Consider the following 57671-nt stretch of genomic DNA (forward strand, 5'->3'; position numbering starts at 1 on the left):
TTCAGAACGTCGTGAGACAGTTCGGTCCCTATCCGTCGTGGGCGCAGGAAATTTGAGAGGAGCTGTCCTTAGTACGAGAGGACCGGGATGGACACACCGCTGGTGTACCAGTTGTTCTGCCAAGAGCATGGCTGGGTAGCTATGTGTGGAAGGGATAAGTGCTGAAAGCATCTAAGCATGAAGCCCCCCTCAAGATGAGATTTCCCATAGCGTTAAGCTAGTAAGACCCCTGAGAGACGATCAGGTTGATAGGTCAGAGGTGGAAGCGTGGTGACACGTGGAGCTGACTGATACTAATCGGTCGAGGACTTAACTAACAAGTTTGATAATGACATTATCTAGTTTTGAGGGTACGAAGTACAACTCAATCAATCAGGTGATTATTGCGAAGAGGTCACACCCGTTCCCATACCGAACACGGCAGTTAAGCTCTTCAGCGTCGATGGTAGTTGGGGGTTTCCCCCTGTGAGAGTAGAACGTCGCCTGGTAAAAAAAAACATCAGCTTATAGGCTGATGTTTTTTTTGCATTATGTAGTTAAAAACCGGTGAATTAAGTACGGAATTTTTTGTTCAGTTGTCGTTAAAAATTGATTGATTAGTGGATAATCATCAGTAGAATATGATTGTAGGAGTTCACACCACCAGTCCGTTTCATAACGACAAATCATACTTAAATTATATAGTAGTAAATAATGGTAAAGTATTTCAGGTAATAAAAATAGTGACTCTTTCTGAGATTTTAATAAGTAGTTTTGACTAAATAGATTAAAGTAAAATGGTGGTTTGTTTAAAAGTTTATCAGGAAAATTTGACTTAATTTTAATTTGCTTTTGATTCTGTTCAACAATTACAATATCTAATGTAGCTTGTTTAGAATGAAGAAATGAAATAAAACGTTCCGAAGTAAAATGATAGGATGATAAAATTTGCTCCGGTATTGTAATAAGATCATTTTCAATTGTAATTGGAATAAATGTGCTTCCATTTTTTGTGATTTTGAGGATTTTACTCAATTCAGGAATTGACTGAAGTAATTGAAGCATCGTAAATTTTTCGCCCTCTAAATTATTTATATTAAATAATACCTTTGAGGCATGTGTGAACAATCCATTTTTTTGAATTTTTACTTCGTCATCTGTAAAAGAATAACCTATTTTCTTTATTTTCCTTGAAGTTACACCATGGGCTAATATCGCTGTGGAACTAGGGTAATAAGGATCCACAGTCAGAATACAAGCTTTTAGTAATTGGACAAGTCCGTAAAATAATAAAGTCGGTTTTACGTTTATTTGTGAATGTTTAGCTGCATCGAAATAGCTTTTTCCATGTTCAAGATAATATAAAAATGGATAAGCATTATGAAATGCTTTTGTCTTTTGATCGGTAGATTTAGACCGTTCATATTTTGCCTGGAGATAGTTTTTTGAATACTGCGCAGAGCTAAAGTAACATAACTCATCCCATACATTATTATACGAATATAACATAAGATAGGGGCTCCTTATTAACTGAATATTTAAACATAATATGACTTCCTTGACAGTGTTTTCTCCTATTGTTAATCTACTAATAATATTTATACGTGTATAGGGGGGCTTTTTTATGTGGGAATCGAAATTCGTAAAAGAAGGACTTACTTTTGATGATGTTTTATTAGTTCCAGCGAAATCTGAAGTACTTCCAAATCAAGTTGACGTAAGTGTAAAATTAACGGAAAAAATTCAGTTAAATATTCCATTAATTAGTGCTGGTATGGACACAGTTACAGAAGCAGATATGGCTATTGCAATGGCTAGACAAGGTGGACTAGGCATAATACACAAGAATATGTCTATTGAAGAGCAAGCTGAACAAGTAGATAAAGTTAAGCGTTCTGAAAGTGGTGTAATTGATGATCCATTTTTCTTAACACCATCTCATAAGGTTGCAGATGCTGAATATTTAATGGGAAAATATCGTATTTCAGGTGTTCCTATTGTAGATGACACAGAAAATAGAAAATTAGTAGGTATTCTAACAAATCGTGATTTACGATTTATTCAAGACTTTTCAATTGTTATCTCAGATGTAATGACAAAAGAAAATCTTGTAACTGCTCCAGTTGGAACTACACTTGCAGAAGCAGAAAAAATTCTTCAAAAACATAAAATTGAAAAGCTACCCCTAGTTGATGAAGATGGTACTTTAAAAGGCCTAATTACAATTAAGGATATCGAAAAAGTAATCGAGTTTCCTAACTCTGCAAAAGACCACCAAGGTCGTTTACTTGTAGGTGCAGCTGTAGGTGTAACAAAGGATGCACTTCAACGAGTAGAACTTTTAGTAAAAGCTAATGTTGATGTAATCGTAATTGATACTGCTCATGGTCACTCTAAAGGTGTTATTGAAAAAGTACAAGAAATTAGAAAAAATTTCCCGGAATTAGCGATTATCGCTGGTAATGTAGCAACAGGTGAGGCAACGAAAGAACTTATTGAAGCTGGTGCTGATATTGTAAAAGTAGGTATTGGACCTGGTTCAATTTGTACTACACGTGTTGTAGCTGGTGTAGGTGTGCCACAATTAACGGCTGTATATGATTGTGCATCTGTAGCTAGAGAATATGGTGTTCCAATTATAGCTGACGGTGGTATTAAATATTCTGGTGATATCGTAAAAGCTCTTGCAGCTGGTGGACATGTAGTTATGTTAGGAAGCATGTTTGCTGGCGTACAAGAAAGCCCTGGTGAAACAGAAATCTACCAAGGTAGACAATTTAAAGTATATCGAGGAATGGGTTCTGTAGGAGCAATGGAAAGAGGTAGTAAAGATCGCTACTTCCAAGAGGGTAATAAGAAATTAGTTCCAGAAGGTATCGAAGGTCGTGTTCCATATAAAGGACCATTGGCTGATACAGTTCACCAACTAATCGGCGGAATTAGAGCTGGTATGGGATACTGTGGTACTGCAACATTAACGGAATTAAGAGATAACGCACAATTCATTCGTATGACTGGCGCTGGTTTACGCGAAAGTCATCCACATGATGTCCAAATTACAAAAGAATCACCAAATTATTCTCTATAATAATTAAAGCAATGAATCTTAGGCAATTACAAGAAATTGTAGTTGCCTATTTTTTGGGAAATAATTATGTTAAAATGAACAAGTTGACATTAAGTGTTGGAGGTAAGAAAGTGATTGGAAAGAACATACTAACCAAACTATTAGTAATAGCATTAGCAATAACGATTATCATCCCTGTAAACTTACGACCAGTAGCTGCAGAAGACGTTTTAGGTGTTCAAGCCAAAGCAGCAATTTTAGTCGATGCGAACTCAGGGAAAATATTATATGAGAAAAACTCTAAAGCTCCGCTACCTATAGCAAGTATGTCAAAAATGATGACAGAATATCTTGTTAATGAAGCGGTAAAAAAAGGCGAAATTTCTTGGGACGAAGAAGTTACGGTATCAGAATACGCTCATAAAATCTCGCAAAATACTGGTTTATCAAATGTACCACTTGAGTTAGGTGGAAAATATACTGTAAAAGAATTATATGAAGCAGCAGCAATTTATTCTGCAAATGGTGCGACAATTGCACTTGCAGAAAAAATTGGTGGATCTGAGAAAAATTTCGTTCAATTAATGAATAATAAAGCAAAACAACTAAATCTAGGCGAAGTTAAGTTTGTAAATGCAACTGGATTAGTAAATAAAGATTTACAAGGTATGCAACCAGAGGGCACATCGCTTACTGATGAAAATATCATGAGTGCGAATGGTGTTGCAAAATTAGCTTATAATCTTATTAAAACATACCCAGAAGTGCTTCAAACTTCTTCAATTCCAAAGAAAATATTCCAAGAAGGTAAGAAATATCCAGTAAAAATGGATAACTGGAACTGGATGTTACCAGGATTAGTATTTGCATACCAAGGTATGGATGGATTAAAAACAGGATCAACAGATTCAGCTGGCTTCTGTTTTACTGGTACTGCTGAAAGAGATGGTCAACGTTATATTACGGTTGTAATGGGCGCTAACTCATATAATTCAAGATTTAGTGAGACAGCTAAATTAATGGATTATGGTTTCAGTAATTTTGAAAAAGTAACTTTAGTTTCAAAAGGCCAAACTGTAAAAGGGAATAAAACAGTTAAAGTAATTAAGGGTAAAGATAAAGAAGTAAAAGTGATCGCGAAAGATGATGTTACATTAGCTGTAAAACGTGGAGAAGGTAAAAACTACAAAGCAGCTATTCAATTGTCTGGGAAATCAATTGATAAGAACGGAAATGTAATCGCTCCGATTAAAAAGGGTACTAAAGTTGGACAAATCGTAGTAAAATCTTCAAAAAATGATGATTTAGGGTTTATCAATTCGAATAATCAAGGAACTGACTTAGTAGTTGATAAGAGTGTTGATAAAGCTAATTGGTTAGTTCTAACATTTAGAGGAATTGGTTCGTTCTTTGGAAATTTATGGGATAGCATCGTTGGTGGAATCTCTGGATTATTTAAATAATCTTAAATAAAAATATCTGTAATTGTTAAGTTGACATTTTTTCAGTAAAATGTAAGTAAGGTAACTAAATATTGGGGAAGAGAAATATTCAAGTGTTACCAAGTAAGCTTTAATAATGGAGGGGCAAAACAATGAATTTAACAGGAACAGAACGTGTAAAACGCGGCATGGCAGAAATGCAAAAGGGCGGCGTAATTATGGACGTAGTAAATGCTGAGCAAGCTAAAATTGCTGAAGCTGCAGGTGCAGTAGCAGTAATGGCATTAGAAAAAGTACCATCTGATATTCGTGCAGCTGGTGGAGTAGCTCGTATGGCTGATACAAGTATTACTGAAGAAATTCTTAACGCAGTTAGTATTCCTGTAATGGCTAAAGCACGTATTGGACATATCGTTGAAGCTCGTGTTTTAGAAGCAATGGGAGTAGATTATATTGATGAGAGTGAGGTATTATCTCCAGCAGATGATATTTTCCACATTAATAAATCTGATTACACAGTTCCATTCGTTTGTGGTTGCCGTAACTTAGGTGAAGCACTTCGTCGTATTGGTGAAGGTGCATCAATGTTACGTACAAAAGGTGAGCCTGGTACAGGAAACATCGTAGAGGCTGTACGTCACTTACGCCAAATTAACGGAGAAATTCGTAAAGTAGTTGGTTTATCACGCGATGAGTTAATGGTTGAAGCTAAAAATCTTGGCGCTCCATTCGAATTATTACTTCAAATTAAAGAACTTGGTCGTTTACCTGTTGTTAACTTTGCAGCTGGTGGTGTAGCAACTCCTGCAGATGCAGCTTTAATGATGGAATTAGGCGCAGATGGTGTATTCGTAGGATCTGGTATCTTTAAATCAGAAAACCCTGAGAAATTTGCTCGTGCAATTGTACAAGCTACTACTCACTATCAAGATTATGAGTTAATCGCTAACCTTTCTAAGAACTTAGGTCCTGCTATGAAAGGTATCGACATGAGACAACTTGCTGCAGCTGATCGTATGCAAGATCGTAGCATTTAAGTTGGTGAAATTATGAAAATAGGTGTATTAGCGTTACAAGGGGCAGTTCAAGAACATATAAATGCTATTAAAGCATGTGGTGCTGAAGCTGTTATCGTAAAGCGTGTAGAACATTTAGATGGTCTTGATGGGATTGTATTACCTGGTGGAGAAAGTACTGCTATGCGTAAATTACTTGACCATGTAGGGTTATTACAGCCTTTAAAAGAGAAAATCGAAAATGGCTTACCAGCATTCGGTACTTGTGCAGGTATGATTTTACTTTCCAAAGAGATTGCAAATGATGATACTGTGCATTTAGGTGTAATGGATATGGTAGCTGAGCGTAATGCTTTCGGAAGACAGGTAGATAGTTTTGAAGTTAATATACCAATTAAAGGTGTATGTGAAGACTACCCTGCTGTTTTTATCAGAGCGCCATTCATTCAGTCAGTTTCTGGTGATGCAGAGGTGATTGCTGAGCATGATGGTAATATTGTAGCAGTTAGACAAAACCACATGTTAGCAGCGTCTTTTCACCCAGAATTAACGAATGATTATCGTATGATGGATTACTTTGTTGAAATAGTTAAGGAAAAAAATGCAAATTTAAGTATGTAACTATTGAAAAAAGTAAAAGCTTATAGTAAATTAAAATATAATTTAAATTGTCTAAAGCGATGAAAGAAAATAGTAACAAGTTCTAAATTTTTAGAGAGTCGGTGGTTGGTGCAAACCGATAATGAAGACTTGTGAATCCATTCTTGAGTGAGTTATGGAATGCTAAATTAGCTAGTAAATAACTCCGGTTTTATAGTCCGTTAACTATACTAAGGTGGAAGAATTAGTTATTAATTCTTCAATTAGGGTGGCAACGCGGGTAGCTCTCGTCCCTTTATAGGGATGAGGGCTTTTTTGTATTCTTTTTTAAATCTTTTAGACATTAGAAAAATAGGAGGAATTGAAATGTTAGACATTAAATTATTACGTAGTAATTTTGAAGATGTAAAAGCTAAGCTTCAGCTACGCGGTGGAGATATTAGCTATATCGAAAAATTTGAAGACTTAGATCTAAACAGAAGAGAATTACTTGTTCAAGTTGAAGGGTTAAAAAGCCGCCGTAATGAAGTTAGCCAAGAAATAAGTGTATTAAAGCGCGAGAAAAAAGACGCTGATGCTTTAATTCTTGAGATGAGAGAAGTTGGCGATAAAATTAAAGAGCTTGATGAGGAAATAAGAGTATTAGAAGAGCAATTAGATGCAATTCTGTATACTATTCCAAACTTAGTTAATGATTCTGTACCAGTTGGACTTACAGAAGAAGATAATGTTGAAATTCGTAGAATCGGTGAAGTTCGTCAATTCGACTTTGAACCAAAAGCGCATTGGGATTTAGGTGTTGATTTAGACATCTTAGATTTCGAAAGAGGAGCTAAAGTTACTGGTAGCCGCTTTACGTTTTATAAAGGATTAGGAGCTAGACTAGAGCGTGCTCTTATTAGCTTTATGTTAGATCTTCACACTGAGGAACATGGATACACAGAAATGCTTCCACCAAACCTTGTTAATCGTGCTAGCATGACTGGTACAGGACAATTACCAAAGTTTGAAGAAGACGCATTTCGTGTAGAAAAAGAAGATTTCTTCTTAGTACCAACTGCTGAAGTACCAGTTACAAACTATCATCGTGATGAAATTCTTGATGCTGCTCAATTACCTATTGCTTATACTGCATATAGTGCTTGTTTCCGTTCTGAAGCTGGTTCTGCAGGGCGTGATACAAGAGGTTTAATTCGTCAGCACCAGTTTAATAAAGTTGAACTAGTACGTTTTGTAAAGCCTGAGGATTCTTATATTGAGTTAGAAAAATTAACAACTCACGCTGAAAAAGTTCTTCAATTATTAGGGTTACCTTACCGTGTAATTACTTTATGTGCTGGTGATATTGGATTTACTTCAGCAAAAACATATGATATCGAAGTTTGGTTACCGAGCTATGATGCTTACAAAGAAATTTCTTCTTGTAGTAATTTTGAAGCGTTCCAAGCTAGACGCGCAAATATTCGTTTCCGACGTGAACCTAAAGGTAAACCAGAATTTCTTCATACATTAAATGGTTCTGGTCTTGCAATTGGACGTACGGTTTCTGCAATTTTAGAAAACTACCAACAAGCAGATGGTTCAGTTGTTATTCCGGAAGTTCTTCGTCCATATATGGGTGGAAAAGAAGTCATTAAATAATTTATAAAATCTATTGGAATATTAATATTTAATGAGTGATAAATTGTTTCAAATTAAGAAATGGGGCAGAAAAAATACTTTTGTATTCTCTGTCCCATTTTTTGATCTTATGGATAAATACGGTATAAAAAAGCCATACTATATAGGTGAAGAAAGAGGAAATAGTTATTTCAAAAAAAATATAAATTTTTTTTGAAAAATGCTTGACCATATTTTTACTGCATGTTATTATAAATCTTGTCAATACGGAGTAATACCCAAGTCTGGCTGAAGGGATCGGTCTTGAAAACCGACAGGGGTGTAACAGCCCGCGGGGGTTCGAATCCCTCTTACTCCTCCATTTTTATTTAAAATAATATTTACGGATTTTAATTAATTTAAATCCAAATTATCGCGGGGTGGAGCAGTCTGGTAGCTCGTCGGGCTCATAACCCGAAGGTCGCAGGTTCAAATCCTGTCCCCGCAACCAAATGGTCCCGTGGTGTAGCGGTTAACATGCCTGCCTGTCACGCAGGAGATCGCCGGTTCGATCCCGGTCGGGACCGCCATTTAAGATGGCTCGGTAGCTCAGTCGGTAGAGCAGAGGACTGAAAATCCTCGTGTCGGCGGTTCGATTCCGTCCCGAGCCACCATCTTAAATAAATAGTATTAGGCCGACTTAGCTCAATTGGTAGAGCAACTGACTTGTAATCAGTAGGTTGGGGGTTCAAGTCCTCTAGTCGGCACCATCATGGCGGTCGTGGCGAAGTGGTTAACGCATCGGATTGTGGTTCCGACACTCGTGGGTTCGATTCCCATCGGTCGCCCCATATTATGCGGGTGTAGTTTAATGGTAAAATAGAAGCCTTCCAAGCTTCGGTCGTGGGTTCGATTCCCATCACCCGCTTTTAATATAATTTAATGGGCCTATAGCTCAGCTGGTTAGAGCGCACGCCTGATAAGCGTGAGGTCGATGGTTCGAGTCCATTTAGGCCCACCATTATATTATTTAAAATGATTATTCCGCAGTAGCTCAGTGGTAGAGCACTCGGCTGTTAACCGAGTGGTCGTAGGTTCGAACCCTACCTGCGGAGCCATAATTATAGAGAAGTACCCAAGTGGCTCAAGGGGCGCCCCTGCTAAGGGTGTAGATCGGGTAACCGGTGCGAGGGTTCGAATCCCTTCTTCTCTGCCATATTTTTTTTTGGCCCGTTGGTCAAGTGGTTAAGACACCGCCCTTTCACGGCGGTAACACGGGTTCGAATCCCGTACGGGTCATATCTAAAGCTCAGTTATTTGTGATAACACAGGTAACTGAGTTTTTTTATTTGTCTAGGGAATAATCTTTCCTATATCCTCTAGTTTCATGCAAATCCTAAAAGCCTTCTTATAACTTTACTCTTACTTGTTCGAACGCTTGCCTTTCGATTCTCCTGTCCTTAAAATAGCAATAAAGCACATGAATACAATTTGGAATGAAATATAAAATTAGATAGCAAGAATATGAAAGCAGAGGTATTACCTTAGTGCTAAAATGTGAATAGCTAAAGTTGAGGTGATAGAGTGTACAGTTTAAACGATCGTGTTATGTGGAACGCAGTTAAAGTTTGTGATCATAACTTTGATGGAGTCTTTATCTATGCTGTAAAGTCTACAAGGATTTGTTGTAAACCCTCTTGTAAATCAAAAACACCGTTAAAAGAAAATATATCTTTTTATCCTACGGTCTCTTTGGCGATAAACGATGGTTACCGCCCTTGTAAAAGATGCCGTCCTGAGCTATTACTTTCCAATGAGGATGAAATAATTTCGATAGCAAATCAATTCATTGAAAAGGAATATAGAAGTAATTTAACATTAGACAGATTAGCTCATGAGGTAGGTGTAAGTAAATTTCATTTGCAAAGATTATATAAAAAAGCCACTGGGCTATCACCATTAGAATACGCTACTAATTTAAAATTAAAAGAGGCAGCAAAGCTACTTCTCACAACTAATCAATCAATAACAGAAATTGCTTACCATCTTGGATTTAAGAGCTCAGCGCATTTTTCAAGCTTGTTTCGTCAACATTTAAATTCAACTCCATCAGCATACAGAAAAGGAGAAAGCGTATGAAGTTGAAAGAAGGGATTGCTTTATTTGGACTAGCAGCCTTATGGGGAGCTTCTTTCTTGTTTATTCGAATCGCATCACCAGTATTTGGACCTTTTCTAACAATTCAGGGAAGGGTCACAATTGCGACTGCTGCATTACTCCTGTATCTTATCTTCACTAAACAGTCATTACAATTTAATAAGAGATGGAAGCAGTATTTAATAATAGGAGCATTAAACGCAGCTATTCCATTTACATTAATAGCAACAGCAGCATTATATTTAACTGCATCTATGTCATCTATTCTCAATTCTTTAACACCTCTTTTTACAGCACTAGTTTTATGGGGATGGACAAAAGAAAGACTAATTTTGAGAAAGTGGTTAGGAATCTTTGTAGGAGTGTTAGGAGTCATTCTATTAGTAGGATGGAGTTCAATACCAATTACTTTTGAAACTAAAATAGCAATTGGCCTCGCGGTTTTATCAACTATTTCATATGGCTTTGCAGGTGTGTATGCTAAAAAAGTATTTGTTGGTGTCTCCCCACTTTCACTTGCCACTGGACAGCAAATTGGTGCAACAGTCATTCTTTTACCATTTACATTATTTAATTTGCCACCGTCTACAAATAAAATATCCAGTATTTCAATCTTTGCAGTTGTAGGGCTAGCAATATTTTGTACGGCAATTGCATATCTTTTATATTTTTATTTAATAGAAAGCGTTGGTCCAACTAAAACATTAAGTGTTACATTTTTAATTCCTGTTTTTGGGATATTATGGGGAGTGCTAATCTTACATGAACAGATAACTTTAGGAATGTTATTTGGTTTTGTAGTGATATTAGGAAGTGTATTCCTTATATCAGATCTTCATATTCGAGGAATAACATCGAGCAAGCGAATGCAACTTTAACTGGTAACTTATAAGATTAACTGAGAGGACCTTCTTTTATGAGAGGTCCTTTTTAATATGTAGACAATGCAAATAAAGTGAACAAATTTTAAACTTATTTCCACATTCATCATCGATTTTCTATTAATGCTAAAATACTTTTTTAAATTTTTTAGAAAATTGGTCGCTGTCTTAATCCGACAATCTTCTACAATTCTTAATAAAGTTCAAGTTTATATGCGTTAAAAGTGAAAAATATGAATGAAATTTTATACTAAATCAGAAAATTGCAAATTATCATAAGGAATCTCAAGGTGATATTGTATATTTATTCGTAATTATTCATTCGACAAATTCGACATTTTTACGACAAACGTAATAATGACAACGGTTTCATGAATAGTGATTCATTTGGTAAAAAATGTTTTTGAATTTTTTTTGCATAAATACAAGGTAAAAATATATATTTGTAGAATATTAAGACATAGAAGAATTTCATAGATTGTAATGAGGTGAGGATGTTGCTTTTGACACGACCAACTGAGTTTGATGTGCATTTATTTCATGAAGGAAGTTTATATCACAGCTATGAATGCTTTGGTGCACATATTGTAAAAAAAGGAAATAAAGTTGGAACGACTTTTACATTGTGGGCTCCACATGCGAAGGGTGTCTCGGTTGTTGGGGACTTTAATAAGTGGAATGGTTCTAAACATAAAATGGAGAAGTTGAATGATGAAGGAATATGGACGCTTACGATTCCTGAAATCGGTCATGGGACGATTTATAAATATGAGATTTTAACAAAAAGTGATGAAGTTTTATTAAAAAGTGATCCTTATGCATTTTATAGTGAGATTCGACCGAATACTGCTTCAGTTGTTTACGATCTCTCGGGTTATAAATGGAAAGATTCCAAATACCGTAAGCAGAAATTTAAAAAATCAGTTTATGAAGAGCCGGTTTTAATCTATGAAGTACATTTAGGATCTTGGAAAAAGAAAGAAAATGGAGACTTTTATACATACGCTGAACTTGCTTCGGAGTTAATTCCGTATGTTAAAGAGCATGGTTTTACCCATATTGAAATACTACCTTTAGTAGAGCATCCGTATGATCGTTCTTGGGGATATCAGGGTGTAGGATACTTTTCGGCTACTAGTCGATACGGCAACCCACATGAATTAATGAACTTTATCGATGAGTGTCATCAAAATAGCATAGGTGTCATTATGGATTGGGTACCAGGTCATTTTTGTAAGGATTCACATGGTTTATACATGTTTGATGGAGAACCAACATATGAATATGAAGGTTATGATGAAAGAGAAAATGAAGTATGGGGAACTGCAAATTTTGATTTATCAAAACCAGAGGTAAAATCATTTCTTATTTCAAATGCATTATTTTGGTTAGATTACTTTCATATTGATGGATTCAGAGTAGATGCTGTTGCAAATATTCTTTATTGGAAAAATAAAAATGAAGAAAATCCTTACGCAACTTCATTTTTAAGAAAATTAAATGAGGTTGTATTCGAGCATGATTCACAAGTATTAATGATAGCAGAAGATTCTACAGACTGGCCATTAGTTACTGCGCCTACTTACGAAGGTGGATTAGGCTTCAATTTTAAGTGGAATATGGGTTGGATGAACGATGTTTTGACATATATGGAGACATACCCAACTGAAAGGAAGCATCATCATAATCGGATGACTTTCTCGTTTTTATATGCCTTCTCGGAAAATTTTGTTTTGCCTTTTTCGCATGATGAGGTAGTTCATGGCAAAAAGTCTTTACTCAACAAAATGCCAGGTTCGTATGAAGAAAAGTTCGCTCAATTAAGAGCCTTATATGGGTATTATTTATCTCACCCTGGAAAGAAGCTTTTGTTTATGGGCAGTGAATTTGGGCAATTTGATGAATGGAAGGATTTAGAGCAAGTTGATTGGATGATTAAAGATTATGAATATCATGCAAAGATGAACGAGTACGTAAAAGAATTATTATCGATTTACAAAAAAAATAAATCACTTTATGAAGTTGATAACCATTGGGATGGATTCTCTTGGATTGATGCAAATAATGCTGAACAAAGTGTATTTTCTTTTATCCGTAAAGGTAAAAACAAGGATGATTATGTAATCGTAATCTGTAATTTCAGAGAGATTTCATATGATACATATCGAATTGGAGTACCTGCTAAGCACCGATATAAGGAATTGCTTTCTAGCGAATATGTACAATTTGGTGGAGATCGTAAAATAAATCGTTCTGTTATTGAGGCAGAAGAAAAACCATTCCACGGTTTACCATATAGCATTCAAATCGCACTACCTGCTTTTAGTTTCACAATTATTCGTCCAGTAAAAATGCGAAAGGGGATTAGCAGCAATGGTTCAGAAAAAATGCGTAGCAATGTTACTAGCAGGGGGAAAAGGGAGTAGATTAAGTTCTCTTACTAAGGAGCTAGCAAAGCCAGCAGTAGCTTTTGGAGGTAAATATCGCATCATCGATTTTACATTAAGTAATTGTACAAATTCAGGTATTGATACTGTCGGAGTTCTAACTCAATATCAGCCACTTGTATTAAATTCATATATTGGAATTGGAAGTGCGTGGGATTTAGACAGATTAAATGGAGGAGTTACAGTTTTACCGCCATATTCTGAAGCATCAGGTGTTAAATGGTATACAGGAACAGCAAGTGCGATTTATCAAAATTTAAATTATATAAAGCAATATCATCCTGAATATGTGTTAATTCTTTCAGGAGATCATATATACAAAATGGACTATAGCAAGATGCTAGAGTATCACATTGAAAAAGAAGCAGATGTATCGATTTCGGTCATTGAGGTTCCAATCGAAGAAGCTAATCGTTTTGGCATTATGAATACAAATGATGAAATGGACATTATAGAATTTGAAGAAAAGCCTCAATATCCGAAGAGTAATCTAGCGTCAATGGGGATTTATATTTTCAAATGGAATGTATTAAAAGAATTTTTAGAGATGGATGATCGAAACCCAGAATCAAGTAATGATTTTGGAAAAGATGTTATTCCACTTTTATTAGAAGAAAAGAAAAAAATAGTAGCATATCCATTCCAAGGTTATTGGAAAGATGTAGGAACTGTTAAAAGTCTATGGGAAGCAAATATGGATTTGTTAAACGAAGAAAGTGAATTAAATATCTATGACCGCGATTGGCGAATTTACTCAGTTAATCCAAATCAACCACCACAATACATTGCTCCAACGGCAATCGTTGAAGATTCACTTATTAATGAAGGGTGTGTCGTTGAAGGCTATGTTTCACATTCTGTGTTATTCCAAGGGGTTACAATTGGAGAAGGTAGTATGATTAAGGATTCTGTTGTAATGCCAGGTTGCGTAATTGGAAAAGATGTTCGAATAGAAAATGCAGTAGTGGCTCCTGGGATGGTTATTGCCGATGGAAGTTTATTGCGTCCTGAGAAGGAGTATGAAGAAGTAATTTTAATTACGAACGAAGAATAAGAGGTGGCTCATTCCTCAAATAGAAAAATAGATTGAGAGGGAAATTTAATGAAACATACAATGCTAGGAATAATTGAGGCGTCTACACATTTTGAATCTTTAAAACCGTTAACACAGCATCGACCACTTGCTACGCTTCCTTACGCTGGTCGTTACCGTTTAATCGATTTTATGTTAAGTAATATGGTAAACTCAGGCATTACAAGTGTTGCTGTATTTCCTGATCAACCTTACCGTTCAATTATTGATCATTTAGGCTCCGGTAAACATTGGGACTTAAATCGTAAAAAGGATGGATTATTTATTTTTACTCCAGAGCCAAATGATGGAGCTTTTGGGACATTTGATTTCATTGAAAAGCATATCCAATTTTTACAACGTTCTACTCAAAAGTATGTAGTTGTAGCTAATACTTATACGATTTGTTCTGTTGATTTTAGACCAATTTTAAAGAGACATATCGAAACGAATGCTCAAATTACTGAATTAAAACAATTTGGTAAGTCTCTAAACATATATATCCTAGAAAAGGATTTATTGTTAAAGTTATTTGAAAACTTCCATGAAAAAGGTTATGAAACAATTATGGACGTTGTACGTGATCAAAATAATGAGGTCGATTTAAGCGGGTATGAAATTCCTCAGCAAGTTGCAATCATTCAAACGATCGAGGATTATTTCGAGCAAAGTATGAAATTATTAAATCCTGAAACGTGGAATCAATTATTCTTAAAATCTTATCCGGTTTTTACAAAAGTAAAAGATGAGCCACCTACTAAATACTCTAAAGAAGCAATCGTTAAAAATTCTATTGTAGCGAATGGTTGTGTAATAGAAGGTACAGTAGAAAACAGTATTATCTCAAGAGCAGTGAAAATTGGAAAAAATACAATTATTCGCAATTGTATTGTTATGCAAAAATCAAACATTGGAGATAACTGTATATTAGATGGAGTTATCTTAGATAAAGATGTACGTATTGAAGATGGTGTTGAAATAAAAGGGAGCTTAAGTGAGCCAGTAGTGCTTCAAAAAGGTTCAGTTCAAGGAGCGTTGATTCAGTGGTAAATGTTTTATATATTGTTTCAGAATGCGTACCGTTTGTTAAATCAGGAGGGCTTGCAGATGTTGCAGGCGCTCTTCCTAAATATTTGAATAAGTTAAACATGAATGTAAGAGTCATGCTTCCATTTTACTCATTAATCCCTGCTAAATATCGAGAAGAAGCCAAGCTAGTAAAAGAACTTTCTATAAATCTAGGATGGAGAAAACAGTATTGTGGATTATATGAATTGAATGTTGAAGGGACAACTTATTATTTTATTGATAACGAATACTATTTTAACCGCGATAAATTGTATGGTCATTTCGATGACGGAGAGCGTTATGCATTTTTTTCTTTAGCGGCAATTGAATGTATTCGTGAATTAGATTTTATTCCAGATGTCATTCACTGCCATGATTGGCACACTGCAATGATCCCATTCTTCATGAAAGAGTATGATGCCTTAAAAGACATTAATCCAGATATGAAATCTGTTTTTACAATCCATAATTTACAATTCCAAGGCGTTTTTTCAAAGGTAGTAATGGATGATATTTTGGGGATTGATGAACAATATTTCCGCGATGATTACTTGAAGTTTTATGATTGCATCAACTTTATGAAAGCTGGAATTATTTCTAGTGATATCGTAACAACTGTAAGTCCAACATATAAAGAAGAAATTAAGCATGAGTTTTTTGGAGAGCAATTAGATGGGCTTTTACGTGAGCATAATCACAAACTTTTCGGAATTGTAAACGGGATCGATGAAACAATTTATAATCCGTCTACTGATCGGAAAATCCATTCTAACTATGATGAATTTACAATTGAAAACAAACTAGAAAACAAATTAAAGTTACAAGAGTCATTGGCTTTAAAAATGGATGAAACAATTCCAGTTATTGCGATGGTTTCTCGTTTAACAAGTCAAAAAGGGATCGACCTCATTCAACATGTATTTCCTCAAATGATGGATCATGACGTCCAAGTTGTCATTTTAGGTACAGGTGACGAAGAGTTTGAAAACTTCTTCAAAGCAATGGAACATAATTACTATGAAAAAGTAAGAGCATATATTGGTTTTGATGAAAGTTTTGCCCATCAGATTTATGCAGGTGCTGATTTATTCTTAATGCCTTCATTATTCGAACCATGTGGTTTAGGTCAACTTATCGCAATGAAGTACGGTTGCGTCCCAATCGTAAGGGAAACTGGGGGGCTAAACGATACTGTCCAATCATATAATGAAGAGACGCATAGTGGAAACGGATTTACGTTTAAAAACTATAATGCTCACGATATGCTTCATACGATTGAACGTGGTTTGAGCATTTATGAGAACAAAAAGCAATGGAAAGCAGTTAGAAAAAATGCAATTAGTAGAGATTCAAGCTGGCTAAAATCTGCGAAAGAATATGCAAAATTATATATGCAATCATCGAAGTAAAAACTTTAAGGGCGAGGTGATTCCATGTTTTCTAGTGTGGAGGAATTTGAGTGGTGTTTTAAAGAAAAACTAGAAAGTATGCATGGAAAGAATATTGCAGAAAGCACTACTCAAGAGCAGTTTCAAACACTTGGAACAATGATTCGTGAACATATAAGCGGTAATTGGTTGGGAACGAGTGAACAGTATCGTTTAGAACGTAAAAAACAAGTTTATTATTTATCGATAGAGTTTTTATTAGGCAAACTCTTGAAAAGCAATCTAATTCATCTAGGACTTAGAGAGTTATGTGAATCTGGCCTAGAAAAATTAGGGATTTCTTTAAGTGATCTCGAAGAATTTGAAAGTGATGCAGGACTAGGAAATGGTGGTCTTGGTCGATTGGCTTCCTGTTTTCTTGATTCTTTAGCGTCACAGGATTTACCTGGTCATGGATGTGGTATTCGCTACAAACATGGCCTCTTCGACCAAAAAATTGTGGATGGGTATCAAGTAGAATTGCCTGAACAATGGTTGAAATACGGAAATGTATGGGAAGTTAGAAGAGATGATCAAGCAATCGAAGTTTTGTTTGGTGGGGAAGTAGAAGCATTTAATAATAAAAATAGATTAGAGTTTAGAATTCATGGAGCTGAAGCAATTACAGCGGTACCATACGATCTACCGATTATTGGGTATCATACAAATACTGTCAATACACTAAGATTATGGAGTGCTGAGGCATCTTCCCATTCATCCAATAAATCACTAATGAAATATAAAAGAGAAGCAGAAGCAGTTTCAGAATTTTTATATCCTGATGATACGCATGATGAAGGGAAAATACTACGTCTAAAACAACAATATTTTTTAGTCTCAGCGAGTATTCAAAGAATAGTAGATTCATATAAAGAACAATATGGAAATATTCGCAAGCTACACGAGGAAATTGCGATCCATGTAAATGACACTCATCCTGTCTTAGCAATCCCAGAATTAATGAGGATATTAATTGACGTTGAAAAGCTATCGTGGGAAGAAGCTTGGGAAATTACAACACAAACAATTTCTTATACAAATCATACTACATTATCAGAAGCTCTAGAAAAATGGCGAGTGGATTTGTTTAAGCCTTTATTACCAAGGATTTATATGATTGTTGAAGAAATAAATGAAAGATATTGTAATGAACTTTGGCAAAGATATCCTGGTGATTGGAATCGAATAGAGCAAATGGCAATTATTGCTCATGGAGTCGTTAAAATGGCCCACCTTGCCATTGTAGGGAGTAAAAGCGTTAACGGTGTAGCTGAAATTCATACTGAAATATTAAAACAAAGAGAAATGAAGCTTTTTTATGAGTATGAGCCATATAAGTTTAATAATAAAACGAATGGGATAACTCATAGAAGATGGTTACTCCAATGTAATCCAGAGCTTAGTAGCTTATTAAATGAATCAATTGGTGACGGGTGGATCCATGAGCCAACTCAGCTTGAAAATCTATTAAAGTATCAAAAGGATGAAGCCTTTTTAACGAAATTTATGGACGTAAAGAAAAAAAGAAAAGAAGTACTCGAAAATTACGTTCACTATACAAATGGCATTGCCCTAGATACAGATTCTATATTTGATATTCAAGTAAAAAGGATGCATGCGTATAAGAGACAATTATTAAATGTTTTACATATCATGTATCTTTATAATCGCTTAAAGGAAGATTCGCATTTCAAAATGCATCCTAGAACCTTCATTTTTGGAGCGAAAGCATCACCAGGTTATTATTTTGCTAAAAAAATCATAAAATTAATTCATTCGGTGGCTGATGTTGTGAATCATGATTCCTATATTAGTCAATATATTAAAGTGATTTTTATTGAAAACTATCGGGTTTCATTAGGGGAAATCATTTTTCCAGCAGCGGATGTAAGTGAACAGATTTCAACTGCAAGTAAAGAAGCATCAGGTACTGGAAATATGAAGTTTATGATGAATGGTGCATTAACAATTGGAACGTTGGATGGAGCAAATATTGAAATTTTAAGAGAAGTTGGCGAGGAGAATATTTTTACATTCGGTCTGACTGCTGATGAAGTATTAAATTACTATCAGCATGGTGGATATAAAAGTAGTGATTATTACCATCATGATCAGCGAATAAAAAAAGTATTAGATCAATTACTGCATGGTTTATTTCCATTGCCTAGAGAAGAATTTGAACCAATTTTTGACTCGCTTATGTCGTATAATGATGAGTATTTCTTACTTAGAGACTTCTCATCATATGTAAAAGCACATGAATGTATTAATTCTACTTATCAAAATAAAAAAGACTGGGCATTAAAAAGTCTGCACAATGTCGCGAAATCAGGATTTTTCACGAGTGATCGAACAATCCGTCAATATGCAACAGATATTTGGAATATACATCAAAGAACTTTACATCACTCTTAACCTCCTTGTAGCAATAGGGAGGTTTTTCACTTAATCGTAAGATAAGAGAAAGGAGAGATAGATTGAAATTCCTTTCAGTTGACTATGATAAGGCATTAGATTTATTACTGTGTTGCGAACAGGCATATGTACAATTTGATAATGATGGTAAATTTATGATTCCAGCAACTTATTCATTAGTAGATACAATCAAAGCATGCGCAATTGTTGAGCAAGAATGGTTTGGTTATATCATTGAAAATGAAGATTCTTTGATCATCGTATTTAGAGGGACAAAATCAGATTTAGATTGGTTAGCTGATTTAAAAATTGATCAAGATTTATTTCCATTTGTGATGGATGGCGGGAGTGTACATTCAGGTTTCCTATCAATTTATCAATCTTGTAGAGAAATGCTATTAGCAATCGTAAAAGAGAAGGCCCTATCCAAAAAAATATTCATAACCGGGCATAGTTTAGGTGGTTCATTAGCTACGTTATTAGGATATGAGTTAGCGATGACAGGAATTTGCAATCCAAATGTTTATACCTTTGGCTCTCCGAAAGTTGGTAATATAAAGTTTAAAGAAAAATATGATGAATTTGTTCGTCATAGTATGAGATTTGTTAATTTATATGATATCGTTCCATTAAGCCCACCTTTTAAAGTAGAAGTGAAGCCTTTGAACATTTTCCTAGAGTATGTTCAAGTAAAACATGGAATCACTTTTTCACTTAATAAAGGAACCATTGCAAAAAGTCATCATTTATCGGCATATATTGAGGGAGTAAAAGAGATGAAGGAGAAGTATGATTATACGCCTACATTTACTTATAAACTTCGTGAAGATGAGTCGGTTGAAGAAATAATTTAATGACAAAAAAACTAGTCACATATTATGACTAGTTTTTTTGTGTAGAAAATCCTGTAAATCAGATTTTCAGGATGATTTAAAATGCTTGTCTTTCTAGTCTTGGAGTTATTTTTGCTAGTAAAGAACACCGTTCAGTAGATAAAGCAATAAAGAAAGCGAGCTTTAGGCTTGCAGTCTTTTGAAAAATTAATCGTTGCCATCTAAAAGATTACCAAGGCCACCAAGTATGCTTCCTTCTTCTCTAGAAGAAGTAGGTAAATATTGACCAATTCGTGAAGCTAATCTTGCTAATGTTAATGATTGAACCCAAATTGTCCCAGGACCTTGAAGAGTTGCGAAGAATAGGCCTTCTCCTCCAAATAGCGCAGTTTTTACATTTCCAACATATTCAATTTCGTAATGCACATCACCAGTGAAAGCAACAATACAGCCAGTATCAATTTTGATTTTTTCTCCAGGTTGAAGTGTTTTTTGATAAATTGAACCACCAGCATGCAGGAAAGCAAGACCATCACCCTCGATTTTTTGCATGATGAAACCTTCTCCACCAAATAGACCAGTGCTTAATTTTTTTCTAAATTCGATTCCAACTGAAACACCTTTTGCTGCTGCTAAAAATGCATCTTTTTGACAAATAACTTTGTTCCCATATTCATTTAAATCTAGCGGAATAATCGTTCCAGGATATGGTGCGGAGAAGCTTACTGATTTTAATGAGTTGGATTTGTTCGTAAAACTAGTCATAAACAAGCTTTCGCCAGTAACAAGTCGCTTTCCAGCACCTACTAATTTTCCAAATAATCCACCAGACTGTGAAGAGCCATCTCCGAAAATTGTTTCAAGTTCGATGCCATCATCCATCATCATCATTGCGCCTGCTTCTGCTACAACGGTTTCCTTTGGATCAAGCTCAACTTGTACAAATTGCATATCCTGTCCATGAATTTTATATGTAACTTCATGTGAATTTCTCATTTACATTCCTCCCAATAATCTAACTATACAAATATTGTAATACGAAAATCTAGTTTTTTAAGTATAAAAAATTAGATAAATTATTACAGAATCCTCATTTATTATGACTAAGTAAGACCAAAATAAACCATTTTTAAAGGAAAATAATGCTTTAAAATGTATAAAAGATAAATAGTATGAATAATATAAAAAATTCTTTCAATTGCCCTTTAGTGTCATTGACGCACTTTTTCTTATATGATATATTTAAATTACTATTAACTGCATATTTATTTGAAGGTAAGAAATTAACGATACATTTGCTCTACAAAATGATTAGAAACGCTCATTTTTCTTTGTCTTGAAAAGAAGTTTTGACCACTTTCAATGTTGTAGCAATCTTAACTGATTGGACAATGACGTTCTTTTTCTTTATCCTCTTTTATGCACGCTTTAATAGTGTATATATGTATTTTGAGGAGGTATTATCGATGGAATTCGGTAAAGTTAAATGGTTTAACAGCGAAAAAGGTTTTGGATTTATCCAAACTGAAGGTGGAAACGACGTATTCGTACACTTCTCTGCAATTCAAGGCGAAGGCTTCAAAACATTAGAAGAAGGTCAAGATGTTGAATTCGAAATCATCGAAGGTAACCGTGGACCACAAGCTGCTAACGTAAACAAAAAATAATTTTTGTTATGTTCAAGGCATCCTTTTATAGGATGCCTTTTTATTTTAAACTACTAAACTATAAATTTAATACGTAAATCGTATAATTTAAATAAGTTGCAAAAATTGACCAAATTGTATAGGGGATTAGTAAAAGGGAAGATACTTTTGAATGTCTATAAGCAATCAATACCAAAATGATTGCAGTAACTGCTACGAATCCACAATCAATTGTAGCCAATCGTAAATCCTGTTGCTTGAATTCGAAGTAAATAAATAACTGATTAAATAAATAGTTAATGCTAAATACAATATAAAACCATTTTACCTTTTTAAAGGGTTCTTCTTTCGAAACAATTACGCAAACGCTTAAAGAAATGAAAGAGTATAAAAATGCGCATATCATACCGATCGTTTTTTCTGATGGCGTATAGTTTGGTTTAACTAAATTACTATACCAATCTTGATTTATAGGAAATAATAATGAAGCAATAAAAAATAAACAATATAATAAGAAAAATAATACAATTAATTTTTTATTCATAAAACCTCCTTAAATTAAATAGTCTTGTATCAGTATATGTTTATAATTTAAGAATATAAAAAAACGACCACATAATTATGGTCGTTTTTGAACGCTGTAAAAAAAATTTGCTAAATAATTACCAAATTTTCGTAAAGGAAGTTGAGTGATGTTAATTTAAACTATCGCTTTCCATTGAGCAAAACCTAAGCCTACTTAGTACTTTTCGATGTCTTTTACATCAATTTCGGATAATTCTCCGTTTAGAGCTTGTTCTTCGTAGTCATCAAGATCTTGTTCATATTGTTCGTGCTTTTTTGTTGGATAAACCGTACGATTTTTACCGTGTATATCTGTACCAATAAAGTTTTCAAATTCCTCAACATACCCTACGTTTTCGTAACTTTCCGTATATGTGTCTTCATATTCCTCGATATTGTTAAATTCAAAATCAGAAGGTGTTTGAGAGCTACCATATCGTTCAACATCTTGCAAAGAATCTTCAGGGTCATACATCATAGAGCGATCTTTTGGATCTCTACTAAATGGTGGATTTAAAATTTCTTCTTCAATTGGACGATCATATTCCCTATTTGAACTAGAGATGTGTTGATCATGTGTATGTTCTATCATTGCTTTTGCTGTTGGAAGGGCTTCTAGTCGTTCAAGTGGTATTTCCTCGCCACTTATTTCGCAAATACCATAAGTTCCATTTTCAATTTTTTGTAAAGCGATATTTACATCCGTTAGTTCGTTTCTTAAATGCTCATGAAGTGAAATATCTTTTTCTCGTTCATATAATTCAGTACCTAAGTCACCAGGATGATTATCTGCAAGTGAAAGTTCATCGACAGAATCTCTTAATGAATATGGAGTAAAAGCTGGGTCATTTAATCTTTCTTCTATATGCTCTTTTTGTTTAAGTAGTTCGTTTTTAAATGTTTGAATTTGTGATTGTGAAAGCATCATGCTCCCCCTTTTCAATAAAATATGGCTAATCCTATTTTGTTCAAAAAGGGGGAAAACATGAATTAAGTTTTTTGAGGAATTGAAAGGTCATATTTAGGAAAAAATATTTCCAATTATTAAGCCTATAACAAGAAGGAATCCCATTATAGTATTTGTTTTTGCTGTTGCTACCATGGCTGGCATCATTTCCATTGGTTGTGTTTTGCCAATAAATCCTTTAGTTGCTTTTATTGCTAAAGGAATACTTACTAAAGAGATAAGTGCAAATGGAGTAATTAAATTCGTCATAACAAAAGCAACAATTAAAGCATAAGCAACTGCGAACATTGAACCAATAAAAATAATTGAATTCTTTTTACCTAATAAGATAACAAGCGTTTTTCGTCCATTTTCCTTGTCGTTATCTAGGTCTCGAATATTATTTGCAGTTAAAATTGCACCAATCGTAATTGATGTTGGTAATGAAAGTAAAATCACCTTTGTTGGGACACTTCCAGCTTGGATATAGTATGTGATTCCAATAATTACAACACCCATAAAAAATCCTGCAACTAATTCACCAAATGGAGTATATGCAATTGGAAAAGGTCCTCCAGTATAAAAATAAGCAGCTGCCATACAAATAATTCCGATTACAGCAATCCACCAGCTACTTTGAATACAAATATAAATACCTAAAAGGATTGAAATACCAAAAAATGTAAAAGCAAGATTTAATACTGTTGAAGGTTTAATACCATCCCTTACGATTGCTCCACCGATACCAACTGAACCTTCATGATCTAAACCTCTTTTATAATCATAATACTCATTAATCATATTTGCAGCGGCTTGTATCAGTAAACTTGCTATTAGCATTGCAAGAAATAATAGTAAATGAAATGAATCATCCATATGAGCTAAAATAGTACCAATTGCAACAGGAATGAATGCTGCGGTTAATGTATGTGGTCGTAACAAATTCCACCAAGTTCGAAAACCTGTTGAGGAAGTTGGTGACTGAGTAGATGGTTGCATGTTTACATCCTCCTTAATAATATTATTTGAAAATGTAGGTCATTTTACTTTAAAAAAGTATGGACGAACTTCATAAAATTGACAGTCTACATTCATCGTTGTATCTTTAGTTATATCATGTATTTAACGTATATTTAAGCTAGGGGGAACTAGTATGCTTAGAACAGGTCAACTGGAATCGATTGCTTTTTTTGAGCACTCTCTTCAGCAGGCACAAGCTTGTTCAAAACGCTTTATTTGTAAAGTGGAAAAAATAATGAATATTCATCCCCTAAGTGTTTACCATTTTTATCGTGAATTGGGTTTTACTGAACGTTTTTATTGGTCAAACCAAGAAAACTCGTTAATTCTCACAGGAATTGGTACTTTAGTTCCTTTTCATAATAGTACAGAAGAACAGTATTCTGCAATAGAAAAAGAATGGAAACGCTTTGGAGAGCAAGTGTATATCGAGCATGAGAATTGCTTTGGTACGGGACCTTTGGCTCTTGGGGGTTTCTCTTTTTTTGATAATTATAAAAATGATCAAGATTGGAAGGAATTTGGCACTTCTCATTTCTATGTACCCAAATTAATGGTTACGGTTACAAACGAAGGAACATTCATCACTACTAACTATGAAATCAATGATCAAACTTCATTAGAAGATTTATTGCTTCAATATAAGGAGTATGATGATTATCTAGAACGTTTTGGGATGAAACAGCCAAGCTTCACCCAGTCGGAATTCATAAAAAAAGATGAATATGAACCAAATAAATGGATACAAAGCGTAAAAAATGCAATTCAAAAAATGAAGGATGAACAATTAGAAAAAGTTGTATTAAATCGTACTTTAAACGCAACATTTTCAGCTGAAGTAAACTCTTCAAAAGTAATTTACGAACTTGAAGCTACGAGAAATGTAAACTTTATAATCACATATCAATTAAAGGATACTGTATTTATTAGCGCAACACCAGAAAGATTAATTTCTAAAAAAAATGATACAGTTTCTTCGATGTGCCTTGCAGGATCTGCTGCAAAAGGAAAAACAAGAGAAGAAAATGCCGAAGCTGCTAATTGGTTGTTAAATAGTAAAAAGAATAATGATGAACATGCATTTGTTGTAAACTATATAAGAGAAACGCTGAAACATTATTGTAATGAATTATCCATTCCATTAAAACCTAGGATTATGGCAACAAAAAGTTTATTACATTTATTTACACCAGTTGAAGGAACGTTATTAAACCATGTTTCTTTATTTGAATTAATTCAAGCATTACATCCGACACCAGCACTTGGTGGGTTTCCAAAAGAAGAGGCGTGTAAACTAATTCGAGATTTAGAGCCTGTTGATCGTGGTTGGTACGGTGCACCTATTGGGTGGATTGATCTAAACACTAATGGTGATTTTGCTGTTGGAATACGTAGTGCTCTAATAAAAGGTGAAAAAGCAAAATTATATGCCGGCTGTGGTGTTGTACAAGATTCGAAACCAGAAGAAGAATTTTTTGAAACTGGTGTAAAGTTTCTGCCAATGCTAAATGCATTAGGAGGGTTACGAAATGAAAGATAATGAAGCACTAACGAAATATATTGGTGCTCTTGTAGATGAATTAAGTGCATTAAATATTCAACATGTGGTGATTAGTCCCGGTTCGCGTTCTACACCCATTTCAATGCTAGTAAACGAACACCCAAAATTAAAATCTTATATCGCAGTAGATGAAAGGGGAGCAGGTTTTTTTGCCTTAGGAATCGCAAAAAGCACTAAGCAGCCTACAGTTTTAATATGTACTTCAGGAACTGCAGCTTCTAACTATTTACCAGCAATTTCTGAAGCGAAAGAATCGAGAATACCCTTAATTGTACTGACTGCAGATCGCCCACATGAACTTCGAGATATTGGTGCACCACAAGCGATGAATCAAATTGGTTTATATGGTTCATTCGTAAAGCAGTTTATTGAACTTGCTGTACCAGAAGCTTCAGAAGCAATGTACCAATATGCTCGAACAAGTATCAATCGACTTTTCCGTTCTTGTATGACTGCTCCAAAAGGGCCAGTACATATGAATGTGCCGCTTCGTGAGCCATTAGTTCCAAATTTTGAGATTGAAGATTTATTTTCAGCAGGTAAACGTAAAGCTTCTGCACATACAATGCTGACTAAAACTCTCGCTACAATATCAAAAGAAACAACTGAAGAGATTGTTGAGCTTTTTCAAAGAAATAGAAAAGGCTTATTAGTTTGTGGACCGTATGTAGAGGAAAAAGCTTTAAAATCAATCTTTGGTTTAGGAGCATTATTAAATTTTCCTGTCCTATGTGATCCTCTTTCAAATGGAAGATCAATTAGCGATGAAAACAATCTAGTTGATACGTACGATACCTTTCTTCGTTTTGAAGAAATCGTTGATGAATTAGATGCGGAAGTAATCGTTAGATTTGGTGCAATGCCAGTTTCTAAAACATTTAACCAATATGTACAAAAGCAAAAAAACTGTGAGTTAATTGTGATCGATGAGGGAGATTTATGGAGAGATCCTACTTTAAAAGCCACTCGAATGATTTCATGTGATGATTTTGAATTTTGCAACGCAGTGATGGCAACTTACCAAAAGACAAGTAATCTAGATAATGATTGGTTAAATAAATGGATTTCAATCAATCAAAAAACAAAAAATGGACTGCAACAAGCAGAACAGTTTGATGAACTTTTTGAAGGGAAAATTGTTCAAGTTTTAGCAAAGTGTTTAGAAGAGGATAGTACAGTATTTGTTTCGAATAGTATGCCAATCCGTGATGTAGATACATTTTTACTATCACAATCTAAAAGGTTAAGAATTGCTTGTAATCGAGGTGTAAATGGTATTGACGGTACGATTGCTACTGCCTTAGGAATAGCAGCTGCAGGAGAAAGAGTGACATTATTAATTGGTGATTTATCTTTCTACCATGATCTTAATAGCCTAGTCTTATCTAAATTGCACGGATTGCCATTAAGAGTAATTCTTGTGAATAATGATGGAGGAGGAATTTTTTCTTTCTTACCTCAATCAAAAGAAGAGAAACATTTCGAAGCACTATTCGGTACACCGTTAGGATTGGAATTTGAGCATGCGACTAGCCTTTTTGGAGGAGTTCATACAAAAATAAATAATTGGTTTGAACTTGAAGCTGCTATTTCTCAAAAGAATTATGGCTTACATGTCATTGAGATCCAAACAAATCGACAAGAAAATTATGATTTACATCAAAAAGTTTGGAGTATCGTAAAAAAAGAATACGAGAAATGAAATTAGGTGTTCTATTTATGAAAATAGAAATAAATGGTGTAAGCTATTCCTATACTGAATCGGGCCAAGGACAAACAGTACTTTTATTTCATGGATTTACGGGATCAAAGGAAACTTGGGTAAATTTAATAAAAAATTTAGAGCAAAATTTTCATGTGATCGCAATTGATTTGTTAGGACATGGGGAAACTGACAGTCCAGATTCTGAAGTAAGGTATCAAATGGAACATGCTGCTAAAGATATTCATGATCTTTTAGAAAAGAAGGAAATTGATTCCGTTCACCTTTTAGGTTATTCGATGGGTGGTAGACTAGCCCTCTATTTCGCTTTAACTTACCCAAGTAAAATTCAATCGCTTATTTTAGAAAGCTGTACTGCTGGTCTTGTAACCAAGGATGAAAGATTAGCGCGAATTAAACAGGATGATTATTTGTCATTAATGATCTTAAACGAAGGAATTGAAGCTTTCGTAAATTATTGGGAAAATATCCCTTTATTTTCAACTCAAAAAAACTTAACTTCAGATTCAAAGGAAATGATTAAACAAGGCAGGTTAAACCAGTCACCTATCGGTTTAAGCAATAGCCTAAAAGGGATGGGGACAGGGGTTCAGCCTTCATTATGGGATGAATTAAATCAATTAAATAAACCTACCTTGTTAGTTTGTGGAGAATTTGATGAAAAGTTTTGTTTAATAATGGGGAAAATGAACGAGAAGCTAAAGAATAGTGAAATCATAAAAATTCCTCGTGCAGGGCATGCAATTCATGTGGAACAATCAGAAATATTTGCTACAATAGTAAGTGAGTTTTTTTTGAAAAGAGAACAGGAGGAAATATCTCATGACAATTGAATGGGTACAAGAAAGAAAGTATGAAGAAATTTTATATTCTACATATAATGGTATAGCTAAAATATCAATCAATCGTCCACACGTACATAACGCATTTACACCATTAACAGTATCAGAAATGATCGATGCATTTGCTTGGGCAAGAGATGATGAAAAAATTGGTGTTATCATTTTAACAGGTGAAGGCGGAAAAGCTTTCTGTTCAGGTGGTGACCAAAGTGTTCGCGGACATGGTGGTTATGTAGGACAAGACCGTATTCCTCGTCTAAACGTATTAGATTTACAACGTTTAATCCGTGTTATACCTAAACCAGTTATTGCGATGGTTGCAGGTTATGCAATTGGTGGAGGAAATGTATTAAACGTAGTTTGTGACTTAACAATCGCTGCTGAAAACGCTAAATTTGGACAAACTGGTCCAAATGTAGGTAGCTTTGATGCTGGTTATGGTTCAGGCTATTTAGCACGTATTGTTGGTCATAAAAAAGCTCGTGAAATTTGGTACCTATGCCGTCAATACAATGCCGGGGAAGCATTAGATATGGGATTAGTAAATAAAGTTGTACCATTAGAAGAATTAGAAGCTGAAACAGTTAAATGGGCTGAAGAAATGCTTGAAAAGAGCCCAACAGCTCTTCGTTTCTTAAAAGCTGCAATGAATGCAGATACTGATGGTTTAGCTGGACTTCAACAACTAGCTGGAGATGCAACACTTCTTTACTACACAACTGATGAAGCAAAAGAAGGTCGCGATGCATTTAAAGAAAAACGTCAACCTGACTTCGGTCAATTCCCACGTTTCCCTTGATTTGAAAAGATTAAAAGCTTGATGAGCAATCATCAAGCTTTTTTTGAATGATATGAATAAAAGTCAGGAAGTGTTTTTGATGAACCAAATTCCAAATTTTTTGCTAGAAAGAGTAAGACTAACTCCTAATCGAATAGCAATTGCTACTGATGTAGAGGAAATTACGTTTAAGGATTTACATGATCGAGTTTTACATCTCGCAAGTAAATTTTACAATTGTGGCATAAAAGACGGAACCCATGTGTCTGTTTTGATGAATAATTCAATTGAATTTATTGTTGTTGTTCATGCTCTGCATTATATCGGTGCTACTTCTATTTTACTAAATATAAGATTGAGCAATGATGAAATCCTATACCAATTAAGAAACAGTGATACTGAATTTTTAATCACAGCGAGTTCAAATACGATAGATTTACCTGAAAAAATTAAACTGTTGGATATAAGTGAAATGGATCGATATGAATCAAAGGATTTTCCAATCCAGTCTACTTATGACGGTGATAAAATCGCTACAATGATGTACACATCCGGTACAACTGGTTTTCCTAAAGCGGTTTTACAAACTTATAGTAATCATTGGAGCAGTGCGATTGCTTCAGTCTTAAATTTGGGGCTAATTCAAGATGACGTGTGGCTAGTTTGTCTCCCAATGTTTCATGTAGGTGGTCTATCAACCGTATATAAAAGTGCAATTTATGGCATGAAAATCGTATTATCCGATAAAGCTGAAGCTCATATCATTAAGGACTGTATTAAGAAACATAAAATTACGATTTTATCTGTTGTCACAAAAGTTTTAAATGATTTATTAACGATTGCTGATGGATCGAATGGTTTAACTAGTGTAAGAGCCGCTTTACTTGGTGGAGGTCCTGCACCATTACCTCTTTTACAAAAAGCTACGTCATTAAACGTACCAGTATATCAAACATACGGGATGACGGAGACTTGTTCACAAATCGCAACATTATCTCCTGAATTTATGCTTTCTAAAATCGGTTCGGCTGGGAAAGCATTATTTGGGTGTACGCTTGAAATTAGAGAAAATAATCGAATTTGTTTACCAGGAGAAGTCGGTGAAATTGTCGTCAAGGGACCAAATGTGAGTAATGGTTATTATAAAATGAATAAGTCTAGTGATTCATTAGGGTATCTGTTTACTGGTGATTTAGGTTATGTAGATGAAGATGGCTTTTTATTTGTAGTTGATCGTCGAAATGACTTAATCATTTCTGGTGGGGAGAATATTTATCCTGCAGAAATAGAATCAGTGTTATTATCTCACCCAGCTATATTGGAAGCTGGAGTAACTGGTAAAGAGGACTTAAAGTGGGGGAAAGTACCTGTTGGTTTTATTGTGAGTAAATCAGAAAATCCACCATCACAAGAAGAAGTAATTGAATACTGTCGTGGGAAACTTGCTGGATTCAAAATTCCAAAACAAATCGTATACGTAGAGAGTTTGCCAAGAAACGCAACGAATAAATTAGTTAGAAGAGAGCTACTTAAGCTTTTATAAGGGGATTTGACCATGTGGATTCAAGAAATTGAATTATTTTTAATTGAACAGTCTCTAAAGATACCTTTTAAAACAAGTTATGGTATATATGAACAACGTGAAAGTATTTTGGTTAAAATCTCTGATGAAAATGGTGTCTTCGGATTTGGAGAAGTCGTTGCTTTTTCAGAACCATGGTACACGGATGAGACGATTAAAACTGCACTTCATATTTTACAAGATTTCTTCATACCTACATTATTCAAAAACCATTTTAATCACCCTAGTGAAGTAGCGAATCATTTAAACCAATTTAAAGGTCATAAAATGGCCAAAGCGGGGCTTGAAGGTGCATATTGGGATTTGTATTGTAAATACCATTCGATTTCATTAGCGGAAGCCCTAGGGGGCAATAAAGATGAAATACCTGTTGGTGTAGTAGTTAGTATAGATGAACCCCAAAAAATGATAAAGCAAATCAGTGATTATTTGGCTATTGGATATGAACGATTTAAAGTGAAAGTATCAAAAGAAAATGACTTTGAAATCGTTTCATCGATTCGTCAAAGTTTTCCTTCAATCCCACTAATGATTGATGCGAACTCATCGTATTCTTTAGATGACATCCCACAACTAAAAAAATTAGATCAATTGGATTTATTAATGATTGAACAGCCTTTCGGTGAACGCCAATTTATTGAACATGCCGTTCTTCAAAAAGAAATGAACACACCTATTTGTTTAGATGAGAGTATTTATTCTTTGGAAGATGTTCAAATAGCATATCAACTAGAAGCATGTAAGATTATAACGGTAAAACCTGGTAGAGTTGGAGGATTATCTGAATCACTAGAAATACATAATTATTGTATGGAAAAGAATATTCCAATTTGGGTTGGAGGCATGATTGAAACTGGAATCTCTAGAATCCAAAACGTTGCATTAGCCTCTTTGGCTGGTTTTACAATTCCTGGAGATATCTCTGAATCAAATAGACATTGGGACCAAGATGTTATAATTCCAGAGGTAACATTAATTAATGGGAAAGTTAAAGTTCCAAAAGGCGAAGGTTTAGGCGTAGAAGTAGATGAAGAGAGGATTAGGAGACTATCAAAAAAAATTTACAAATATACAATTCAAAAATAAAAGGATATCAAAGCATAAAAAATACGGTCAAATTAACTTTTACATGTTTCAAGTTTCTTTGACCGTATCTTTTTTTATTTTTTCAGGAACTGGATCAAAACCACCGGGATGAAAAGGATGACACTTAAGTATTCTCTTTGTGGTTAAAAATGAACCTTTAAGAGCTCCATGTGTTTGAATTGCTTCTAAACCATAATTTGAACATGTAGGGTAAAATCTACAAGATGGTGGCGTTGCCGGTGAAATCCATTTTTGATAAAACCTTATGATGCCAATTAATATTTTATTCATATACGACCTTCACTTGTTGTAAATTATTTATCATCATGGTTATTTTTCATTTTTACGTCTTCTAATTTATCTATTTTATGTTGTACGCCATAACCTTTATTTACAGAAACTACGAATGCGCCAAATACAACAACGATAATTATACCACTAACAACTAAAACTCCTGTCATCATGTTATATCCTCCTATATAGTTATACTACTATGATATAGTATACTGTCCAATATGCAAGGCATTCAAATATTTTCATTAGGTTTTATGAATATTATTTTAATATTGATGAAACATTTTAATAGAAATAGTACAATGGATAAACAAGTATGAATGTAGGAAGGTTAAAATGTACATATTTAAAGATTTTTACCATAATACAGTAGAATTATCATTTGAAAAGCATCCATTTTCGGCCAATCCTAAGCATGTTTGGGTTATTAGTAGATACAATGACCAATGGCTTCTAACTGATCATCAGAGAAGAGGATATGAATTCCCAGGTGGCAAAGTTGAAGAAGGTGAAACACCAGAAGAAGCAGCTAAACGTGAAGTATTAGAAGAAACTGGAGGAATTGTTTCTAAAATTAATTATTTAGGGCAATATCGTGTTACAGGTAGAGACAAAATTATTATAAAAAACATCTATTTTGCTGAAATAGGAGAACTTTTAACACAAAATCATTATTTTGAAACAAACGGTCCGGTATTAATAAATGAATTTCCTCCAAATATCAAAAAAGATCGCCGATATAGTTTTATTATGCGAGATGAAGTATTTTCACATAGCTTAAATTATTTGAAATCTTCGGTTTTGGATGCGTAAAAAAGCTCACTTTTTAAAGTGAGCTTTTTTCATAGCGATGAAATTTTAAAGGGGCTAAATTGAAAAATACAAGCACTGCTAATGTAAGTCGTAAAATACATTGATTGGAGTGAAAGGTGCGAGACTCCTATGGGAGTAGCGGGAAGGGTGAGACCAGAAAAGAGCAGGAAAGGCAGGGAAGCATATAAGACATAAAATCCTTAGTGGAAATCAATATAATTCTCTAATGTCTATTTATATCTTTTCCTTTCTCCTTGATCCTGCCTTTCCTTGATCCTGCTCTTAAGAAAGCGAGCATCCTGTAACGGAAATCAATTCATTTTTAACAGAACCTATTTTTTAATTGTTTTTCTTTCAATATACTCAACAATAATATACATCAATCCAGCACACACACTTATAATTAATACACTCATAAGCACAAGTGTGAAATTAAATACTTGGAAACCATATACAATTAAATAGCCAAGGCCACTTTTTGAAACTAAAAACTCTCCGACAATCACTCCTACCCAAGCTAATCCGACATTTACTTTTAAAGTTGAAATGACGGTAGGTATACTAGCAGGAAAGATGACATTTTTAAATATTTGAGTTTTAGTAGCTCCAAAACTTTTAATCACTTTTATATAATTTTCATCAACTTGTAAAAAAGCTTGATAGATAACCAAGGCTGTAATAACAAAACTAATAATGATCCCCATCGCAATGATTGAAGAATACGAAGCTCCAAAAATAACAATGATAATCGGCCCTAGTGCAACTTTGGGCATCGCATTAAAGACGACTAAAAACGGATCAAGTACCTTTGAAGCAAATGGGTACCACCAAAGAACGATAGCGAGTATGACACCAATAATTGTTCCTAAAGCAAAACCAATAAGTGTTTCAACGATTGTTGTCATTGCATCATGATAAATCGTACCATCTGATAATTTTGAAATGAATAAATCATAAATTTTAGTAGGTGAACTAAATAATAAAGGATCAATTATTTTTCGATGACTTAATAGTTCCCAAGCAATAAAGAATAAAACAATAATTAAAAGTTGAAAGAAAAAAACGAGTAGCTTTTTACGGCGATTTTTTTTTGCAATAAGTGAATGATAGGCTTGTAATTCGTCGTTAATTTTATCCACGTTTCTCTAGCTCCTTCCAAATAGAAGAAACATAAGAAGAAAAAGGTGCTTGTTGTCGCGTTTCAAAAGGGGAATGAATTCGTAGTGCCTCTGGTAAGGTGAATATTTTGGATATCTTAGTAGGAACATTTGTGAGAGTAATAACACGATCACACATAGCTACAGCTTCCTCAATATCATGAGTGACTAATATTGCAGTCGTATTTAACTTTTTAAATAGGTTGAATACTAATTCTTCAAGTTTTACTTTATTTTGATAATCAAGTGCAGAGAAGGGTTCATCAAGTAATACGATTGAAGGACTTGTAGAAAGTGTTCGAACTAATGCAACTCGTTGTCGCATCCCTCCAGAAAGTTCTCTTGGGTATGAATTTTCATAATCCTTTAATCCAACTTCATTTAACAATTCAAGTGTTCGATTTTTATTTTCTTCCGTATCCTTGCCTAGAATTTGAAGACCTAGGAAAATATTTTCTTTAATCGTTTTCCAAGGGAACAAATAGTCATGTTGAAGCATATAACCAATTTCTCCCGTTTTGATATCGTAAGGCTTTCCTTTAAACTCAACAGTTCCAGCATATGGTGTGAGCAATGAAGAAATGATAGACAATAACGTGCTTTTACCACAACCACTCGGACCTAAAACAGATAAAAACTCGCCTTTCTCAACTTCAAAAGTTAAGCTATCCAATATTTTTACCGCTTTTTCCTTCGATAAAAAAACATGTGATATATGATTAATCGTAAGATAACTCATTTTGATTACCTACTATTTCTCCGTAGATTTTTGAGCAAATTTTGTATCAACTAAAGTTGAATGTGGAATTTGTTTTGGCAATTCTCCTGCATTTTTCATTATTGTTTGAAGATTATTCCACTCATCTTCATCTAAAATTGGATTTGTTGCGTAAGAGTTTTGCGATTTATATCGATCAATTACTTTTATTGAAATATCTAAAGGTGTGTCTTTAAAGAATGGTGCTACACTTTTTGCAATTTCTTCTGCTGAATGTGAATCAACCCATTGCTGAGCTTCATAAATAGCATCTGTAAATTTTTGTGCTGTTTTTGCATTTTTCTTTAAAAAACTTTCCTTTGCAATAAATGCTGTGTATGGAACTTTTCCAGACTCTAGACCAAATGATGCAACGATTTTACCTTTACCTTCTTTTTCCATAATACTAGCTGTCGGCTCAAATAATTGAACATATTCACCAGTACCTGATGCATATGCATTCGCTATATTTGCGAAGTCAATATTTTGAATAAGGTTTAAATCTTTATGAGGATTTATCCCATGTTTACTCAACACATATTCGCCAACCATTTGTGGCATGCCACCTTTACGCTGACCTAAAAATGTTTTGCCTTTAAGTTGATCCCAACTAAATGGCCCAGTTTGATTCCTTGCAACTAAAAACGTTCCATCAGTTTGAGTTAGTTGTGCAAAGCTTTTTACTGGATCATTTGCTCCTTGAGAGTAAACATAAATTGTTGTTTCTGGTCCTACCAATCCGATATCAGTACCGCCAGAAAGAACTGCAGTCATCGTTTTATCTCCGCCAAAAGTAGTTGTTAATTCAACGTCCAATCCATGCTTTTTAAATATACCTTCACTAATCGCAACGTATTCAGGAGCATAAAATAGTGAGCGTGTAACTTCCGCAACTCTAACCTTTGTATTACCATTTTTAGTTGTATCTTTTGAACAAGCTCCTAAAATAGAAGCAACTAATAAAAATAAAACAACTAACCATTTAATTTTCATTAAATCCCTCCTAGGTAAAAATATACAATTAGCCTATGCGGGAGGAGAAAATGGGTGAATGCGGAGTTCATAAAGGACTTTTGGCTAGACAAAAAAAGAGCTGCTTAATATAAGCAACTCTTTTTGATTTATATGATTATTTTAATGGTCCGCCAAGTTCAGCTAATTGAGCGTCGAAGCCTTCGAATTTTTTGAAGTTTTCTTTGAATTTAGAAACTAATTCTTGAGCTTTTTGATCATAAGCTGCTTTATCTTCCCAAGTTGTTGATGGTACTAATACACTATCAGGTACACCAGGTACATGGGTCGGAATTGCTAGACCGAAAAACTCGTCTTGAGTAGTTTCAACGTTGTTTAAATCACCTTCAAGAGCAGCGTGAACCATTGCTCTTGTGTATGAAAGGTTCATACGTTTACCTACGCCGTATTCTCCACCAGTCCAACCAGTGTTTACTAAGAATACATTAACGTTATGTTTTTCGATTTTTTCACCAAGCATTTTTGCATATTCTACAGCTGGAAGCGGTAAGAATGGTGATCCGAAACATGTAGAGAATGTTACTTGTGGAGAAGTAACACCACGTTCTGTACCAGCTAATTTACTAGTAAATCCGCTTAAGAAATGGTACATTGCTTGTTCTTTCGTTAATTTGCTGATTGGAGGTAATACTCCGAATGCATCAGCTGTTAAAAAGATAATTGCATGTGGATGCCCTGCAACGCTTGGTTCTACGATATTTTGAATTGCTTGCATTGGATAAGCAGCACGTGTATTTTCTGTTAATGAAGTATCATCATAGTCAGCTAAACGACCATTTGGACTAACAACAACATTTTCTAAAACTGTACCAAATTTAATTGCAGAGAAAATTTGAGGCTCTTTTTCATATGTTAAATTGATACATTTAGCGTAGCAACCGCCTTCAATATTAAATACACCATTATCTGACCAGCCATGCTCGTCATCACCGATTAATTTACGGTCTGCATCAGCAGATAATGTAGTTTTACCAGTTCCTGAAAGTCCGAAAAATAATGCTACATCGCCTTCGCTGCCAACATTAGCAGAGCAGTGCATAGGTAATACATTATTTTGTGGTAATAGGAAGTTCATAATTGAGAAGATAGATTTTTTCATTTCTCCAGCGTATTCCGTGCCGCCAATCAAGATAATTTTCTTCTCAAATGATATAATAACAAAAGCCTCTGAATTTGTTCCGTCAACTACTGGATCTGCTTTAAATGTAGGAGCAGATACAATTGTAAATTCTGCTTCATGAGAAAGTAGCTCTTGTTCAGTTGGACGAATAAATAATTGGTGAGCAAATAGATTATGCCATGCAAATTCGTTAATAACTTGGATTGGTAAGCGGTACTCAGTATCTGCACCAGCGAATCCTTTAAATGAGAATAATTCATTTCTATCTTTTAAGTAGTTAAGTACTTTGCTATATAATTTTTCGAATACGTCAGCAGAGATTGGTTGGTTTACTGAACCCCAATCGATTAAATTTTCAACAGATGCCTCTTTAACAATAAATTTATCCTTAGGTGAACGTCCAGTATATTTACCTGTTGAAACGCTAACTGCTCCCGTTGACGTTAAAATTCCTTCTTGTCTTGTTAGAACTTTTTCAACTAACTCAGAAACGCTAAGTTGGTTATACATTTGATTACTTGAAAGTAATTCGTTTAATTCAATATTTACATCAACTGTCTTCATATACTAATACCATCCTTTAAATATAATTTGTCTGCCATGTAGGTATCTCGATAAATAGTATAACACATTTATTTTAATAGTGTATACTATTACTTGGAAAAATGTGTTACGATTTTATTTAAAAAATAAATATGAGCAACAGTTTATATATAAAATTCAAACTTACGATTTTTTGACTGATTAGAAACGTGTTTTTAAGGTGCTTTGATACTGAAATTGGGTCGACAAAATAAGATATACATTAGTATTTTCCAATTATATATAAATGAATGTAGAGATGTCGGAAATGAGCGATTGTCAAATAATATCAACACAATGAGAAAATTGTTGACAAGAAAGTGAAATTTTAATATGATACTTTTCATACGGATACTCTCTTATCCCGAGTAGGTGGAGGGATACAGGCCCTACGAAGCCCAGCAACCTCACTTTAAGTGAAAGGTGCTGAACCTGATGCAAGACAGTTTTTTTGTCTTGGACGATAAGAGCGAAAGGCAAATAACCAAGAATCCTTTCCTCAAGCAATAGTTGATAAGAGGAAGGCTTTTTTTTTGCTCAAAACTTAAATGCAGTGGCGATTTCGTAATTTACACTGAGTTATCTTTATCTTAAATGGGGAACATAAGTATAGGACAAAATTTTTCTATTCTTATGTTGAGAAAAAAGAGATCCGTCAATTCAATTTAGGAGGGGACTCAATGTCACAACGTCGTTTATTTACTTCAGAATCAGTTACAGAAGGACATCCAGATAAAATCTGTGACCAAATTTCAGATTCAATTCTTGATGCAATTTTATCAAATGATCCGAATGCTCGTGTAGCAGCGGAAACATCAGTTACAACAGGATTAGTTCTTGTTGCAGGTGAAATCACAACTTCTACTTATGTAGATATTCCAAAAATCGTTCGCGAAACAATCCGTGAAATCGGTTATGACCGTGCAAAATATGGATTTGATGCAGATACATGTGCAGTTTTAACTTCTATCGATGAGCAATCAGCAGATATCGCTTTAGGTGTAGACCAAGCGTTAGAAGCACGTGAAGGTAGCATGACAGATGAAGAAATCGAAGCAATCGGAGCAGGAGACCAAGGTTTAATGTTCGGATTTGCAGTAAATGAAACACCTGAATTAATGCCACTTCCAATTTCTTTATCTCATAAAATTGCTCGCCGTCTTACTGAAGTAAGAAAAAATGAAACAGTTTCTTACCTACGTCCAGATGGTAAAACTCAAGTAACAGTTGAGTATGATGAAAACAATAAACCAGTTCGTATCGATGCAATCGTTGTGTCTACACAACATGGTCCAGAAGCTACTCAAGCTCAAATTGAAAATGATATTAAAGAACTTGTAATTAAACCAGTTGTACCAGCTGAGTTAATTGATGAAAATACAAAATTCTTTATCAACCCAACAGGTCGTTTCGTTATCGGTGGACCTCAAGGGGATGCAGGATTAACAGGTCGTAAAATCATCGTTGATACTTACGGTGGATATGCTCGCCATGGTGGTGGTGCATTCTCTGGTAAGGATGCAACAAAAGTAGACCGTTCTGCTGCTTATGCTGCTCGTTACGTTGCGAAAAACATCGTTGCTGCAGGTTTAGCTGATAAAGCTGAAGTTCAATTAGCATACGCTATTGGTGTTGCTAAACCAGTTTCTATAGCAATTGATACTTTTGGTACAGGTAAAGTTTCAGAAGAGAAATTAGTTGAAGTAATTCGCAATAACTTTGACTTACGTCCAGCTGGAATCATTAAAATGTTAGACTTACGTCGTCCTATTTACAAACAAACTGCTGCTTATGGTCACTTTGGCCGTACAGATATCGACCTTCCTTGGGAGCGTACTGATAAAGCAGAAACTTTAAGAACTGAAGCAGGTCTATAATAAGAAATTCAAGGCTGAATATAGCTAATACTATATTCAGTCTTTTTTTTGCATTAAGAAAGCTTGTTGCGGTGTAGAAAACTAAGACATAGTTGCCAATTTAAGCTATTTCATTTATATAGGTTTTGTACATTGGCATACTTAAATGACAATTTTCATAGGTTTAAATGACTAAATTAAAGTCATTATTGGAGGAACCTATGAAAGCAATCATTTGTACAAAATATGGTCCACCAGAAGTTCTTCAACTAAAAGAAGTTGAAAAACCTACAATAAACGATGACGAAGTATTAATTAAAATCTACTCAGCGACAGTAACAGCAGGAGATGTAAAAATTCGAAGCTCCGATTTCCCTTTTATGTACTGGCTACCATCACGACTTATATTTGGGTTAACGAAACCAAGAAATAAAATTCCTGGGAGTGAGTTTGCGGGTGAAATTGTTTCAATTGGAAAAAATGTAAAAAAATTTAGTAAAGGTGACCAAGTTTTCGGCTTTAGCGGAATGGGCTTTGGTTCGAATGCAGAGTATATTTCTTTACCTGAAGAAGGGATCATCTTAAAAAAACCAATCAATATGTCATTTGAGCAAGCCGCAGCTGTACCTGTGGGAGCAATTACAGCACTACATTTCCTTAGAAAAGGTATTATACAAAATGGACAAAAAGTACTTATTTACGGTGCTTCTGGAAGTGTAGGAACTTATGCAGTACAGCTTGCAAAATACTTTAGTACTGAGGTTACTGCAGTATGTAGTACATCAAATATAGAATTAGTTAAAGCGCTTGGGGCAAATAAAGTAATTGATTATACAAAAAATGACATAGCACAATGTAATGAAACTTATGACATCATTTTTGACACTGTAGGAAAGAGTTCTTTTTTGGATTGTAAAAGATTACTTAACAAAGATGGCGTTTATTTACTAGGTGCAGTATGGAAGCTTTCAGTGTATGCTCGAGCGTTTTTGAATAACATGACAAGTAACAAAAAAATTATCTATGGGGTAGCAAATGTTAGTAGGGAAGATTTAACTTATTTAAAAGCTCTTATTGAAGCTGAAAAGTTAAAAGCAGTAATTGATCGGCAGTATCCAATAGATCAAATTTCAGAGGCGCATCGTTATGTCGAAAAGGGGCATAAAAAGGGAAATGTAGTAATCAATATAAAGAGTAATACTTCATCCTAAAGTGAAAAATAAAGCCCATAAAAATATGCTATCTAAAAAGAAACCCTCAAATATCTCTGAGGGTTTTACTTTTTAAAGATTTTCATTTTGCTGTCTTATTTCTTCACCGGCTAAAATCATATTTGCAGTCTCTAATTTGCGCTGCTTGTCTACAGAATTGCCAGGTTCAAGATTATTAAGATTAGCCTGAATAGTCATTTGCTCTTCATTTATGAGGGGTTTCTTTTCTTTGCTCAAATGGCACCTCCTAAGTTCAATGATGTTAGTCTTAACGAAATGAAAATCTTCATTCAAAAAGATATTTTATTTGCTTAATTCTTGTACTAACTTTTTGAATGTGAAAAAAGCAGGTTTGGGCGTATAATCATCCTTCATAATTCCAAATTGATGGAATAAGTCATCTTTAGAGCTATCTGCATCTCTAAGTCCAAAAAACTCATAATGAGTAATATTTAATTCTTGGCGAAGGGAATAGACTGTTCGAATTACTTTTTCTAATACAATGGCTTGTTGGTTATAAGACCGTTCAACTTGAATAAAAGGATTTTTTCCAGTCGGCCAACCGTTCTCTGTAATGCGGATAGGGATAGAAAAAGGGATTCCAACACTAGTCAACGTGTCACGAAATTTCCGAAGAGTGATGTCTATTTTATTTGAGACATCTTCAATTTTAAGTGGCTCCTCGAATACATCCACATAAAAATTATGACCTATATAATCGATAGAATGAATTAAATTATCTCCACCAATTTCCATTAATTTATTCCAAAATTGAGGGATTGTCTTTTCCCCTTCTGGAACCGATCCAAAACCAATTTTTATATTTAAGTTATTTTTTGAAATTTCCTCTTTGGCAGTTAGTACACCTTGTGTAAGTGCATCTAAAACATATGGCTTAGAGCCATCCATAAACGTTAAATTTGGCTCATTTGTAATTTGAATCGAATCAAGTAAATTGCCATATTCTTTTATTACTTTACGAACGAAATTTAACCAGAAGTCTAGCGACAAACTAGGATCCTGAAGACAGCCAATTGTTAAATCACCTAATAATCCTGCCTTTTTATATCGGTTAAGAGCATTGAAAACCTTGTCCTCTGTTTCAGGTCCCATATAAACAGCATAAGTTCTTGGCAAAAGTTTTTTTACTTCGCTTCTAATTTCATTAAGTGCGCCCGAGATTTTTTCGTAATTATCCTCAGGTCCAATTGCTAATCCTATAGGGGTACCAGCTACACTAAGAGGATAAATTCCAAAAGTAAAACCAGTTGAAATCATACGACTATACTCCTTTTGTATTTAGTAAATGTTTATTTACTAAATTGTTTTATTTTTCGTTAAATTATGTTATTATTTAAGTTGATATCGAGTAAATAATAAACTTTTATTTACTTTATGTCAATTTTAGAATTTTTCTTAGAAAGGTAATGTTAAAAGAATGGATTCAAAAGCAAATCAAATAGCAGAGAAGTTTGTTCGATTACTTCCGTTGGTCTTTAATAAGTTAAATAAGCCAGGCTCAAAAAATTCTCTAAAGAAAAAGCAGGATGAGCTAACACATTTGCAATATCACATACTTGAGGAATTGTTTCAAACAGTTGAAGGTATTTCACTAACCGAGCTAGCTCAAAATATAAGTATTTCAAAACAGCAAATGACTCCACTAATTATGAAACTAGAGGAAAAAGAGTATGTTACAAAAATTCCAGATGCTAATGATAAACGTAGTTTTAATATTGTATTAACTGAAAAAGGCAAACAAATTGTCACGAAACGTTGGGAGGATTTTTATCATCTTTTTTGTGAACGGATTGGACAACTTGATGAAGATGATTTAACTGATTTAGATTATTCAATGCATAAGATAATACGAATACTTGGAAAATTGGAATAGTATAGACTTTAAATGCCAAATAATAGAAAATCTTGAACTTTGTTTATGAATCATTTATCATGATTTTATACAAAAGCATAAAGATAATGTATAACCTCATTGATATGGTATGAGGGTCTCTACCAGGAACCGTAAAATCCTGATTACGAAAAAGAATGTATTTAACTACATTTTTCTTCGTAATCAGGATTTTTTTTATTTTTCGCACTATTTTTATAAAAAGATCTAGGAGGTAATTCTATGAAAACAGTTTATTATAATGCAACATTTTTTACGATGGATAAAGAAAATCATATTTTTGATAATGGTATGATGGTCGTACAGGATCAACTAATTACCTATATCGGTGAACATTCTAAAGAACGAATGAAGGATGTAGATCATGTTGTTAATCTTAATGGTAAATGGGTTATGCCTGGTCTTGTGAATACACATTCCCACATTTTGATGACATTATTACGTGGCATTGGCGATGATATGTTGTTAAAGCCTTGGCTTGAAACTAAAATTTGGCCAATTGAAAGACAATATACAACAGAGATTGCTTCTATGAGTGCACAACTAGGTATTTTAGAGATGGTGAAGTCAGGAACAACAACATTCTCTGATATGTTTAATCCAAATGGGATTGATCCTAATATAGTAATGGAGACAATTGGTGAAACAGGAATTCGTGGAGCATTTTCTTATTCAATATTTAGCTTTGGTACAGAAGAAGAGCAGAAAATGAATCTTTTAGGTGCTGAGCAGTTTTCTAAAGATTACAAAAAAATTGCTGATGGCCGTCTAACAACAATGGTTGCCCCTCATAGTCCGTATGCTTGTACACCTGAAGCATTGATTGAAAGTGCGCGTATCGCGAAGGAAAACGATTTAATGGTACACATCCATGTTTCTGAAACTGATTTTGAAATACAAGATATAGAGAATCGTTACTCAAACAGACCAGTTGAACATCTTCGCAAATTAGGAGTTTTTGATCAACCAACCGTTATGGCTCATGGTGTTGTACTGAATGATGAAGAGAGAGCCATTTTAAAACAATATGATGTACGAGTTGCACATAATCCGATTAGTAATTTGAAGCTTGGTTCTGGGATTGCAGATGTAGTTAGTCTTTTAGAAGCAGGAGTAAAGGTTGGTATAGCAACAGATAGCACAGCATCTAACAATAATCTCGATATGTTTGAAGAAGTAAGGACAGCTGCACTTTTACAAAAGGGTATGTATAAAGACGCTACTAAATTTCCAGCACAAACTGCATTAACTTTAGCTACTCGTGGAGGAGCTGAAGTAATTGGAATGGGACATACAGGATCTCTTGAAGAGAATAAGAAGGCAGATTTTATAACAATTTATCCACATGATAAGGAGCATTTACAACCAATTAGTGCTGCTTATTCACATTTACTATATGCTGCACGTGGTAGTGATGTATGTGATGTTTATATTGATGGAAACGCAATTGTAAAAAATCGTATTTGTTTAACAATCGATGAAGAAAAAGTAATTTCAGAAGTAAATCGTCTTCAGAATTCATTATTAAATAACCTATAAATTTGACGACAAAAAATCCTGAATATCAAATAAGATATTCAGGATTTTAGTCTATAGGTAACGTTCTATTAAACTGATTTGAAGACTGAAAGGTCCATTATAAGTATCGTTCATTGATTATTTTTAAATGATGTAACTCGTGACCAGCAATAATGTAAGCAAGTGCACGAGGGGTTGTTGGAGAATTCAGAACCATACCAAACTTTGTAAATGATTCATCGGATAAAATTGAAAGTAATGACAATGTCGCTTGGCGAACAATAGTATATTCGTGAATAAGTTGCTCTTGCTCTAGACGATTAAAGTCTGCATTTTCGTTATAAGAATTCTCATCAAATGATGGTAAAGGTGCTTGATCTCCTCTAGCAATCGCTAGTAGTCGATAACACATTATTCTTTCAGTATCTGTAAGATGTCCAATGACTTCTTTAATACTCCATTTTCCTTCTGCATATCGATATTCCGATTTTTCTTTTGAAATTGATTTAAAAAAACTAGATGATTCATTTAATTGTGTTTTTAGGATTTCAATTAGATCCCCTTCAGGAACAAGACTGATATAACCTTCAAAATGTGGATTGTATTCATTTAACTCTGGTTTCAAAAGCATTAAAGTCCCTCCAATTTTTATAAACTGACTCTGTTATAAATACGAGATTAAAAGAATCCGTAGTTTGTTTGAAAAAACTGTGGAGATTATGTGAAAGAAAGTTAACAGAGTGAATTATAACAATAAAGAAATTATATCTTATGGTAAAATTATGTAAATAGAAGTTTGAAAAATAAAAATATTAAGGATAATTAATATGTAATCAGCTTGCTCAGGGTTTTGCGGGAAATGAATGTACGGTTCAATTCTATGTATAATTCATTTGCATGTCACTAATCAAATACTATTAGAAGGTAAATAAAATTTATTAAAAACGATAAGGGAGATTAGTAGAATCAGAGGGGCTTGAAATGCGGTTTGAGTGAAGGCTCTATTTAAATTATTTTTAAATAAAGATATGAGATGAGGAATATTATGGAGATTAAAGGGATTAATCATCTGCTGTTTTCTGTTTCCAACCTTGAAACTTCAATAGAGTTTTATAAAAATGTTTTTGATGCAGTACTATTAGTGAAAGGGAGAACAACAGCATATTTTGATTTAATGGGAATATGGCTAGCTTTAAATGAAGAAAAAGACATAGCTAGAAATGAAATTCATCAATCATATACACATTTGGCCTTTACGATTGATGAAAAAGATTTCGAAAAAATGTACGATAAATTAATCCAACTTAATGTCCAGATCTGGAATGGCCGTGATAGAGATGAACGAGATAAAAAATCAATCTATTTCACTGACCCAGATGGGCATAAATTTGAATTTCATACAGGTACGTTGAAAGATCGAATGGAATATTATAAGCAATCAAAAACGCATATGGATTTTTATATTTGACGTTTAAACGAACATTGTATCAAAAAATATCTTGAATTAAAGATGTTTTTTGATACAATGTAGTTAAAGGTTAGTATTTTTTCACTGATTAAATTGATTTTATTGGTACTAATCAAATGTTTTAAATAAAGTGTATGAAGAATTTTTTAGATTTTTTTATCTCGAATTAAAGATATCTCTTATTAAAATTGATTAAAGTTAAAGTTGTGAAACTCTTAAGAGATCAAAACGATAAAAACATTTAGAGGAGCGATAAATATGTTCGAAAAAATCAGTAGTAAGCAATTAGGTCACGCTGATCATGGTTGGTTAAATACAATTCATCATTTTTCATTTGCTAATTATTATGATCCAAATAACATGAATTTTGGTGTATTAAGAGTCTTAAACGATGATTTTATTAAAGCTAACAGAGGATTTAATACTCATCCGCATAATGATATGGAAATCGTAACGTATGTTATTAATGGTAAATTAACTCATGCCGATAGTATGGGAAATAAGCACGAAATAGGACGTGGCGATATACAATACATGAGTGCAGGTACTGGTGTATATCACAGTGAACATAACTTAGGAAATGAGTTGCTACGATTAATCCAATTATGGATAATTCCCGACAAAGCAGGTCATACTCCAAACTATGGCGATCTTGTTTCTGATTGGAGTGAAAGGGAAGGGAAATGGTATCATATGGTATCTCCAATTAATGGAAATGCTCCAATTAAAGTTCATCAAGATGCAAATATTTACTCGCTTGCATTAAATGGAGATGAAGAGATCTCTTTTGAAGTAAAAGAAGGAAGACAAGCGTATTTAGTTTTATTAGAAGGAAATGCAGTAATAAACGGAGAACTATTGGAAGCTAGTGATGCTGCAAAAATAATTGAAGAGGATATTCAAATAGTATCAAAAGATTTTTCACATTATTTAGTAGTAGAAATGAAAAAATAATTAAGTATAAAATCTTTGAAGCAAAGGGGAATACCTGATGAAAACGAATATTAAATGGGATGGAAAGTTAGCTTTTTCAGGAGTGACACCTTCTGGTCATAAAATTAAAATGGACACTGCAGAGTCTTTAGGTGGAGAGAATAGTGCACCAACACCAGTAGAATTATTAATCAATGCAGTTGCAGGTTGTACAGCTATCGACATTGTTTTAATTATTGGAAAAATGAGATTAAAATTAACTTCATTCGAAATAGAAATCGAAGGTGAGCGTGCAGAAGAACATCCTAAACGATTTACTGATATTCACTTACACTATATTTTAAATGGGGAATTAGATACAGAAAAAGTACGAAAAGCAATCAAATTATCCAAAGACAAATACTGTTCAGTTGCCCATTCATTAAACGCAAATATTACAGCTAGTTTCACCTTAAACGGTACAAAAGACGAAGAAATCCTTTAATAAAGTAGAAAATGAAAAGAACTCCTAAAGTAGGAGTTTTTTTTAGATTGGTGATATGTTTAGAAATCAAAAACATAATGAATTAAAAGAAATAATAAGTTGATATTTTTATTAAGTATGTACGAAGTAATGATTTTTTAATTGATTATAAGTTGAAGGAGAAACTCGTTTATTGATTATTCTAGTTTTATCTAGAATAATTTTTTTATTATGAAGTAGATTGGAACGAAAGGTTGCTCGACTCCTGTGGGAGATGCGGGAAGGCTGAGACCCCACAGGCTTGCCGAGGAGGCTCAGCTCACGCCCCGCGGAAAGCGAGCATCCTGTAGTGGAAATCATCGGTTAGCATACTTTAAGACAAGCAACAAAAGAGAATGCTTTCAACAGCATAAAAAAACTCCTAAAAAAGGAGTTCTTTTTTACTCTTCATTATCCAATTGCTTTTTTACATAAGTAGGAAGCATAAAGCATCCAACATGTAAATCAGTATTATAATACTTAGTTTCGATCCCTAACTTATTCCATTCATCAGCCTTAATATCTTTAATTGGGTCATATTTTTTAGAGGCAAAACCGAATAACCAATGCCCTGACGGATAAGTTGGCATATGAAATTGATATACTCTTGAAATTGGAAACGTTTCTTTAATTTTAGAATGTGCTCGTTTCATTTCATGCGCATAACTAGCATAATATGGACTTTCATGTTGATTAATTAAGATCCCTTCTTCACTTAATACCCGTTTACAGTTATTATAAAAAGCAACTGTAAATAATCCCTCACCAGGTCCTATTGGATCAGTTGAATCAACTAAAATCAAATCATAATAACCTTCGTCAGCTTCTTGTACAAATTTTAATCCGTCTTCAAAATAAAGGGTTAATCGTTCATCTTGATCTAATTTTGAAGCGGTTAACGGCAAGTATTGCTGGCAAAGTCTAACTACTCGCTCGTCAATTTCAACCATATCTACAACTTCTACAGTTGGATATCTTAGAACTTCTCGAGCTGTTCCTCCGTCTCCTCCACCTATAATTAACACTTTCTTAATTTTGGGGTTAACTGCCATAGATACATGAGTAATCATATCATGATAAATAAATTCATCTTTTTCCGTTACCATCATATACCCATCGAGTGTAAAAAATGTTCCAAATGTTTCGCTTCTAAAGAAATCGATTTGTTGAAATTCACTTTTCTCAGAATGAATGTGTTCTTGTACTTTTATAGAGAATTTAGTATCGTCTTGATGGTTTTCTGTATACCATAAATCCATTAAATTTTCCTCCAAACTTCGATCAACGACTTTTATGACATAAGGGTCATCATCATCATTAATCGTGATGGTTCCTTCTTCTTTTAAATACAGATAATGCTGAATTAATTCTGTTGAAATCAGTTCACCTGGTATACAAAGCGGAATACCAGGAGGATAAATCATAATTGATTCGCCACTAATTAAGCCACTAGCATCATGAATTGAGATGATACGTTTTGGATGATAATACGCTTCTCTAGGAGTCATGACCATTTTGGGATTTTTTAATGCAACACTAATATCTGTTTCTAGTTTTGGAAGCTTTCCATAATAGCGGTTACTAATATCTCTCAATGCGTTAACTAACGTTTGAATGGTATATTCATTATCACCTAGCGAGATAATTGCTAAAATGACGTTAGGTTCTGCAAGTTCGATTTGAATTTTGTATTGCTCAGCAAGCATGTCATATACTTTAAATCCAGACAATCCTAAATCAGATACTTTAACAACAAGTTTTAGCTCATCATAATCGAACACTCCGACCCCATTTCGATAGGAATCTCGAGTTATACACTTTAATCCATCTAGTTTGTTAATTTCTTCTTTAGCCTGCCTTGTCAAATTTAGTAGTTTTTCAAATCGCTCTTGACCCTCTAATACTAATTTCTTCCTAGCAACATCGATTGAACACATGAGTAGGTAAGATGCAGAGGTTGTTTGAAATAAATTAATCGTAGATCGAACTCTATTTTTAGTGATAATTCCATCATTGTGCAAAAGGACAGATGCTTGGGTTAATGCACCACCAGTTTTATGCAAACTAAGTGTTACAAGATCGGCACCAAGAAGAGCGGCATTACTTGGTAAATCTGGATGAAATGAAAAATGAGCACCATGTGCTTGATCTACTAATACAGGTATTCCACGTGAATGACCTATATCGATAATTTGTTTTAAATCTGATGTTGCTCCAAAATAAGTTGGATTAATGATAAGAATTGCTTTAACATCTGAGTTTAAATCTAATGCATGAAGAACAGATTTTACTGAAACACCATTAACAATTCCATATTCATAATCGATTTCTGGTTCAATAAATACTGGCTTTGCTCCCGCTAAGATTAATGCATTTATAGCGGATTTATGTACATTCCTAGGTAGTAGGATTTTATCTCCATGCTCAAGAGCACTCATAATCATATATTGAACTCCAGAAGTTGAACCATTTACTAGCATATAAGCGTGATCTGAATGAAAAGCATCTGCTAGTAAAGTTTCAGCTTCTTGTATTACACCTGTTGGATGCGATAAATTGTCAACACGCTTTGAAGAATTAACATCCATTTTCAGAGCCATCTCACTCCAAAGCTCCCTTAATTCCTCTAGTGAATTTCCTCTCTTATGCCCAGGAACATCAAAGCTTGTAATATCTTCCTTTGCATATCGGACTAATTCGGTTAAAAGCGGTGTTTTACTATGATCCATCATCCATCAATATCCTCCACATCAGGACCATTCCATAGGTTTTTTCCGTAAAAAATTTCATCCATTTCATATTTTACTTTTTCTTCTATCGCTTGAATTTCTTCTTGATCTAATTTATCTTTTGTATAGCCAAAGAGATAATTATCTAAATCAAATTGTTTCAATTTACATTTTGTATGAAAGATATTTTCTTGAAAAACATTCACATCAATCATTTGATATAAATCTTTTAATTTTTGTGGAATATAATTTTGGATTGAATTAATATCGTGATCAATAAATAATTTATAACCACTTACATCACGAGTAAATCCTCTTACTCGATAATCAATTGTCATAATATCAGCATCAAATTGATGAATTAAATAGTTTAGTGCTTTTAATGGAGATATCTCACCACAAGTAGAAACATCAATATCTGCTCTAAACGTACTAATTCCGTCATCAGGATGATATTCTGGATAAGTATGAACAGTTATATGGCTTTTATCTAAAGCGGCTACTACTAATTCAGGTAAAGGTCCAGGCGATTCAGCAAATGTTTCTGATGATGGATTATCTACAGGACCTTCTGAAACTAGAATCGTCACACTAGCCCCTTGAGGATCATAATCTTGTTTAGCAATGTTTAAGATGTGTGCACCAATGATATGCGTTACTTCAGTTAGTATTTTTGTTAAACGATCAGCATTATATTGTTCATCAATGTATTGGATATATGCTTCACGTTCTTCCTTTGTCTTTGTAAAACAAATATCGTACATATTAAAACTTAATGATTTCGTTAAGTTATTAAAACCATAAAGTTGAAAATTATTTGACGATGAAATATTCATCTATAGTCCTCCTAGTTTTACGAAGTGAAAAAAGTACGAACGAAAAGTAAAAGCGACTTTCAAATAGTCGCTGTGTAACTAGTCACTATGTATTGTTTGTTTTTGAATTATTCATTATTCACATAAGTTGATAAATAGAGTAGGATAAAAATATTTATTAGTTTATTGTTAATATTCAGAAAATAGAAAGCCTGAAAAATTCAGGCTTTCTTCGATAACAGAATAGGAGCATGAGGTGTAACGACTTGTTCATAATCCAATACTAGTTTATTAAATATACTATTCCAATCTTGTGTTAATGCATAATCCCTTGCCTTTTTTGACATACGCTTTAACATTTCTGTTTCATGCAAACAATCTTCGATAGCTTGGCAAAATGAAGATGTATTTTTTGGTTCGCAAAGAATACCAGTTGAGTAATCTCTTATAATGTTTCTAACGCCACCTGCACTCGCACCAATTACAGGTGTACCACAAGCCATTGCTTCAAGAACAACATTACCAAAAGTTTCAGTATCAGATGGGAAGACCATTAAATCGCTCATGCTGTAGATTTCAACTAATTCTTTCTTTTGGAGATAGCCAGTATAAATAATTTGATTTGTTCCGGTTTTATTCATCATTTCTTCTTTTTTTGGTCCGTCACCAACAATTAACCAAGTTAATTTTTTTCCGAATCGTTGTTTAGTATAGTTAATTATTTTGGATAAAGTTTCCAAATCTTTTTCGGGAGCAATTCTTCCAACGAAGCAAATTGTATATTTAGAGGTGATATTATACTTTTGTTTAATTTCATCATTGTTAGCCACGGGCTGAAAGATTGAACAGTCTACGCCATGAGTCCAGATCGAGACATTATTAAACCCTTTCGTAACTAAATGATTTAACGTATCGTTTGAAGGGACGAATATTTTTTGGGTTGGTTTATGGAACCAGTCTAAATATTTCCATAATATATTTTCTAGGAAAGTTAAATTATAGTATTCAAGATAATGATCAAAATTTGTATGATATGAAGCAACTAAAGGAATTTTCATCTTTTTAGCAATATGCAGACCGCTTAAACCAATTGTAAAAGGTGTTGCGATATGAATAATATCAGGGTTAAATTCCTTAAGTGTCTTTTTCATTTTGGAGAGGTTAGGAAATGAAATTTTGCACTCAGGGTAAATTTTAAAGGGCACAGCTTTCAAACGCGTCACATCTTTAGTCGAACATATACCATTATCTTCAGGAGCAAACACATGGTAAGAATGTCCATGATCTTTTAAATAATTTGTAAAACGGTTTAATGTTTTGGCAACACCATTCACTTGAGGAATATAGGTGTCTGTAAAAATAGCTATTCTCATAATTCTCCTCCTCACAAGTGATATAAAAAGAATTGTGTAATAATTGCTGTAAATGTACCAAGTAATATTCCACAAAATACATCTGAAGGGTAATGTAAGCCTAGATAAATTCGAGAAAAAGCAACACAAAATATAATTGGAAGTAAAATAAATGCTGTCATCGGTAAGTACATAATAATTGGTAGAACGACAGAAACAATTGCAGTCGTATGACCAGAAGGAAAAGAATGATCTTTTAAAGGTTTTTTTGGGACAAATGCACCTTCTAGTTTTAAATAAGGTCTTTTACGTGGATAAAATCGTTTAAGAAAATGGACAGGAATATGGCTAAGAGCAAGCGTGCAACAACTTAATATTGCTGCTTGATGCAATTCTCCACGAGAATAAAGTAATAAAATAAATGCTGAAACAATAGTGAAAGTAGCACCACCAAGATGTGTAATCGTACTAAAAAATAGATTCAAGTAACGTTGTTGGAATAACGAATTAACGCGGTAAAACAGCTGGCATTCATAAGTGTGGATCTTTTGAATAATTGCGCTCATTTTCATCCCTCATTTTTTAGTGTTATTTATAATTTCATTATAAAAAGTTAATATGGATTTAATTAGAAGCTTTTGTAAATGAATAATTTAAAAATGTAAATTATTATTAAAAAAGACAGAAGCATTAAACAATTTCCTAATCAATCGATTTCAAAGTAAACAGATTGTAAGATCCCAAAAAAAGAGGCCATCCCATCAGTCTTTTGACTAAGAGACGCCCGTTATGTTATTACGATTAAATATAAGATATTCACTAAGTACCAAAAATCAATAATTCTCTTTAAATCTGAGAAAGATGATCCGCTTCGGCTTGTTTATAAAATTGACCTTTTTCAATATACTCTTTTCGAATGCGATTGATATCTGCAATATCTTCTTCATTTAATTCTCGGATTACTTTTGCTGGTCTACCAAAAGCTAACGTATTTGGAGGAATTACTTTACCACCTGGAACAAGGCTTCCTGCACCAATCATTGCTCCTTCACCAATTTCAGCGCCGTCTAAAACGATGGAACCCATCCCGACTAACGCATTTTTTCGGATCGTACAGCTATGTAAAATCACACTATGTCCAATCGTTACACCATCTTCTAAAATTAGTGGACATTTAGGACTTTGGTGAAGTACAGATAAATCCTGTACATTTACATCATTTCCAATAATTGTATCATTCACATCTCCACGAATGACTGCACCGAAAAAAATACTACTATTTGCTCCAATTGTGACAGAACCAGTAACTGTTGCATTTGAAGCGATAAAAGCTGATGGTTCGATTTTGGGTTGTTTCCCTTTGTATGGTAATATCATACTATACCGTTGCCAAAATAAAAAAATACATATTGATTTGTTTATGAAAGATATTCTACTAATCACGACCAAATAAACATGCTGGCAACGAAGTTCACCTCCATAATATATACTTCATTATGAGTATAACTTATTTTAACAATGTGTAATTAATGAAAATGGGGAGGAGTGAAAAAATGTCACTACCTAAAAATCCGCTACACTTAATGCCAAAGGTTTATAAATCAGTGTTTCCTATTGTTCATCAGGAATTAGAGTATTGGAAAAATTTTGCAGAAACAATCCCAGATCCTGAACTTAGAAAACAAGCATTAATGAGCATCGATACAAAAACATTCCATTGTGAAGGTGGTGCAATTTTAGCATTACTTTCTGAAAAAAATTTAAAACCAGTTATCGAATTTATAGTTGCATATCAAACGATAAGTGATTATTTAGACAATCTATGTGATCGAAGTACTTCCCTCGATCCAGATGATTTTGAAGCATTACATGAGTCGATGATTGATGCAGTGAAATGTCAAAAATCCAATCAATTATATTATCGATTTAGAGAAGAACAAGATGATGGTGGCTATTTAAATGCTCTAGTTTCAAAATGCCATAATAGCTTGAATCAATCAAAGCATTATGAGGGGATAAAAGACTATTTAGTTCAATTAGCAGATTACTATTGTAAATTACAAATACATAAACACGTAAAAAAAGAAGAAAGAGTTCCTAGATTAACAAATTGGTTTGCAAAGTATCAACCTGATCTTTCCGACTTAGAATGGTATGAATTCTCTGCGTGTGCTGGTTCAACTCTTGGAATTTTTTGTTTAGTGTCTTATTCGTTTAATGAAGTGATTACCGAGAAATTATTTGAACAAGTTTATAAAAGCTACTTTCCATATGTTCAAGGTCTTCATATTCTACTAGATTATGTTATTGATCAGAAAGAAGATGAAGAAGGAGGGGATTTGAATTTTTGTAGTTACTACCCTTCAAAAGAAGTAATGTTGAATCGAATTGAGTATTTTTCAACTAAAAGTGATCAAGCACTTAAAAACTTAAAAGACTATCGGTTCCATCGTATGATTTATCAAGGATTACTTGGAATTTATTTAGCTGATAAAAAAATGGCAGGTCCAGCCGAAATGAAACGAATTCGAAGAGGGATTGTAAAAAATGGTGGACTAACATCATTCTTTTTCTACGGAAACGCAAAATTATATTTTAAATTAAAAGAGATGAAATTAAATAATAAAAAAGTGAAGCAATCAGTTTGATGCTTCACTTTTTTACGCTGTTGAAAAATAATCTTGTCAAATAATGACCAAATTTTTGTAAAGGAAGTTGAGTGATGTTCATTTCCACTACAGTATGCTCGCTTTCCATGGGGCGAAACCTGAGCCTCCTCGGCAAGCCTGCGGGGTCTTTAGCCTTTCCGCATTTCCCATAGGAGTCGAGCATCCTTTCGTTCCAATTAACTTATCCTTCAAAAAAAGTATTCATTAAAAACGATTTAAATTTAATCAGTTTAACGACAAATTCAAAAAAAGCATCGTCTTATAAGATTGGAATTCATTTTTCTAAAAATTAGTATTTAATAGTTTAAACTTATAAAAAGTTAAGGAGAAGGAAAGATATAAAAGACTTTAATGTATTTTATTGATATCCTCTAAGCCTGCTCTTCCTGTATGCTTTCCCTGCCATTCCTGCACTTTCAGTCTCGCATCTTCCACTCCAATCGATGTCTTTAAATAATCTAAACTTTAATTTCTCTAAAATCCTTTTCGAACATGTTTTTTTTAATACAACAATTCTCAAGCAGAGCTTTTACTTATGAGGATTTTTCAATTTGCTTTTCTTTACCTGAGAAAAATAACTTTAACAGCGGTGGAGTTACAACGGTTGTAATTAGGATAACGATTACTAGAATTGCAAACATTTCTTTAGATAATAAGTGGTTTGCTAAACCAGTCGAGGCAATGATGAGGGCAACTTCACCTCTGGATACCATTGCTGAGCCAATGCCTAAGGAACTATTTTTTGAAAATCCAGCCAGTTTAGCTCCAACTGCTCCACCGATTAGTTTCGTTAAAATTGCGATTATACTTAAAATAATAATAGTTGGAATTGACTTGCTAATACCTGTAAATTGAACTGATACACCTATTAAAGTAAAGAAGACGGGAACAAAGATTGAATAAGCAATTGTTTCAACCTTTTCGAAAACTTCATGTTTAAACTTTGTAACAGATATTGATATTCCTGCGAAATATGCACCTATTATTGCAGCTATGCCAGTTTGATCTGCAAAAGCTGAAAATAAAAAACAGATAATTAATGCAGCAGAGATTAATGTTTCTGATACATTTAACTTTATAAATTTTTTTAAAAACCAAGGGACGATTTTCCATCCGATTAGTATGGCAAATGTAAAAAATATAACCTTTTTTAATAAAATCATAGGTAAGCTAACTGCACTTCCACTGAAACTCAAAACAAAAGCTAATGAAATGATAACAACTATATCATCAATAACTGCAGCACCTAAAATAGTTGCCCCTTCTTTTGTTTTAAGATGACCTATTTCTTTTAAAGTTGCTACAGAGATACTTACGCTTGTTGCAGAAAGTAAAAGCCCTAGAAAAATTGCTTCAAATTGGGATAAATCAATAAAAACTCCATATAGATAACCACATAATAATGGTAATAATATTCCTAGTAGCCCTACGTAGGATGAGGCTTTCCCAGTTCGTTTAAATTCATCAATATCAGTTTCCAAACCGGCTATAAACATTAGGAGAATGACACCAATTTCACTCATCTGATGTAATGTTTCAGTTTCAGTTATGATACCAAATACAGCAGGACCTAGTATGATTCCAATCAATAGCTTTCCTAAAACTGCAGGTTGACCAAGTTTTGTACTTAAATCTCCAAATATTTTAGAAGCAATTAAAATAATTGCAAGCTGAACATAAAGCATAAATTTCTCATCTCCTAACTGAAATGCATACAAAAAGAGCCTGCCACAATAGAGATAGTATTATACATACTTATCCCTAATGTGACAGGCTCCTCCAAAAAATGCATTTAATTTTATTTAATTTACTTAACAAGTATAAACCGAAAATGAACCAAAATACAAGAGAAAGAAGTAGAATGATATCACGTTGATCTAGAAAACTAGTTTAATAGGATTAGTAAAATGAGAAAAATAAAATATGCAAAGTGAAGGAATACGAATAAAAGAGCACTTTTAATTTTTCTATGAAAAAACATATATTTTAGTACAAAGGAATGAAAATAGATTAAAGTCATACTTCCAAAGAAACCATAAAAATAACCATATATGACCCATTGTGTCATTTGATTGACTTGAGAGGTTTCTGTATGAAATCCTCTATATAATGAAATGAGGTAAAATAGTGACCAGTAATTGATGAAAGCGACAAATCCGAGTAATATAAATATCCAATTCGAATTCCTTAAAATGGACTGAAATAGAAGACGAAATGTTCTATTCAAATTGTTTATACTTGTTGTCAACTCTTCACGCCCCTGAGTTGTTTGATATCTAAGAGCAGGAACAAGAAATGGTAGGATTAAGGAAAAGATAGTAAAAGACTTTTGAGATTTTATTGATTTACTCTAAAAATTCCTGCCTTACCTGCTCTTCAAGTACTTTGGTCTTCGCACCCTTCATTCCAATCAATCTGTCTTTGAAATAGTCTATACTTTAAATTCTATAAAAAAACTATGATTTTGTATAAAATCAACCATTTACATTAACAGAGTATCTCTAAATAAATTTTATGATTTATGGAAGGGAGATATGTTCTTTTTAGAGAGGCAGTGCTAAAAACTGGATCAGGGAGAAAGGAAAAGAGGTTAAAAGACTTTTTCGATGATCTCTTTTGTAAAATTAGAGGAATTCTCCTTTGGGGGTTAGTTGGAATATAAAAGAAGGTCGATATTCATCTCATGAATTCGACCTTCTTTTATTTTATAATCTGATCAATCTGTTAATGTCATGTTATTTTCTACTATATGATTTTGTTTCGTATTAGGTGTAATTAGTTTTGATGCAAAAATCGGATATAGAACAGGGATTATGATAATTGTTAATACGATAAATCCACTCAATCCAGATAGTGCAGTTTGTACAAAAAGATAACTACTACTAAAGAGTAATCCAACAAAAATTGCACTTCCAATGATTCCTACGGCAAACATACTAGCAATATTACTGATTAATAAATTCTCTCGTTCCTCTGAATTAGAAGAATTAGTATATAGATGAGCTAGTATTGTACAAGCCATTACGAAAATTAGGTAGATTGTAAAGATCGGAACAAGAAATTTTAAACCTATTTGATCATAGTTTTTGATAAATATTTGTTCTGCAAGCGAGTTACCAGCCAAGTATACAATTGCTGCAGCTCCGATTGAAATAAGTGAGTAGAATATATTACGATAAGCAATTGTTAGCAATAGTGCA

The 57671-nt window shown here is 33.8% G+C and carries 50 protein-coding genes, 11 tRNA genes, 2 rRNA genes, 2 riboswitches and 1 other annotated feature (1 of these 66 running past the window's edge); of the genes, 42 read left to right on the forward strand and 21 right to left on the reverse strand.

The genetic code is table 11. From position 1 onward, the window contains the following. Positions 1-317, forward strand: a 23S ribosomal RNA gene (locus B7R67_RS00005); the annotation flags it as partial. Positions 318-372: 55 nt separating this feature from the next. After that, positions 373-488, forward strand: a 5S ribosomal RNA gene (gene rrf, locus B7R67_RS00010). Positions 489-528: 40 nt separating this feature from the next. Here rrf and B7R67_RS00015 read toward each other — a convergent pair. Further along, complete coding sequence (locus B7R67_RS00015) at positions 529-1488, reverse strand: YaaC family protein (protein WP_088066379.1); 960 nt, start codon at positions 1486-1488, stop codon at positions 529-531. Positions 1489-1603: 115 nt separating this feature from the next. Between B7R67_RS00015 and guaB the strand changes: the two genes are divergently transcribed. The 24 genes from guaB (at position 1604) to B7R67_RS00135 (ending at position 20024) form a co-directional block, all read left to right on the forward strand. Then, a complete protein-coding gene (gene guaB / locus B7R67_RS00020) occupies positions 1604-3067 on the forward strand; it encodes an IMP dehydrogenase (RefSeq protein ID WP_088066380.1) in 1464 nt (487 codons plus the stop codon). A gap of 74 nt (positions 3068-3141) precedes the next feature. After that, positions 3142-4509 carry a D-alanyl-D-alanine carboxypeptidase family protein gene (locus B7R67_RS00025; protein ID WP_088066382.1) on the forward strand — a complete coding sequence of 456 codons (1368 nt, stop codon included), beginning with the start codon at positions 3142-3144 and terminating at the stop codon, positions 4507-4509. A 131-nt stretch (positions 4510-4640) separates the two neighbouring features. Next, a complete protein-coding gene (gene pdxS, locus B7R67_RS00030) occupies positions 4641-5525 on the forward strand; it encodes a pyridoxal 5'-phosphate synthase lyase subunit PdxS (protein WP_056471238.1) in 885 nt (294 codons plus the stop codon). Positions 5526-5534: 9 nt separating this feature from the next. After that, positions 5535-6125: a pyridoxal 5'-phosphate synthase glutaminase subunit PdxT gene (gene pdxT, locus B7R67_RS00035; protein WP_088066384.1), complete on the forward strand. Its 591-nt coding sequence runs from the start codon at positions 5535-5537 to the stop codon at positions 6123-6125. Between the two features lie 50 nt (positions 6126-6175). Then, positions 6176-6402: a binding site (T-box leader), on the forward strand. 68 nt (positions 6403-6470) lie between these two features. Beyond that, positions 6471-7745: a serine--tRNA ligase gene (serS, locus tag B7R67_RS00040; RefSeq protein WP_088066386.1), complete on the forward strand. Its 1275-nt coding sequence runs from the start codon at positions 6471-6473 to the stop codon at positions 7743-7745. Positions 7746-7992: 247 nt separating this feature from the next. Continuing rightward, positions 7993-8085, forward strand: a tRNA-Ser gene (locus B7R67_RS00045). A gap of 52 nt (positions 8086-8137) precedes the next feature. Beyond that, positions 8138-8214, forward strand: a tRNA-Met gene (locus B7R67_RS00050). A 3-nt stretch (positions 8215-8217) separates the two neighbouring features. Further along, a tRNA-Asp gene (locus B7R67_RS00055) sits at positions 8218-8293 on the forward strand. Positions 8294-8301: 8 nt separating this feature from the next. Then, positions 8302-8377, forward strand: a tRNA-Phe gene (locus tag B7R67_RS00060). A gap of 20 nt (positions 8378-8397) precedes the next feature. Continuing rightward, positions 8398-8473 (forward strand) — tRNA-Thr (locus B7R67_RS00065). Between the two features lie 5 nt (positions 8474-8478). Next, a tRNA-His gene (locus tag B7R67_RS00070) sits at positions 8479-8554 on the forward strand. Between the two features lie 6 nt (positions 8555-8560). After that, positions 8561-8631 (forward strand) — tRNA-Gly (locus B7R67_RS00075). Positions 8632-8647: 16 nt separating this feature from the next. Beyond that, positions 8648-8724: transfer RNA gene (locus B7R67_RS00080), tRNA-Ile, on the forward strand. Positions 8725-8746: 22 nt separating this feature from the next. Next, positions 8747-8821, forward strand: a tRNA-Asn gene (locus tag B7R67_RS00085). A 7-nt stretch (positions 8822-8828) separates the two neighbouring features. Next, positions 8829-8919 (forward strand) — tRNA-Ser (locus B7R67_RS00090). 11 nt (positions 8920-8930) lie between these two features. Continuing rightward, positions 8931-9002: transfer RNA gene (locus B7R67_RS00095), tRNA-Glu, on the forward strand. A 285-nt stretch (positions 9003-9287) separates the two neighbouring features. After that, a complete protein-coding gene (locus B7R67_RS00100; protein WP_088066387.1) occupies positions 9288-9842 on the forward strand; it encodes a bifunctional transcriptional activator/DNA repair enzyme AdaA in 555 nt (184 codons plus the stop codon). Continuing rightward, the gene (locus B7R67_RS00105) at positions 9839-10738 is read left to right on the forward strand and encodes a DMT family transporter (protein WP_088066390.1); all 900 of its coding nucleotides are present in this window, start codon (positions 9839-9841) and stop codon (positions 10736-10738) included. Before B7R67_RS00100 ends, B7R67_RS00105 begins: the two co-directional genes overlap by 4 nt. Positions 10739-11235: 497 nt before the next feature. Further along, positions 11236-13167: a 1,4-alpha-glucan branching protein GlgB gene (gene glgB / locus B7R67_RS00110; RefSeq protein ID WP_142289497.1), complete on the forward strand. Its 1932-nt coding sequence runs from the start codon at positions 11236-11238 to the stop codon at positions 13165-13167. Next, a complete protein-coding gene (locus B7R67_RS00115) occupies positions 13115-14242 on the forward strand; it encodes a glucose-1-phosphate adenylyltransferase (protein ID WP_088066392.1) in 1128 nt (375 codons plus the stop codon). Before glgB ends, B7R67_RS00115 begins: the two co-directional genes overlap by 53 nt. Positions 14243-14290: 48 nt before the next feature. Continuing rightward, on the forward strand, positions 14291-15310 hold the full coding sequence (locus tag B7R67_RS00120; protein ID WP_088066394.1) for a GlgC family sugar phosphate nucleotidyltransferase: 1020 nt from the start codon (positions 14291-14293) through the stop codon (positions 15308-15310). Next, complete coding sequence (gene glgA / locus B7R67_RS00125) at positions 15304-16737, forward strand: glycogen synthase GlgA (RefSeq protein ID WP_088066396.1); 1434 nt, start codon at positions 15304-15306, stop codon at positions 16735-16737. Before B7R67_RS00120 ends, glgA begins: the two co-directional genes overlap by 7 nt. 24 nt (positions 16738-16761) lie before the next feature. Beyond that, positions 16762-19170: a glycogen/starch/alpha-glucan phosphorylase gene (locus B7R67_RS00130; RefSeq protein WP_088066398.1), complete on the forward strand. Its 2409-nt coding sequence runs from the start codon at positions 16762-16764 to the stop codon at positions 19168-19170. Positions 19171-19232: 62 nt separating this feature from the next. Continuing rightward, entirely contained in the window at positions 19233-20024 is a 792-nt protein-coding gene (locus tag B7R67_RS00135; RefSeq protein WP_088066400.1) for a lipase family protein, read from the forward strand. Between the two features lie 186 nt (positions 20025-20210). Here the strand turns inward: B7R67_RS00135 and B7R67_RS00140 are convergent, their stop codons facing one another. Then, positions 20211-20999 carry a TIGR00266 family protein gene (locus tag B7R67_RS00140; protein ID WP_088066402.1) on the reverse strand — a complete coding sequence of 263 codons (789 nt, stop codon included), beginning with the start codon at positions 20997-20999 and terminating at the stop codon, positions 20211-20213. Positions 21000-21469: 470 nt separating this feature from the next. Here B7R67_RS00140 and B7R67_RS00145 point away from each other — a divergent pair, with 470 nt between their 5' ends. Next, entirely contained in the window at positions 21470-21670 is a 201-nt protein-coding gene (locus B7R67_RS00145; protein ID WP_088066404.1) for a cold-shock protein, read from the forward strand. Positions 21671-21728: 58 nt separating this feature from the next. On the opposite strand, the gene B7R67_RS00150 is transcribed toward B7R67_RS00145, so the two are convergent. From B7R67_RS00150 to B7R67_RS00160, 3 genes are all read right to left on the reverse strand, one after another. Next, positions 21729-22193: a TspO/MBR family protein gene (locus B7R67_RS00150; protein ID WP_088066406.1), complete on the reverse strand. Its 465-nt coding sequence runs from the start codon at positions 22191-22193 to the stop codon at positions 21729-21731. Between the two features lie 195 nt (positions 22194-22388). Next, on the reverse strand, positions 22389-23138 hold the full coding sequence (locus B7R67_RS00155) for a TraR/DksA C4-type zinc finger protein (protein ID WP_088066408.1): 750 nt from the start codon (positions 23136-23138) through the stop codon (positions 22389-22391). 96 nt (positions 23139-23234) lie between these two features. After that, entirely contained in the window at positions 23235-24158 is a 924-nt protein-coding gene (locus B7R67_RS00160) for a 1,4-dihydroxy-2-naphthoate polyprenyltransferase (RefSeq protein WP_088066410.1), read from the reverse strand. 154 nt (positions 24159-24312) lie between these two features. On the opposite strand from B7R67_RS00160, the gene B7R67_RS00165 reads away from it, so the two are divergent. The 6 genes from B7R67_RS00165 to menC all read left to right on the forward strand — a co-directional run bounded on the left by B7R67_RS00165 (position 24313) and on the right by menC (position 31751). Continuing rightward, positions 24313-25719, forward strand: a complete 1407-nt coding sequence (locus tag B7R67_RS00165; RefSeq protein ID WP_088066412.1) for an isochorismate synthase — start codon at positions 24313-24315, stop codon at positions 25717-25719. Further along, positions 25709-27442: a 2-succinyl-5-enolpyruvyl-6-hydroxy-3-cyclohexene-1-carboxylic-acid synthase gene (menD, locus tag B7R67_RS00170; protein WP_088066414.1), complete on the forward strand. Its 1734-nt coding sequence runs from the start codon at positions 25709-25711 to the stop codon at positions 27440-27442. The genes B7R67_RS00165 and menD overlap by 11 nt, the downstream gene beginning before the upstream one ends. A gap of 17 nt (positions 27443-27459) precedes the next feature. Then, a complete protein-coding gene (gene menH, locus B7R67_RS00175; protein ID WP_088066416.1) occupies positions 27460-28296 on the forward strand; it encodes a 2-succinyl-6-hydroxy-2,4-cyclohexadiene-1-carboxylate synthase in 837 nt (278 codons plus the stop codon). Then, positions 28286-29104 (forward strand): 1,4-dihydroxy-2-naphthoyl-CoA synthase, encoded by an 819-nt coding sequence (gene menB, locus B7R67_RS00180; protein WP_088066417.1) that lies wholly within the window; start codon positions 28286-28288, stop codon positions 29102-29104. Before menH ends, menB begins: the two co-directional genes overlap by 11 nt. A gap of 79 nt (positions 29105-29183) precedes the next feature. Further along, positions 29184-30626, forward strand: a complete 1443-nt coding sequence (locus B7R67_RS00185; RefSeq protein ID WP_088066419.1) for an o-succinylbenzoate--CoA ligase — start codon at positions 29184-29186, stop codon at positions 30624-30626. Between the two features lie 12 nt (positions 30627-30638). After that, the gene (menC, locus tag B7R67_RS00190) at positions 30639-31751 is read left to right on the forward strand and encodes an o-succinylbenzoate synthase (RefSeq protein WP_088066421.1); all 1113 of its coding nucleotides are present in this window, start codon (positions 30639-30641) and stop codon (positions 31749-31751) included. Between the two features lie 48 nt (positions 31752-31799). Here menC and yidD read toward each other — a convergent pair whose 3' ends face one another. Both yidD and ytzI read right to left on the reverse strand, forming a co-directional pair. After that, positions 31800-32042, reverse strand: a complete 243-nt coding sequence (gene yidD, locus B7R67_RS00195; RefSeq protein WP_088066423.1) for a membrane protein insertion efficiency factor YidD — start codon at positions 32040-32042, stop codon at positions 31800-31802. 23 nt (positions 32043-32065) lie between these two features. After that, the gene (gene ytzI / locus B7R67_RS21845) at positions 32066-32215 is read right to left on the reverse strand and encodes a YtzI protein (RefSeq protein ID WP_235822048.1); all 150 of its coding nucleotides are present in this window, start codon (positions 32213-32215) and stop codon (positions 32066-32068) included. A 166-nt stretch (positions 32216-32381) separates the two neighbouring features. On the opposite strand from ytzI, the gene ytkD reads away from it, so the two are divergent. Continuing rightward, positions 32382-32858 (forward strand): RNA deprotection pyrophosphohydrolase, encoded by a 477-nt coding sequence (gene ytkD / locus B7R67_RS00200; RefSeq protein WP_088066425.1) that lies wholly within the window; start codon positions 32382-32384, stop codon positions 32856-32858. Positions 32859-33190: 332 nt separating this feature from the next. On the opposite strand, the gene B7R67_RS00205 is transcribed toward ytkD, so the two are convergent. The 4 genes from B7R67_RS00205 to pckA all read right to left on the reverse strand — a co-directional run bounded on the left by B7R67_RS00205 (position 33191) and on the right by pckA (position 37488). After that, on the reverse strand, positions 33191-33997 hold the full coding sequence (locus tag B7R67_RS00205; RefSeq protein WP_407920359.1) for an ABC transporter permease: 807 nt from the start codon (positions 33995-33997) through the stop codon (positions 33191-33193). Further along, positions 33990-34754, reverse strand: a complete 765-nt coding sequence (locus B7R67_RS00210; RefSeq protein ID WP_088066427.1) for an ABC transporter ATP-binding protein — start codon at positions 34752-34754, stop codon at positions 33990-33992. The genes B7R67_RS00205 and B7R67_RS00210 overlap by 8 nt, the downstream gene beginning before the upstream one ends. Positions 34755-34766: 12 nt before the next feature. Continuing rightward, positions 34767-35765, reverse strand: coding sequence for an ABC transporter substrate-binding protein (locus B7R67_RS00215; RefSeq protein WP_088066429.1), 999 nt, complete (start codon positions 35763-35765; stop codon positions 34767-34769). Positions 35766-35901: 136 nt separating this feature from the next. Then, positions 35902-37488: a phosphoenolpyruvate carboxykinase (ATP) gene (gene pckA, locus B7R67_RS00220; protein ID WP_088066431.1), complete on the reverse strand. Its 1587-nt coding sequence runs from the start codon at positions 37486-37488 to the stop codon at positions 35902-35904. Between the two features lie 374 nt (positions 37489-37862). Continuing rightward, positions 37863-37976, forward strand: a riboswitch (SAM riboswitch). 210 nt (positions 37977-38186) lie between these two features. Between pckA and metK the strand changes: the two genes are divergently transcribed. Both metK and B7R67_RS00230 read left to right on the forward strand, forming a co-directional pair. Further along, positions 38187-39383, forward strand: coding sequence for a methionine adenosyltransferase (gene metK / locus B7R67_RS00225; protein ID WP_088066433.1), 1197 nt, complete (start codon positions 38187-38189; stop codon positions 39381-39383). Between the two features lie 200 nt (positions 39384-39583). Then, the gene (locus B7R67_RS00230; RefSeq protein ID WP_088066435.1) at positions 39584-40573 is read left to right on the forward strand and encodes an NAD(P)-dependent alcohol dehydrogenase; all 990 of its coding nucleotides are present in this window, start codon (positions 39584-39586) and stop codon (positions 40571-40573) included. Between the two features lie 72 nt (positions 40574-40645). Here the strand turns inward: B7R67_RS00230 and B7R67_RS21975 are convergent, their stop codons facing one another. After that, positions 40646-40810: a hypothetical protein gene (locus B7R67_RS21975; protein WP_158094989.1), complete on the reverse strand. Its 165-nt coding sequence runs from the start codon at positions 40808-40810 to the stop codon at positions 40646-40648. Positions 40811-40876: 66 nt separating this feature from the next. Next, positions 40877-41851 (reverse strand): glycoside hydrolase family protein, encoded by a 975-nt coding sequence (locus tag B7R67_RS00235; protein ID WP_088066437.1) that lies wholly within the window; start codon positions 41849-41851, stop codon positions 40877-40879. Positions 41852-42011: 160 nt separating this feature from the next. Between B7R67_RS00235 and B7R67_RS00240 the strand changes: the two genes are divergently transcribed. Further along, positions 42012-42467: a MarR family winged helix-turn-helix transcriptional regulator gene (locus tag B7R67_RS00240; protein ID WP_088066439.1), complete on the forward strand. Its 456-nt coding sequence runs from the start codon at positions 42012-42014 to the stop codon at positions 42465-42467. Between the two features lie 66 nt (positions 42468-42533). Next, a riboswitch (purine riboswitch) is annotated at positions 42534-42633 on the forward strand. A 74-nt stretch (positions 42634-42707) separates the two neighbouring features. Beyond that, positions 42708-44024: an amidohydrolase family protein gene (locus B7R67_RS00245; protein ID WP_088066441.1), complete on the forward strand. Its 1317-nt coding sequence runs from the start codon at positions 42708-42710 to the stop codon at positions 44022-44024. Positions 44025-44121: 97 nt separating this feature from the next. On the opposite strand, the gene B7R67_RS00250 is transcribed toward B7R67_RS00245, so the two are convergent. Then, positions 44122-44634 (reverse strand): DinB family protein, encoded by a 513-nt coding sequence (locus B7R67_RS00250; protein WP_088066443.1) that lies wholly within the window; start codon positions 44632-44634, stop codon positions 44122-44124. Positions 44635-45048: 414 nt separating this feature from the next. On the opposite strand from B7R67_RS00250, the gene fosM reads away from it, so the two are divergent. From fosM to B7R67_RS00265, 3 genes are all read left to right on the forward strand, one after another. Then, positions 45049-45471, forward strand: a complete 423-nt coding sequence (fosM, locus tag B7R67_RS00255; RefSeq protein WP_088066445.1) for a FosM family fosfomycin resistance protein — start codon at positions 45049-45051, stop codon at positions 45469-45471. A 258-nt stretch (positions 45472-45729) separates the two neighbouring features. Next, entirely contained in the window at positions 45730-46425 is a 696-nt protein-coding gene (locus tag B7R67_RS00260) for a pirin family protein (RefSeq protein ID WP_088066447.1), read from the forward strand. 37 nt (positions 46426-46462) lie between these two features. Continuing rightward, a complete protein-coding gene (locus B7R67_RS00265) occupies positions 46463-46888 on the forward strand; it encodes an OsmC family protein (RefSeq protein ID WP_088066448.1) in 426 nt (141 codons plus the stop codon). Between the two features lie 419 nt (positions 46889-47307). On the opposite strand, the gene speE is transcribed toward B7R67_RS00265, so the two are convergent. The 5 genes from speE to B7R67_RS00295 form a co-directional block, all read right to left on the reverse strand. Then, positions 47308-49638 (reverse strand): polyamine aminopropyltransferase, encoded by a 2331-nt coding sequence (gene speE / locus B7R67_RS22365; RefSeq protein WP_208615615.1) that lies wholly within the window; start codon positions 49636-49638, stop codon positions 47308-47310. Further along, positions 49635-50471 carry an adenosylmethionine decarboxylase gene (gene speD / locus B7R67_RS00280; RefSeq protein WP_088066450.1) on the reverse strand — a complete coding sequence of 279 codons (837 nt, stop codon included), beginning with the start codon at positions 50469-50471 and terminating at the stop codon, positions 49635-49637. The genes speE and speD overlap by 4 nt, the downstream gene beginning before the upstream one ends. Positions 50472-50671: 200 nt before the next feature. Next, positions 50672-51823 carry a glycosyltransferase family 4 protein gene (locus tag B7R67_RS00285; protein WP_088066451.1) on the reverse strand — a complete coding sequence of 384 codons (1152 nt, stop codon included), beginning with the start codon at positions 51821-51823 and terminating at the stop codon, positions 50672-50674. An 11-nt stretch (positions 51824-51834) separates the two neighbouring features. Then, positions 51835-52368, reverse strand: a complete 534-nt coding sequence (locus B7R67_RS00290) for a phosphatase PAP2 family protein (protein WP_407920360.1) — start codon at positions 52366-52368, stop codon at positions 51835-51837. Positions 52369-52648: 280 nt separating this feature from the next. Continuing rightward, positions 52649-53179, reverse strand: coding sequence for a gamma carbonic anhydrase (locus B7R67_RS00295; RefSeq protein ID WP_088067138.1), 531 nt, complete (start codon positions 53177-53179; stop codon positions 52649-52651). A gap of 176 nt (positions 53180-53355) precedes the next feature. Between B7R67_RS00295 and B7R67_RS00300 the strand changes: the two genes are divergently transcribed. Further along, positions 53356-54450, forward strand: coding sequence for a tetraprenyl-beta-curcumene synthase family protein (locus B7R67_RS00300; protein ID WP_088066455.1), 1095 nt, complete (start codon positions 53356-53358; stop codon positions 54448-54450). A 554-nt stretch (positions 54451-55004) separates the two neighbouring features. Here the strand turns inward: B7R67_RS00300 and B7R67_RS00305 are convergent. Together B7R67_RS00305 and B7R67_RS00310 are read right to left on the reverse strand one after the other, a co-directional pair. Beyond that, on the reverse strand, positions 55005-56156 hold the full coding sequence (locus B7R67_RS00305; protein ID WP_088066456.1) for a cation:proton antiporter: 1152 nt from the start codon (positions 56154-56156) through the stop codon (positions 55005-55007). Positions 56157-57187: 1031 nt separating this feature from the next. Further along, on the reverse strand, positions 57188-57671 hold the end of the coding sequence (locus B7R67_RS00310) for an MMPL family transporter (protein WP_088066458.1). It continues 2630 nt past the right edge of the window; the window shows 484 of its 3114 coding nt (coding positions 2631-3114); its start codon lies off the right edge, out of view; it ends in the stop codon at positions 57188-57190.

This window comes from Gottfriedia luciferensis, from assembly GCF_002156865.1.
Taxonomy (GTDB): Bacteria; Bacillota; Bacilli; order Bacillales; family Bacillaceae_G; genus Gottfriedia; species Gottfriedia luciferensis.

What these genes read in the sequence shown, in the direction of transcription:
- pckA (WP_088066431.1), bottom strand. Translation starts at nt 37,488, where the DNA reads ATGAAGACAGTTGATGTAAATATTGAATTAAACGAATTACTTTCAAGT.
- B7R67_RS00145 (WP_088066404.1), top strand. Translation starts at nt 21,470, where the DNA reads ATGGAATTCGGTAAAGTTAAATGGTTTAACAGCGAAAAAGGTTTTGGA.
- menB (WP_088066417.1), top strand. Translation starts at nt 28,286, where the DNA reads ATGACAATTGAATGGGTACAAGAAAGAAAGTATGAAGAAATTTTATAT.
- fosM (WP_088066445.1), top strand. Translation starts at nt 45,049, where the DNA reads ATGGAGATTAAAGGGATTAATCATCTGCTGTTTTCTGTTTCCAACCTT.
- B7R67_RS00025 (WP_088066382.1), top strand. Translation starts at nt 3,142, where the DNA reads ATGAACAAGTTGACATTAAGTGTTGGAGGTAAGAAAGTGATTGGAAAG.
- menC (WP_088066421.1), top strand. Translation starts at nt 30,639, where the DNA reads ATGTGGATTCAAGAAATTGAATTATTTTTAATTGAACAGTCTCTAAAG.
- B7R67_RS00265 (WP_088066448.1), top strand. Translation starts at nt 46,463, where the DNA reads ATGAAAACGAATATTAAATGGGATGGAAAGTTAGCTTTTTCAGGAGTG.
- B7R67_RS00120 (WP_088066394.1), top strand. Translation starts at nt 14,291, where the DNA reads ATGAAACATACAATGCTAGGAATAATTGAGGCGTCTACACATTTTGAA.
- B7R67_RS00210 (WP_088066427.1), bottom strand. Translation starts at nt 34,754, where the DNA reads ATGAGTTATCTTACGATTAATCATATATCACATGTTTTTTTATCGAAG.
- B7R67_RS00185 (WP_088066419.1), top strand. Translation starts at nt 29,184, where the DNA reads ATGAACCAAATTCCAAATTTTTTGCTAGAAAGAGTAAGACTAACTCCT.
- B7R67_RS00140 (WP_088066402.1), bottom strand. Translation starts at nt 20,999, where the DNA reads ATGAGAAATTCACATGAAGTTACATATAAAATTCATGGACAGGATATG.
- B7R67_RS00260 (WP_088066447.1), top strand. Translation starts at nt 45,730, where the DNA reads ATGTTCGAAAAAATCAGTAGTAAGCAATTAGGTCACGCTGATCATGGT.
- B7R67_RS00305 (WP_088066456.1), bottom strand. Translation starts at nt 56,156, where the DNA reads ATGCTTTATGTTCAGCTTGCAATTATTTTAATTGCTTCTAAAATATTT.
- glgB (WP_142289497.1), top strand. Translation starts at nt 11,236, where the DNA reads ATGTTGCTTTTGACACGACCAACTGAGTTTGATGTGCATTTATTTCAT.
- guaB (WP_088066380.1), top strand. Translation starts at nt 1,604, where the DNA reads ATGTGGGAATCGAAATTCGTAAAAGAAGGACTTACTTTTGATGATGTT.
- speE (WP_208615615.1), bottom strand. Translation starts at nt 49,638, where the DNA reads ATGATGGATCATAGTAAAACACCGCTTTTAACCGAATTAGTCCGATAT.
- ytzI (WP_235822048.1), bottom strand. Translation starts at nt 32,215, where the DNA reads ATGATGACAGGAGTTTTAGTTGTTAGTGGTATAATTATCGTTGTTGTA.
- B7R67_RS00295 (WP_088067138.1), bottom strand. Translation starts at nt 53,179, where the DNA reads ATGATATTACCATACAAAGGGAAACAACCCAAAATCGAACCATCAGCT.
- B7R67_RS00165 (WP_088066412.1), top strand. Translation starts at nt 24,313, where the DNA reads ATGCTTAGAACAGGTCAACTGGAATCGATTGCTTTTTTTGAGCACTCT.
- B7R67_RS00115 (WP_088066392.1), top strand. Translation starts at nt 13,115, where the DNA reads ATGGTTCAGAAAAAATGCGTAGCAATGTTACTAGCAGGGGGAAAAGGG.
- B7R67_RS00130 (WP_088066398.1), top strand. Translation starts at nt 16,762, where the DNA reads ATGTTTTCTAGTGTGGAGGAATTTGAGTGGTGTTTTAAAGAAAAACTA.
- pdxS (WP_056471238.1), top strand. Translation starts at nt 4,641, where the DNA reads ATGAATTTAACAGGAACAGAACGTGTAAAACGCGGCATGGCAGAAATG.
- B7R67_RS00015 (WP_088066379.1), bottom strand. Translation starts at nt 1,488, where the DNA reads ATGTTATATTCGTATAATAATGTATGGGATGAGTTATGTTACTTTAGC.
- menH (WP_088066416.1), top strand. Translation starts at nt 27,460, where the DNA reads ATGAAAATAGAAATAAATGGTGTAAGCTATTCCTATACTGAATCGGGC.
- B7R67_RS00105 (WP_088066390.1), top strand. Translation starts at nt 9,839, where the DNA reads ATGAAGTTGAAAGAAGGGATTGCTTTATTTGGACTAGCAGCCTTATGG.
- B7R67_RS00250 (WP_088066443.1), bottom strand. Translation starts at nt 44,634, where the DNA reads ATGCTTTTGAAACCAGAGTTAAATGAATACAATCCACATTTTGAAGGT.
- B7R67_RS00155 (WP_088066408.1), bottom strand. Translation starts at nt 23,138, where the DNA reads ATGCTTTCACAATCACAAATTCAAACATTTAAAAACGAACTACTTAAA.
- B7R67_RS00150 (WP_088066406.1), bottom strand. Translation starts at nt 22,193, where the DNA reads ATGAATAAAAAATTAATTGTATTATTTTTCTTATTATATTGTTTATTT.
- speD (WP_088066450.1), bottom strand. Translation starts at nt 50,471, where the DNA reads ATGAATATTTCATCGTCAAATAATTTTCAACTTTATGGTTTTAATAAC.
- B7R67_RS00160 (WP_088066410.1), bottom strand. Translation starts at nt 24,158, where the DNA reads ATGCAACCATCTACTCAGTCACCAACTTCCTCAACAGGTTTTCGAACT.
- B7R67_RS00300 (WP_088066455.1), top strand. Translation starts at nt 53,356, where the DNA reads ATGTCACTACCTAAAAATCCGCTACACTTAATGCCAAAGGTTTATAAA.
- B7R67_RS00215 (WP_088066429.1), bottom strand. Translation starts at nt 35,765, where the DNA reads ATGAAAATTAAATGGTTAGTTGTTTTATTTTTATTAGTTGCTTCTATT.
- metK (WP_088066433.1), top strand. Translation starts at nt 38,187, where the DNA reads ATGTCACAACGTCGTTTATTTACTTCAGAATCAGTTACAGAAGGACAT.
- B7R67_RS00285 (WP_088066451.1), bottom strand. Translation starts at nt 51,823, where the DNA reads ATGAGAATAGCTATTTTTACAGACACCTATATTCCTCAAGTGAATGGT.
- serS (WP_088066386.1), top strand. Translation starts at nt 6,471, where the DNA reads ATGTTAGACATTAAATTATTACGTAGTAATTTTGAAGATGTAAAAGCT.
- B7R67_RS00235 (WP_088066437.1), bottom strand. Translation starts at nt 41,851, where the DNA reads ATGATTTCAACTGGTTTTACTTTTGGAATTTATCCTCTTAGTGTAGCT.
- yidD (WP_088066423.1), bottom strand. Translation starts at nt 32,042, where the DNA reads ATGAATAAAATATTAATTGGCATCATAAGGTTTTATCAAAAATGGATT.
- B7R67_RS00290 (WP_407920360.1), bottom strand. Translation starts at nt 52,368, where the DNA reads ATGAGCGCAATTATTCAAAAGATCCACACTTATGAATGCCAGCTGTTT.
- B7R67_RS00230 (WP_088066435.1), top strand. Translation starts at nt 39,584, where the DNA reads ATGAAAGCAATCATTTGTACAAAATATGGTCCACCAGAAGTTCTTCAA.
- menD (WP_088066414.1), top strand. Translation starts at nt 25,709, where the DNA reads ATGAAAGATAATGAAGCACTAACGAAATATATTGGTGCTCTTGTAGAT.
- B7R67_RS00245 (WP_088066441.1), top strand. Translation starts at nt 42,708, where the DNA reads ATGAAAACAGTTTATTATAATGCAACATTTTTTACGATGGATAAAGAA.
- B7R67_RS00240 (WP_088066439.1), top strand. Translation starts at nt 42,012, where the DNA reads ATGGATTCAAAAGCAAATCAAATAGCAGAGAAGTTTGTTCGATTACTT.
- ytkD (WP_088066425.1), top strand. Translation starts at nt 32,382, where the DNA reads ATGTACATATTTAAAGATTTTTACCATAATACAGTAGAATTATCATTT.